The organism is Pedobacter sp. KBW06, assembly GCF_003852525.1.
In the GTDB taxonomy this organism is placed as follows: Bacteria; Bacteroidota; Bacteroidia; order Sphingobacteriales; family Sphingobacteriaceae; genus Pedobacter.
The window spans coordinates 221,064-278,734 of sequence record NZ_QAJL01000004.1 but is presented as its reverse complement, the minus strand read 5'-3'; the positions used below and the strand labels follow the sequence as shown (position 1 = coordinate 278,734).

Genomic DNA, 57,671 nt, shown 5'->3' with positions numbered 1-57,671 from the left:
ATTTAAAGATGGAAAAGAAGGTGTGGATGGTAATGGTTCTGATGTCGTAGAACAAAACCGCACCAACAAACCTTTATAGGTTTAAGTCCAATTTTAAATTTAACCTATTCTTGAAATTTGAAGAAGTATAGCTCCTTATCAGAGATACAGTCCCTTATTGCTCAAAAAAAATTAAGTTTACCTGAGCTTCTGGATCACTATTTTAAGCAAATAGAAAGTCATCAACACCTCAATGCTTTTAATGAGGTGTTTTTTTATTCTGCGGCAGCCCAGGCTCAGGCAGTACAGGAGAAAATAGATCAGGGCACTGCCGGGAAGCTGGCAGGGATGGTGATTGGTATCAAAGACAATATCTCTTACAAAGACCATGAGGTAACCGCCTCTTCCAAAATGCTGGAAGGTTTTATTTCTCCTTATTCTGCTACTGTTGTTGCACGTTTACTTGCCGAAGATGCCATCATCATCGGAAGGTTGAATTGCGACGAGTTTGCGATGGGCGGATCTAATGAGACTTCTTATTATGGCGTGGTTAAAAATGCAGCAGACACTTCACGCGTTGCCGGAGGATCTTCAGGTGGCTCGGCAGTAGCCGTTCAGGCAGACCTTTGCTTATCAGCATTGGGAACCGATACCGGTGGTTCTGTCAGACAGCCTGCCGCATTTTGCGGATGTATCGGATTGAAACCTACTTATGGGCGGATTTCCAGATATGGTGTCATTGCTTATGCTTCTTCATTCGATCAGGTAGGAACGATCACTTCGTCGGTAAGCGATGCGGCCATTTTATTGGAAGTGCTGGCTGGAGCGGATGATCATGACAGTACCGTCTCTCAAAAAGAAGTACCGGATTATAAGGCCGGTTTATTAACTGCTGGTGTAAAAAAGATTGCGGTATTAAAGGAGACACTGGAAAGTGAAGCGCTGGATCCTGAAATTAAAGCTGCGATCCTGGAAGCCATTGAACGTTTTAAAAGTCAGGGACATACCGTAACGTATGTGTCTTTTGACCTGCTGGATTACCTCGTGCCTGCCTATTATGTACTGACCACGGCAGAAGCTTCTTCGAACTTATCCCGTTATGACGGCGTCCATTATGGTCACCGCAATACGGAAGCCGGCAATCTGAACGATTTGTATAAGACCTCCAGGGCCGAAGGTTTTGGAGAAGAGGTGAAAAGACGGATTCTTTTAGGTACTTTCGTTTTAAGTGCCGGATATTATGATGCTTATTATCAGAAAGCACAGCAGGTGAGGAGATTGATCCGTGAAAGGATGGAAGCGCTGCTGGTAGATTTTGATGTGATTCTGAGCCCGGTAACACCAACACCACCTTTTAAAATCGGAGATAATATCGAAGATCCACTGGTGATGTACATGGCGGATATCTTTACGGTGCTGGCCTCTCTGACGGGAATTCCGGCGATCGCAATTCCCTTGGGCAATAATAAAGAGGGATTACCGTTAAGTTTACAGCTTATGGCAAAGCACTTTAAGGAACAGGAACTACTTTCCCTGTCCCATACATTTTTAACCTAGACCCATGTCAACCGTCATTGTCTGTGAAACCTGCATGCAAGTTTTATAGACATTGAAGACAAACAAATGCCTATGAAAATAAATGTACTTTTTGCATCATGTATTTTAGCACTAACCAGCTTTTCGGCAATTGCTCAGCAACAGGCTTTACAGATTAACGATACCATACCGGTCCCTGTCTTACCGGAAACCCCAAGCTTTTACAACCACAATTTCGGCTATAAGGCACGTCTGGATTCAATTCAGAAAATGGTGCCCCTCAGTTATAATGAACATGTGCAGAAGTACATCGACATCTATAGCGGACGGAAAGATATGATGGGGAAGATGTTAGGTCTTTCGGACTATTACTTCCCTGTTTTTGAAAAAGCATTAAAATATTATAACATTCCCGAGGAGATCAAATACCTGCCGATCATAGAATCTTCTATGAACGCACATGCGGTATCCAGGGTTGGTGCTACAGGGCTGTGGCAGTTCATGTTTGCTACGGCAAAAGATTATGGACTGAACATGGATAACTTTGTGGATGAAAGGAAAGATCCGATTCAGGCCAGCTATGCAGCAGCAGCGTATTTCAGAGATGCTTATGAGGAGCTGGGCGACTGGCTTCTGGCGATTGCAGCCTATAACTGTGGAATGGGAAATGTGAAAAAAGCAATGCTTAAAGCAGATTCTCAGGATTTCTGGGAAATCAGGGGATACCTTCCACTGGAGACCAGAAATTATGTGCCTGCATTTATTGCGGCGATCTACGTGATGAACTACCCTGGTCAGCATCAGATCCGCGCGCAGAAATCTCCTTTCGTAAAAAATACCGATACGATTCATGTGAACCGTTTCGTTTCGCTTCCTCAATTGGCGGGAGCACTGAGTATCGATGAAGATGCTTTATGTAGTCTGAACCCTTCTTATAAGAAGAAGATCGTGAACGGGACAGAACTGGAACCCAAGCGGATCATTATCCCGAAGGTGAACATGGCCCAGTTTGCACAGATCTATGAAGTGTTGAACAATACGGAGCTGGATGTGAACCCGAATGTGGTCCTGGCAGCGAATGATGACCGCAGGCGGAAGAAGAAGGTGGTAGAACGCCCTTTGGCTGCAGTTTCCTATCATAAGGTCAGACCGGGGCAGACCCTGAGTGCAATTGCGGATCAATACCATGTGGAAGTTCAGGATCTAAAAGTATGGAACGGACTCAAAGGTTCTTCCATTGTACCTGGTCAAAAACTCAAAGTTCATCACCCTCAACCTTCCAAAAAGCGAAAAATGGCTATAAAAGGCTAATAATTGCCTTTGAGTGGGATTCCTTTTTTATTTCTGGGCTAATTAAAAGATTGTAACTTTGGCCCTTTATAAATGAACTGATTTATGAGTAAAATTAACAGGAAGCAAGATGCTTTGGACTACCACTCGCAAGGGCGACCGGGGAAAATACAGGTAATACCGACAAAACCAACAAACTCTCAGAGAGATCTGGCATTGGCGTATTCACCGGGTGTAGCTGAACCTTGTTTAAAAATAGCAGAAAACACAGAAGATGTTTATAAATATACCGCAAAGGGAAACCTGGTTGCGGTAATTAGTAACGGAACAGCGGTTTTAGGTCTTGGTGATATTGGTCCGGAAGCGGGTAAACCTGTGATGGAAGGTAAAGGTCTTCTATTCAAGATTTTTGCCGATATCGATGTTTTTGACCTGGAGCTGGATACTAAAAACGTTGATGACTTTGTTAAAATAGTAAAAGCCCTTGAGCCTACTTTCGGCGGGGTGAACCTGGAAGATATTAAAGCACCGGAGTGCTTTGAGATTGAACGTCGTTTAAAAGAGGAAATGAATATTCCTGTAATGCACGATGACCAGCATGGTACTGCCATTATCTCTGCTGCAGCATTGATCAATGCCTGCGAATTGCAGAAAAAGAAAATGGATAAGATTAAGATTGTGGTAAATGGTGCCGGTGCTGCCGCGATTTCCTGTACCCGTCTTTATGTTTCTTTAGGTGCTAAAAAAGAAAATATTGTGATGTGCGACCGTAGTGGCGTGATCCGTGACAACAGGGCTAACCTGGATGCCATTAAAGCTGAATTCGCGACTTCAAGGGAATTGAATACCCTGGAAGATGCAATGAAAGATTCTGATGTGTTCATCGGTCTTTCTTCTGCGGATTGTGTAACGGTAGAGATGTTGAAATCGATGGCTAAAAACCCGATCGTCTTTGCGATGGCAAACCCTAACCCGGAGATTGCTTATGAACTGGCCATCAGTTCCCGTAAAGACCTGATCATGGCTACCGGACGTTCTGATTATCCTAACCAGGTGAACAATGTACTGGGCTTCCCGTACATTTTCAGAGGGGCATTGGATGTAAGGGCTACCAGCATCAATGAGGAGATGAAAATTGCTGCAGTGAAAGCTATTGCTGAACTGGCTAAGAAGTCTGTTCCTGAGGCTGTAAACATGGCTTACAACGAAAAGAATATTAAATTCGGTAAAGACTATATCATTCCAAAACCAGTGGATTTGCGTCTGATGACGAATGTATCTACTGCAGTAGCTAAAGCAGCAATCGAATCTGGTGTTGCCCGCAAAATCATCACCGACTGGGATGCCTATACAGAAGAGTTGAAACAACGTTTGGGAATGGATGATGCCATCATGCGTGCCATCACCAACAAAGCGAAGTCTGACCCTAAACGTGTGGTATTTACAGAGGCTGATAATTACAAGATCCTGAAAGCAGCTCAGATTGTGAAAGACGAAAATATCGCCATTCCGGTTCTGTTGGGAAATAAAGAAATCATCAATAAAATTATTGAAGAGAATGCTTTGGAGCTGGAAGGCGTGGAAATCATGGATCCTTTCTTAGAGCCTGAGCGTATGAAAAAATATGCGGAAGCTTTGTATCAGAAGAGACAGAGAAGAGGGGTGACCTTGTTTGAAGCGAATAAGTTTTTGCGCGACAGAAATTACTTCGGTGCTTCAATGGTAGAATTTGGTGAGGTAGATGCGATGATCTCTGGTCTGACCAAGAATTATGTGTCTACGATTAAGCCGGCATTACAGGTGATCGGTACGGAACCAGGTGTAAACCGGGTTGCAGGAATGTACATGATGATGACCAAGAAAGGACCTGTATTTTTTGGGGATACGACAGTCAATGTAGACCCTACAGTAGAGGAATTGGTAGACATTACTTTATTGCTGGAACGTGCGGTACGTAAGTTTAATATTCAGCCAAGAATTGCCCTGCTTTCCTACTCAAACTTCGGTTCAAACGAAGGTGTAGTCCCTGAAAAAGTAAGAAAAGCAGTGAAAATTCTTCATGAAAAGCACCCTGACATTATCGTAGATGGCGAAATGCAGGGAAATTTTGCAATTAACAATTCTTTGCTGAAAGATAACTTTCCTTTTAGTAGCTTAGTAGATGCTCCTGCAAATACTTTGGTATTCCCGAACCTGGAGTCCGGAAATATCGCTTATAAATTGTTGCAGGAATTAGGCGGTGCTGAAGCGGTAGGTCCAATTCTACTGGGATTGAACAAACCTGTTCACATTGTTCAGTTGGGCAGCTCGGTTCGTGAGATTGTAAATATGGTCACTTTAGCAGTTCTTGATGTTCAGTCGAAAGAACAGGAGGCAAACGCTAAAAAAGGTGGTTTATTAAAAAGAATAACTAAGAAATAGGAATTATGTATGAATATATTGATGGTAAGCTGACCTTTAAATGCCCCGCTTATATTGTTGTGGAGGCCGGAGGAATTGGTTACCATATCAATATTTCACTGAATACTTATAGCAGTCTGGCCGATGTGGAACGCTGCAAGGTGTATACCTGGCTCCACGTAAAAGAAGATGCACATACTTTATACGGATTTGCAGATGAGGGAGAGCGCAGGCTCTTCCTTCATCTGATCTCTGTTTCCGGAATCGGACCCAATACGGGAAGGATGATGCTTTCTTCTATCACGCCTACAGAAATTCAAACGGCTATTGTGAATGGTGATTTACCTTTAATCCAGCGGATTAAAGGAATTGGTGTAAAATCTGCACAGCGTTTAGTGCTGGAACTGCAGGACAAATTGAAAAAAGAAGGAACCGGGTCTCTGATCGCGGCGCCTCTGAATAATACTGTTAGAGAAGAAGCTTTATCTGCCTTGATGATGCTGGGGTTTGCAAAACAACCTGCAGAGAAATCAATTGATAATGCAGTGAAAAACGGTGGTGTAGACTTATCAGTAGAACAAATGATTAAAATAGCTTTGAAGAACTTATAACTTTCCCCTTGAAAACCAGATTAACGCTCCTTCTTCTTTTTTTTCTCTGCCTTGGCGGACAGCAAGCATTTTCTCAAACGGGAACACCGGGAAAAAAAACAGACACCCTCAGAAATTCCTTTAGTCTAAAGGAAAAACAACGATTAGGTCTTAGAAACCTGAACAATTCTTTTCAACCCCTTCCGGATAACGTGAAGCGGGAAGTCGAATACGATGCGAAGAATAAAAGATACATCATCCGTCAAATGATCGGTAACCGTCTTTTTGCGCCTCCACAATACCTGACGATTGAAGAATATCAACGCCTGGTCAACAGCGAGATGAAAAGAGACAACTGGCGGATGTACTCCAGTGAAGAATTAAATGAAGTCAGAAAAAATGGATTCATTCCCAGCCTTAAAATCAATAGTAAGGCTTTTGAACGTATTTTTGGTGGCACAACGATAGATATCCAGCCTCGTGGAGAGGCCGAACTGACCTTTTTGGGCCGGATCAATAAAAACGAAAACCCGCTCTTCAATGAGCGTCAGCGTGTGCAGTCGAATTTTGATTTTAACCAGCGGATCCAGATGGATGTGATCGGAAATATCGGGACGCGGATGAAGATCAATATGAACTACAATACCGAAGCTCAGTTTGACTTTGAAAACCAGGTGAAACTGGATTATACCGGTGGAAAAGACGACATCATCCAGAAGATAGAAGCGGGAAATGTAAGCTTACCGCTGAACACGACGCTGATCAACGGAACACAGGCCTTATTCGGGGTAAAAACACAATTGCAATTCGGAAAACTGAGCGTGAGCTCGGTCTTCTCTCAGCAGAAGTCCCAATCCCGTGAAATCCGGATCAATAATGGCGCACAGCAAAATGAATTCAGACTGAGTGCAGACAATTACGAAGCAAATAAACACTATTTCTTAGCGCAATACTTTAGAAATAACTACAATAAAACACTGGCTACGCCACCCACAATTACTTCGGGTGTGCTCATTACCAAAGTGGAAGTCTGGATTACCAATAAAACAGGAAATACCCAGGATTCCAGGGATGTACTCGCTTTTATCGATCTTGGTGAAAATGCGCCTTACAACCCGGCGATCCCGGGAGGAGGCTCAGTATTGCCTTCCGGTTTTGACAATCCGCAGTTTCCAAGAGCATCCAATACCTTGCTTTCCCAATTGCCACCTGACGCGAGGCAGACCAATTCTAATGCCGTGATTGGCTTCTTTGCCGCTAACGGAGGGACAGACAATTATGCGAAATTAACTTACGCCAGAAAGCTGGCCGACAGGGAGTATACTTTCCATCCTCAACTGGGATACATCTCATTGAATAATGCATTGAATACGGATGAAGTACTTACCGTTGCTTACCGTTATACCTATCGTGGTTTGGAATATCAGGTGGGAGAATTCACGACAGATGTCTCTTTTGATCAGGGATCACCAAAGGTTTTGTTTACGAAATTACTGAAGAACGAAACGACAAAAGTGAAACTGCCTACCTGGGACCTGATGATGAAAAACATCTATTCTATCGGTGGTTACCAGATCAGTCCGATGAATTTTAAACTGGACATTTTCAGGATTGATGATAAGACAGGGGTAGAAAAACCATACATTGATGAGGGGGAGAAACTGGATGCTGACCGGAGGCCACTGAAGAATAAACAATGGATTCAGATTGTTGGTTTAGATCGTTTAAATCAGCAGAAGGAGCGAAGCCCGGACGGGATCTTTGACTTTGAATCAGAAAATAAGCCTTTCGGAACTAACCAAAACATTGCTTTCAATACACCTGTTAACAACAATAACAATACTGGTGGAAACACAAATGGTTCCAATACCAATCTGAGTAATTTCTCTACGAATACCAGTAATGGTTATGTGACCATAGATCCTTTGAACGGAAGGATTATCCTTCCTTTGATCGAACCTTTTGGTAAGGATCTTGCCGATCAGTTTAGTCCTGCAGAACAAGCGCTGATCGACAAATACACCTATACCGCTTTATATGATTCGACCAAGGTTATTGCACAGCAGTTGTTCACGAGACAAAACCGCTATGTCATTAAGGGAGCTTATCAAAGTCAGGTTGCCTCAGAGTTTAGCTTAAATGCGATCAACGTTCCTGAAGGATCGGTAAAAGTATTTGCCGGAACGATCCCCTTGCAGGAAGGTGTGGATTATACCGTGGATTACCAGGGCGGAAGGGTTAGAATCCTGAATACCGCAGTTCTGATTTCCGGTCAGCCGATCAAGATCTCTACAGAAAATAATGAGCTTTTTGGTTTACAGCAGCGTTCCCTGTTTGGAACCCGTCTGGACTACAAGGTGAACAATAAGTTGAATTTGGGAGGTACGATTATGAACCTCACTGAAAAACCACTTACCCCAAAGGTAAACCTTGGGGAAGAGCCCATCTCAAACACGATGTGGGGACTGGATCTGAACTATAGCTCGCCTTCCAGGTTCTTAACAAAGCTGGTGGATAAGTTGCCTTTTATTTCTACAAAAGTACCGTCCAGCTTTAGTTTCTCCGGAGAGTTTGCACAACTGGTTCCGGGACACCCTTCAGCGCTGAACTTCGGTGGCAAGAAAGGTGGGGTAAGTTACCTGGACGATTTTGAGGCATCACGCTCGGTGATCGACCTGAAAAGTGCAGTAGCATGGCAGTTGTCTGGTACACCTCAGATGTTCTCTGAATCTTCGAGGATGGACGACCTGAGCTATGGTTTCAACAGGGCACTGATTGCTTTTTACAATATTGATCCTATCTTTTACAACCGGACGGATGCGACGCTTCCTTCGGCATTGAGGAACAACAAAAACGAACTTTCCAATCACTATGTGCGCCAGGTGATCGAACAGGAGGTGTTTCCTTTTAAAGAAATCGGAACGGGGCAACCATTTGCTTTGCCAACTTTAGACGTTGCTTTCTATCCGACGGTCCGCGGTCCGTACAATTATACGCCAACAGGTTTTGATCCTACAGGTGCATTGAATAATCCACGCAGCCGTTGGGGTGGTTTGTTCAGGAGAATTGAAACCAATGACTTTGAAGCTTTGAACATTGAGTTTATAGAGCTTTGGGTAATGGATCCCAATATTTATAAACCGAATTCTTTGGGTGGTGACCTATATTTTAACATTGGTAACATCTCTGAGGATATCCTGAAAGATGGACGTAAATCATTGGAAAATGGTTTACCTGCAGATGGCGATCCTTCCAAATTTGATGAAACGAATTGGGGAAGGGTTCCAAAATTACAGCCGGTAGTTCAGGCATTTGACAACGATCCGAATGCGAGAAAAGCACAGGATGTGGGTCTTGACGGAATGGGTAACGCGGATGAACAGCGAAAATTTGCGACTTTAATCAACCAGATCAAAGGGCAGTTAAATCCGGATGCTGCAGCTAAAATCCAAAATGACCCTTCTTCTGATGATTATACCTATTTCAGAGGGCCGGATCTTGACCGTGAAAATGCAGGGATCTTAAAACGTTATCAAAAATATAACGGAACAGAGGGAAACTCTAAAACCTCACAGCAGTCGCAGGCCGACCTGGGTGTAGAAAATTCTGCTTCTACTTCTTTACCTGATGGCGAAGACATCAACAGGGATAACAACATGACCCAGTCTGACGAGTACTTTGAATACAAAGTCTCGATGCGTCCGGCTGACCTGGTCGTGGGACAAAAATACATTACCGATAAAGTGACTTCACAGGTGAAGCTTGCGAACGGACAAACACAAGCTGTGACCTGGTATCAGATCCGTATCCCATTGGCACAGCCGACAAATGTTGTTGGAGGAATTCAGGATTTTAAATCAATCCGTTTCATCCGGATGTTCATGACCAATTTCGCAGATACTACGGTATTGAGGTTTGGAAAGATCCAATTGGTAAGGGGTGAGTGGAGACAATACAATGCCAGTAATGAAGCTTCAAAAACAATTGTTGATCCTGCTTTGGGAACGATCAGTCCTGATCAGTCGAAGATTGAAGTGGCAACAGTGAATATTGAAGAAAATGGTAAACGGACACCGATCCCTTATGTGGTTCCTCCGGGGATTGAAAGAGAACGTGATTTCAGTAATTATCGTGGCGATACCCGTCAGAATGAGCAGTCTTTATCGGTAACGATCAAAGATCTGAAAGATGGTTATGGCCGTGCAGCATTTAAAACTGCCTTTAATGATTTCAGGTCTTACAAACATTTGGAAATGTACATCCATGCTGAGGCCTTAGGATCAAACATCTTAAATGACAATGACCTGAGTGCATTTTTACGTATTGGTACAGACAATCAGGACAACTACTATGAGTATTCGCAGCCTTTAAAGGTAACGCAGCCGGGAACGAATGATCCGAACAACATTTGGCCTGACTATAACAAAATGGACATACAGCTGGAGCTTTTCCAGAAAGCGAAACTCGCGAGAAATAATGCGAAGACAGCTACAGGTGCACCATGGCCAATTAACATTCCCTTTAACTATATAGTAAATGGTAAAGTGATTGTGGTAAAAGGGCAGCCGGATATGAGTAAGGTCAGGGTTTATATGCTGGGGGTAAAGAACCCATATAAAAACGTAACCGGAAATGACGACGGACTGGATAAAAATGCGATCATCTGGTTTAATGAGCTTCGCTTAACAGAGTTTGATGAGCGCGGAGGCTGGGCAGCTACTGCCAGGCTAAGTGCGAAACTGGCTGACTTTGCAGACGTGAACGTCTCAGGAAGCAAGTCGACGATCGGATTTGGTTCTCTGGAAACCCGTGTGAGTGAAAGAAACAGGGCAGACAATGTCTTCTTTGACATTTCTTCGAGCATGGAGCTGGGTAAATTTTTCCCTAAGAAAGCAGGGATTAAGGTGCCGATGTTTGTGAGCTATTCCAGCCAGGTAAGTACCCCTCAATACAACCCGAGCATGCCGGATATTGAATTGAAAAATGCACTGGATGCTGCCACCAAATCGCAGAGGGATTCTATTTTGAACTTTGCACAGGACTTTACCACCAGAAGCAGCATCAACTTTACCAATGTAAGAAAGGAAAGAACCAATCCGGAGCAGAAGCCAAAGATTTGGGATATAGAAAACTTTAACGTCAGCTATGCGTATACCAAGTATTCGCACCGCGACTTTATCGTAGAAAACAATTTCCAGAAAACTTACCGCGGTTCCCTGGCTTATAATTATGCAGGACCGGCAAAAACCTATGAGCCTTTTAAGAAGCTGATCAAGTCGAACACACTGGCGCTGTTAAAAGATTTTAACTTTAGCCTGATGCCAACGGCCATTAATTTCAGGATTGATGTAGACCGCTTCTATTCGGAAAACAGTTTGAGAAACAATGATCCGATGAATTCTATTCCGGTGAATACCACGTTTAACAAAAACTTCCTGGTATCGAGGGTGTATGGAATTGCCTGGAACCTGAGTAAATCGCTGACACTGGATATTGATGCCACGAACTATTCGATCATCGATGAGCCTTATGGAAGAATTGAAGGATTGAAAAGAGATACTTTATGGCAGAACATGATGAGGTTGGGCAGAACTACTGATTATAGCCATAACCTGAACGTAACCTATGCGTTGCCAATTAACAAGATTCCAGGTTTGGACTGGATCAATGTGGCCACCCGTTATGGTACAAACTTCAACTGGCAAACGGAACCACTTTCTACTTTGAGAGATCCGAATATCAATCTTGGAAATACGGTTCAGAACTCGAGAACGATACAGGTCAATCCGACTTTTAACCTGGCTTCACTTTACAATAAATTTGGTTTCGTAAGGAAATCGGGCAGTACTGCTGCGGATGCGAAACAAACGGGTTCGGGGGTATTGATCGGATTGTTGACCAGTATTAAAAATGTAGTGGGTGCTTATACCCAAACCAAAGGGATCTTCCTGCCAGGGTATTTGCCGAAAACAAATATTTTCGGGATAGACAATGCCACAGGTGCACCGGGATTGGGATTTGTTTTGGGAAGTCAGCGGGACATCAGGGAAGAGGCATTGAGGAACGGTTGGATTACGACGGATACTTTGCAATCTCAGCTGTACATCAATACGATGAGAGAAGACCTGAGCTTAACGAGTTTAATTGAGCCGGTCAAAGACCTGACCATTACACTGACTGCGAACAGAAATAAGACGATGAATTATTCTACGAATTTCAGGTATGATGACCTGAGCAAAGGATTCCAGAATTTCAGTCCTTTTACCACGGGTGATTACAGCATTTCCTTCATTAGTCTGGGAACGGCATTTTCAGAAAAATCAGGAGCTGCGGTATCCAAATTGTTCGGCGAGTTTATGGCGAACAGACAGGTAATCTCTCAGCGCCTGGGAGAACTGAACCCGAATTCCTCAGGAATCAGGGGTGGAGGATATGCAGATGGTTATGACAAGAACTCACAGGATGTGGTGATCTCCGCTTTTCTTGCGGCCTATTCCGGAAAGAGTGCATCTTCGGTCAGCCTGAACTCTATGCCTAAAATTCCATTGCCAAACTGGCGTTTGAATTACAGGGGCCTAACCCGGATTGCTTTCCTTGCCGAGCACTTCAGCTCTATTGATTTAAGACATTCTTACCGCTCAGTATACAGCATCAACAGCTTTAACTCTTTATTGAAATACGAGGAGCGTAATGGCGGGGTTAGCAGCAGGGATAAAGACAATAATTTCCTGCCGGAATTACAATATGCCAGGGTGACAATTGCAGAGCAGTTCTCTCCGCTGATTGGAATAGACACCCGGTTAAAGAATAACCTGACGGCAAACTTTGAGATTGGAAGGACCCGTTTGTTGGGGCTGAGTATGGCGAACAGCCAGCTGTCGCAGTTAACAGAAAACAACCTGGTCTTTGGTTTGGGTTACCGCACCACGAAGTTCAGGTTCCCTTTCGGATTGTTTAAACAATTGAAGATGGACAACAATATGGACTTTAAACTGGATGTTGCGGTGAGGGATAACAAAACGGTGATCTACCGCGCTGATGTTGCAGAGGCGGAGGTTTCTTCGGGAGCAAAGAACATTACTTTAAGGCCGAGCGTGGATTATATCTTGAACCAGCGTTTTAACGTAAGGGTGTTCTATGATTCGAATATCACTAAACCTTATACATCACAGACATTTAATACCTCATTCAGCAACTTTGGATTTAGTTTGAGGGTAACGCTGAATTAGGCCCGTTTTTCTTTTGTCGCCATTTAACGCGCATGTATTTTCTCAGAAAAATAGATGCGCGTTTTTTTTACCGGCTGATATTTCCGGTTGTTTTGGTCCTGATAAAACTTTTGTACATTTAATTTCCAAAAGGGCGCAATGCCGCAAAAGGGCGGGGGCATCTGCTGAATAGAATAATGATAAGTTATGTGGAGCGACAGGTATAATTATTACAATATACAAAGTGATGAAAGTTACACCGGGAAGGTGCAGACGGAAATTGTGCTTCAGCTCTTTTTGAAGAGCGGAAATTTCCTCCTGAAAGATCATCAGACATTAGTTAATGCGGATCGCTTTCCATGGGTGGAAATTGTATTGGTTGAAACAAAAGATGGAAGTTTTGCTACCTCTGAAAAGAAATTGCCTTATACCAATTTGATTGCGGTTGTCTGTACAAAATCAGCAAATACAGACCAGCAGGTTTACCTAAAGACTTTTCTGGCAATCGCTGAAGAACTGAATTGGAAACTTTATCTCGAGGAGGACGACGAAGGGAACGAGAATATAGAAATTAAATGAAACCGGCTGCTTTTTGTGCGGTTTATTCCGACAGATGATCGGGACATAAAGCAGGCTTCAAATTTTGTTGCCACAAATAGATATGAATACTTATAAATAATAGTAAATTCGCAGAGGATAATGCGTATTATTTGCTGAATCCTAGTTTAAGTAACACATGTTTTTTGTGCGTAACTAATTTATTATTAATATTATATAAAATGAATTTTCCATCAGAACTAAAGTACACTAAAGACCACGAGTGGGTTAAGATTGAAGGTAACGAGGCCTATATCGGTATTACTGATTTCGCACAACGTGAGTTAGGTGATATTGTATACATCGATATTAACACTGTAGGTGATGAAGTAGGCAAGGATGATGTTTTCGGAACAGTAGAAGCTGTTAAAACCGTATCTGATTTGTTTATGCCGGTAACTGCAACCGTATTGGAAACCAACCCGGAATTGAATGACAATCCTGAACTGGTAAACTCTGATCCTTATGGAAAAGGCTGGATGGTTAAAGTAGCGATCTCTGATGCTTCACAAGTGGATGGTTTATTAGATGCTGATGCTTACAAAGCCCTTGTAGGAGCTTAATCAATGAATAAATTTAAAGCGTTAAAATATCAGATCTGGGCCATAGTATGGACGGTGGTTATTTTGATCCTTTGCAATATAGAAATGCCTGTCTCCACTAATGGGACAGGCTTTTTTTTTGAAGGATTTGATAAAATGGTGCATCTTGGGTTTTTCTTTGTCCTGACCATATTACTGTTTTATGGAAGAATCAATTATACCCATAACTATAGTTTTCGTTCGCTGACGATTTTTAAGATCATCCTGATCACTGCTGCTTTGGGCGGTGGCATTGAATTGCTTCAATGGAAAGTGTTTACTTACAGGTCTGCAGAGTGGTGGGACTTTACCTGCGATATGATTGGTGTATTTATGGGCGTTTTCAGCTTTATACTTTTGCATAAATCTCATTATAATGAAAAAGAACATCAGTAGATTATTCCTGCTTTTGCTGGTACTTGCGTCCAGCGGCTGCAGTATTTTTAAGCCGGGCTGTAAATGTCCTCCGGTAAGCTACAACAGCTATCCCCAGCGGTAAAAGTTACCTGTATTCATTATGTTACTTTGTTGTGACTTTTTGATTGCATAAATGATCCTTTAGCTGCGCTGAAAGCTATTTCTGAAGGTAAGGGTGGATTCCGTTTATTTGGAACTATTATAAATTAAGCCTAAATTGCGCCTTGATTAGGGAAGGAGTCAATATTGTCCTTCGAAAATTAAAATAAATTAATAAAGATGAAACTTTCACAATTGAATCCGGGGGAACGAGGCACTATAGTGGCATTTACAGATTTAGAAATGTCTGTTAAACTAATGGAGATGGGCTGTTTGCCTGGAGAAGTTGTAGAAGTGGAACGGTTTGCTCCGCTTGGTGATCCGATTGCCATTCGGGTCTCAGGGTATCAACTTTGTTTACGTAAAAGCGAGGCATCTAGTATTATAATTCAGTAGTAATTTGGCAAAGGATTTGAAAATAGCTCTGGTTGGGAATCCCAATACAGGCAAGTCTACTCTTTTTAATCTGCTTACAGGATTAAATCAAAAAATTGGAAATTTTCCGGGCATTACCGTTGATAAAAAAGTAGGTTACTGCAAGCTTCCTGATGGCAGAAGTGCAGAGATTACCGATTTACCGGGAACCTATAGTTTATACCCGAAAAGCAAGGATGAAAGTATTGTCTTCCAGGTATTGGCCGACAAGAGCAATTCCAGTTATCCGGATATTGTGGTATTGGTGGCTGATGCGACCAATCTCCGAAGAAATTTATTGCTTTATTCGCAGGTTGCCGACCTGCAGGTGCCGGTAGTACTGGCACTCAATATGACCGATCTGGCACAAAAAGAAGGGATCAATGTCAACGTTGATTTGCTTTCGAAAAGACTGGGCATTCAGATTGTTGCGATCTCTGCGAGAAGCAATAAGGGGCTGACCGAGCTAAAACAAGCCATCAGCAATACGACAAAGATTGCGACACAGTTGAAAGGTACTGATGTACTGGCGCTGGCGCCTGAAGCGATTCAGAAAGTGAAAGCCAAGATCGGAACAGAGAACGATTATTTTGCATTGCAGGTCTTGCACCAGCATTATAACCTGGATCACTTTTCTGAAGTAGATCATGCAGGCTTTGATCAGATCAAAAAAGCGACTGGTTTTGAAACTTCTAAATTGCAGACAGAGGAAACCGTTGCGCGTTATCGTGACCTTGGGAAGATCCTCACTGGCGTAATCGAAGATACGGGGGCGGCAAAGAAGTTTGCTTTTAGTGATAAGATCGATTCCATCCTGACCAATAGGTTTTGGGGCCTGATCATTTTTATGGGCTTGTTGTTCTTCCTGTTCAACGCCATTTTCTCCTGGTCGGCTTATCCGATGGAGATGATTGAATTTATCTTTGCCAAACTGCAGGAACTGGGACATGAATATTTACCCGCAGGGCAGCTTAGTGATTTACTGCTGGACGGTGTACTTGCCGGTTTAGGCGGGATTGTGGTTTTCATTCCGCAAATCGCAATTCTCTTTGCATTTATCTCGATTCTGGAAGACACCGGCTATATGGCCAGGGTGACTTTTATGATGGACAGGATCATGAGAAAATTTGGTTTGAGTGGAAAGTCTGTGGTGCCGATGATCGGAAGTCTGGCTTGTGCCGTTCCTTCCATAATGAGTGCCAGAAACATCGAAAACTGGAAAGACCGCATCATTACCATTATGGTGGCTCCTTTGGTGAGTTGTTCTGCAAGGTTGCCTGTATATACTTTGTTGATCAGCCTTGTTGTTCCCGAAAAAATGGTTTGGGGCTTCATTAACCTTCAGGGATTAACCCTGATGGGAATGTACCTGATCAGTATTGTTGCGGCGGTATTGGTGGCTTTTGTCATGAAATTCATCCTGAAAGCAAAAGAGAAATCTTATTTCATTATGGAGATGCCGGTGTACAGAATGCCGAGATGGGGAAATGTGCTTTTCACGATGTATGATAAGTCTAAGACTTTTGTCTTTGAAGCGGGTAAGGTGATCATTGCCATTTCCATTGTACTTTGGGTAATGGCTACTTATGGTCCTTCTGAGCGCTTTGCTGAAATTGATAAAAAATACGCCGCTATAGAGGCTCAAAAAGATAGTGTACAGATTTCTACTCTTGAAAGAGATAAGTCGGCTGAAAGGCTTGAAAATTCGTATGCGGGAATTCTGGGCCATGCCATAGAGCCAGCCATCAGACCTTTAGGTTTTGACTGGAAGATCGGCATTGCACTAATCACTTCATTTGCTGCAAGGGAAGCCTTTGTAGGAACAATGGCCACGATTTACAGTGTGGAAGGCGGAGATGAGAATGTGATGAAAATACGGGATAGTATGAGACTGGCCAAAAATCCGGAAACGGGATTGCCGGTGTTTACTTTTGCCACTGCCTTTTCATTGATGTTGTTTTACGCCTTTGCGATGCAGTGTATGAGTACGGTGGCGGTGGTGTTCCGGGAAACAAAATCCTGGAAGTGGCCAATGATACAACTGGTGTATATGACCGTGATGGCTTACGTGGCCAGTTTAATTGCTTATCAGTTTTTAAAATAATATATTGACTTAATCAAACGCAATGCTGTCATGAATAAAAGAATGGAAAAATTGCTCAATGAGCAGGTTAATTTAGAAATGTATTCGGCCAATGCCTATTGGGCAATGTGTTCCTGGTTTTCGGACAAGGATTTGGATGGATTCGCTAATTATTTTAAAGTTCAGGCGAAAGAAGAGCTTTTTCATGCGGAAAAGCAATTCAACTACATTCATGATGTTGGCGGTAAAGTGACTATAGGCGCAATTCAGCAACCTGAATCTGACTTTGGCTCTGTACTGGAAATTTTTGAAATCACCCTGGCACATGAGAAGGCCGTTACCAAGAGCATTGGAAACCTGATCAAAGCGGCTTTTGAGGAAAGTGATTTTGCTACCCATACCTTTTTGCAATGGTTCGTTACAGAGCAGGTAGAAGAAGAGGCGACGGTATCACAGATCATCAGCAAGCTGAAGATGATCGGGGACAATTCTTCGGCCTTATATCTGCTGAACACTGAATTGGCCCAAAGAACATTTAACGCGGCCACAGGTGGCGCAGCCTAAGCATCGCTTTTAATTAATTTCCTTATCTTGGAAGCGTGAAAAAGGAGGAGATCTTAGCGCAATATATGCCCCCGGGAGCGGCACCGATTATCGCGAAGTGGATAGATTATTTTCAATGTGAGTTTAAAATATCTAAAAACAGAACGACGAAGCTTGGTGACTACCGTCATCCTTATAAAGATTTGGGACATAAAATATCGGTCAACAATGACCTGAATGCCTATGCTTTTTTAGTCACTACGGTACATGAATTTGCTCATCTGCTGACCTGGAATGACCATAAGAATAAAGTAAAGCCTCATGGTGCGGAATGGAAGCACAATTTTAAAAGGATGATGGCGCCCTTTATCGAGCAAAATGTCTTTCCTCAGGATGTTCAGCAGGCAATAGTGAGTTACCTGAATAATCCTTCTGCAGCAAGCTGTACTGACCTGAAACTTTCCCGTGCATTAAAGAAGCACGACCTGCCTAAAGAGGCTTCCAGACTGGAGGAACTGCCTTTAGATGCGGTATTTACCATAAAAGACGGACGTCAGTTCAGAAAAGGAGAAAAGCTGCGGAAAAGATACCGCTGCCTTTGCCTGACCAATGGCAATGTCTATTTGTTTAACCCTTTGGCAGAAGTGACTTTAGCGGCTACAGGTACATAGACTGCTTCTTTATCTTCCACTTTCCATTTAAAATTAAGCTTTTCATTTCTGAAACTTTGTGGATTGCTTTTTAAGCTGTCGATGAATGCATCGGGTTCCTGCACCAGGATACTGGCGGTATAGCCGTTCTGTGCCTTGCTTTTCAGCTGAATGATGTTTTCACCCGGAATGTCAATAAACTGGTCAAACAACATTTCATATTGGTTGCTGCCTGCAATAGCTTCGTCCAGGGTCCTGATATTTTGCTGGTAGTTGTCTTCCTTTACCGTGTTGTCTTTAATTGATTTTAAGGACAGGTAAGGCTTGGCAGGAAGGGCGGAGGCAGAGTTTGCCTTGCGTTGTTCCTTACTGAAGGCAATGTTGTTTCTCAGAAAAATCCGGGTGTCTGTATAGTCGTTATTGATTTTCTTATTTTCCTGAACAAGGATTAAACTGTCGTTTTTGAAATAGTATTTTTTTGTCTGGCTGTTAATGAGCCCATTGTCCCGCTGTTCCACATACAGGATGGCTTTGCCATTCGAACTGTACCTTTCTGCGTACATGGATTGTTCTCCCTGAAGGTAAACGAGGCTGCTTTGTTTTTCCAGGTGGGCGAGGTTTGCATCTATAGAATCTGCTAAAACTGCTATGGTCTTATCGGTCATTGCAGTCGCCGCAGACTGGCTGATCAGGTCTGCCTGGGGATGTTTTGGTTGTTGGTTACAGCCGGATATACCGAGCAGGGCGGAAAAGGAAAATACCAGGTATGCAGTCTTCATAGCGCTTCTTTAAATATTAAAGAGGCGATTATCATGCCAAAGGAATTGCCTTATAGAGAAAGCGGGTATTTGATCGCTTTGATTAGTAAGCCATTAATTTCTGAATGGTTTCTTTTAACCTGCTTTTGGCAAGAAAGCTTTCTTCCAGGACTTTACTCATAGGAATGGCGGTATCCGTGCTCGCACAGCGCATTACAGGTGCATCCAGGTGCTCAAAGCAATGTTCGGCAATCCATGCTGCCAGTTCTGCTCCAAAGCCGTTACTCAGGGTATCTTCGTGTAAGATCAATACCCTTCCTGTTTTCCTGACTGCTGTAGCCACTGCCTCCTTATCCCAGGGTTGTAAGCTGCGCAAATCCAGGAGGTTGATGCTTATTTCCGGATGTTCATCCATATAAGAGAGTGTCCAGTGTACACCCAGTCCGTAAGTAATGATGCTCAGTTGATGACCTTCTTTAATCAGGTTGGCTTTACCAATTTCCAGTGTATATTCCCCTTCAGGAACTTGTCCGCTTAGACTGCGGTAGAGATATTTATGTTCAAAAAATAAGACCGGATTCGGGTCATCAATAGCAGAAAGGAGTAAGCCTTTTGCATCGAAAGGAAAAGCCGGGTATACAATTTTTAAACCAGGAGTTTTTGTGAACCAGGCTTCATTGCTTTGGGAATGGAAAGGGCCTGCACCTGTTCCTGCCCCGGTAGGCATTCTGACTACTACATCCGCCTTTTCTCCCCACCGGTAATGGGTTTTTGCAAGGTTGTTTACGATCTGGTTGAATCCACAGGTTACAAAATCAGCAAACTGCATCTCCACGACTGCCTTATAGCCGTTGATGGAAAGGCCTAGTCCTGCGCCAACGATCGCTGATTCGCAGATTGGGGTATTGCGGACTCTCGCCTTACCAAAAAGGTCTACAAAACCATCAGTGATCTTAAAGGCTCCGCCGTATTCTGCAATATCCTGTCCCATCAAAACCAGATTGCTATGCTTTTGCATGCCAATCTTCAATGCGTCCGTGATGGCATCAATATACCTGATTTCTGTGGATGCTTCATTCGGTTCAATATGCTGGTAAGTGTGTGCTGCATACATGTCGGCCGTTTCGGTGGCGATATCTGCTACCGGCTCTTCTTCGAGAAAAGCAGCTTCTACTTCCTGCTCAATTCCGGTTTTAAAATCCGCTTTAATCTCTGCTATACTTTCCGGAGTCAATACTTTTTGTTCCAGCAGGTATTCTTCAAAGCATTTTACCGGATCTTTTTTTGCCCAGAGGTCAAACAGTTCCTGAGGTACATATTTTGTTCCTGAAGCTTCCTCATGGCCCCTCATCCTAAAGGTAAGGCATTCTACGAGTACAGGTTTAGGATTTTCTCTCATTTTTTCGGCAATGCCGGAGAGGGTATCGTATACCTCCAGGATGTTATTGCCATCTATTTGGATACCTTCGATTCCATATCCTGCGGCCCTGTCTACGAGGTCTTTACATTTAAACTGCTCATTGATGGGGGTGGAGAGTCCATATCCGTTGTTTTCAATTAGAAAAATAACAGGTAAGTTCCACACTGCAGCCACATTAATGGCTTCATGAAAGTCGCCCTCACTTGTGGCCCCTTCTCCGGTGAATACCAGGGTGGCCTGTTTTTTATCGGCAATAAGATCTGCCAGGGCGATCCCACCGGCAAGTGCCATCTGAGGACCCAGATGGGAAATCATTCCAATAATTTTATATTCCTGAGTGCCGAAATGAAAGGAGCGGTCCCGGCCTTTGGTAAAGCCGGAAATCTTACCCTGCCATTGGGCCATCAGCTTTTTCAAAGGAATATCCCGGGCGGTAAATACTCCAAGGTTTCTATGCATTGGAAGGATGTATTCAGTTTCCTTCATCGCTAAAGTACTTCCTATGGCAATGGCTTCCTGTCCGATTCCGGAAAACCATTTGCCAATCCTGCCCTGACGTAATAAGATAAGCATTTTTTCCTCTACCATCCGGGGGTAAAGCAACTGCGTGTATAAATCTAATAAGGTAGCATCATTCTTATCTTTTCTGTCAAACTGCATAGTTATATGTTTTTGTCTGCTTTATTTTTCTCCTGATAGAGTTTGGCAAAAGACTTCGGTGCAACTTCCGGCATGCTGCGGTACTTGCCCCAGGTCTTCTTGAAAAGAAACTTCAAAAAGAAGTTTTTGATCTTTCCGCTTACCATATCCATTCTTGATCTTTTTTGCATTCCTGTATTGAACAGTTTCCAGCCAAGCTCTTCGGATTTGCTGTTCTCATGATCTGCTGCAGCATCTCTTCTGTTCAGCAGGAGCATTTTGTGAATGTCTATTTTTACCGGACATACCTCCGAACATTTGCCACATAAGCTGGAAGCGTAGCTGAGGTGTTTAAAGTCTTTCATCCCCTTTAAATGAGGGGTGATGATGGAACCTATAGGTCCGCTGTAAGTGGTGTTATAAGTATGTCCGCCGATATTTTTGTAGACCGGACAGGCATTCAGACAGGCACCACACCTAATGCAATACAGGCCCTGGCGCTGATCTTTCTCGGCGAGCAGATTGGTTCTTCCGTTATCCAGCAGGATGACATACATCTCTTCAGGACCGTCAGTTTCTTCCGGACGTCTGGGACCACTTAGGATCGTATTGTAAACAGTTAGGTTTTGCCCTGTACCATGACTGGCCAGCAAGGGCCAGAAGAGGTCCAGATCGGCCATGGAAGGGATGACCTTCTCAATTCCGACAATGGCAATATGTATTTTTGGGAAAGTAGTACATAACCTTGCGTTTCCCTCATTTTCTGTCAATGCAATGCTTCCGGTATCTGCGATTAAGAAGTTTCCGCCGGAGATGCCGATATCCGCTTTCAGGTATTTATCTCTAAGCAACTCTCTTGCTTTTTGTGTGAGCTGTTCCGGCGTTGCATCAATGGGTGTTCCAAATTTATCATGAAACAGCTTTGCAATCTCTTCCTTACTCAGGTGCATGGCCGGGGTTACAATATGGTAGGGTGCCTGACCCAGGAGTTGTACGATGTATTCACCAAGGTCGCTTTCCAGAGATTCAATATTGTTCTTTTCCAGGAAATCATTCAGGTGAATTTCCTCGGTGGTCATAGATTTTGATTTGATCACCGTCTTTCCGCCATTTCGCTGGATGATGTTCAGGATTTCTTTTTGGGCCTCCTCCGCATCATTTGCCCAGATCACTTTTCCTCCCCTACGCTGAAAATTGGATTCAAATTCAGGAAGAAACTTATCCAGGTTCTCCATCACACGCCATTTAATCACATGAGCCTTCTTCTTTGAGTTTTCTAAATTCTCAAACCTCGAGGTTCCCCTTTCTACCGCAACATTATACTTGCCAATATTATGATTAATTGTCTTGCGATGCCCTAAATCAAAGGCCTTTTCATCGGCCTTAACCAAAAATTCATCAGATATCTTCATCATCTTCAAATATAAAAATAATTAGGCTTCGGTAATGATCTGCCTGATTTATTTCCCAATCTAATGTTTTTTATTACTTCCGGAATGCATCCGGGAATTGGAAGCTCATTTTTCGGGGTTTCGACGAAAAATATTTGTGTCTGTTGGTCGAATAGTAATGGCAGTTGGTCGACTGTTACATGGGCATGGTCTAATGCGCCAAAAAACGCTGAAACGTTTCCCCTGAGATGGTGTCTTATCTACAAAACAACAATTAAATAATTAAAAACTTAAAATATAAAGTCATGAAAACTTCGATCAAAACCTTATTCGCTTCTGCTTTAACTGCTATCGTTTTAACTTCTTCAGCCTTCACTACTTTCGCTAAAGACACCACACCTGTAAGCGCATCTGCTAACGTAAAGTTCAATAAAGTAGTGGTAACCGGAAATGCTAAAGTAGTACTGGTACAGTCCAATTCAGAAAGCATCACTACGAATGATGAGCTGACTGCAAATACTACCGTTCAACAAAAAGGATATACTTTGTACATTAACTCTACTGCGCAAAGCCCTGCAACGATCTACATCTCTGTAAAAGACCTGCAAAGAATTGATGCTGCCAATACAGCTGAAGTAAAAACCCGTGGTAATTTTGACCTTGCCGTTCTTCAGATCTTTTTAAAAGATGGTGCTAAAGCGAATGTAAATGCAAAAGTAGGAAGCCTTTATACCGACATGAAAGACCAGTCAGATTTGAAATTGAGCGGTTCATCAGCAGAACACAACCTGGTTAGAAATGATGTTGCTAAATTGAACCTGAATGATTTCGTAATTGCCAAACTATAAAAAGCCCGTAACCCAAAGACAAGAAAAGGAGATTCCTTTTACAAGAAACCGCTGATCCGATCTGCGGTTTTTTTGTATATAAAAAAACCTGCGCGAGGCAGGTTTTTCTGATGTTAACTATTTTTAATTCTTTGGTGTTCCGTCATCGTTCTTGTCTACTTTAGGACGGGTGGCACGATTGGCCAGCTCCCATGCCGTATAGTATACCAATCTTGCTCTTTTAGCAAGCATAGGGAAATCTATTTTGCTGACTTCATCTCCGGGTTGATGGTAATCTTCATGAACACCGTTGAAGTAGAAAATTACGGGAATCCCGTGCTTTGCAAAGTTATAATGATCAGAGCGGTAGTAGAACCTGTTTGGATCTGTTCTGTTATTATATCGTTCGTCCAGATTGATATTTACATAATCTTTATTTGCTTTTTTACCGATTTTGTCCAGTTCCGAGCTCAGCATATCTGAACCGATGATATAGACGAAGTTATTGTCGGAGGCATGGTCTTTATCACCTCTGCCAATCATGTCGATGTTCAGGTTGGTGATCGTATTTTCCAATGGGAAAACCGGATTTTCGGAATACCATTCTGAACCCAGCAGTCCTTTCTCTTCACCGGTAACCGTCATAAAGAGGATACTTCTTTTAGGACCTTTACCTGCTTTTTTTGCTTTAGAAAATGCTTCGGCCATCAGGAGTACACCCGTTGTTCCTGAGCCATCATCATCCGCTCCATTATTGATTTTATCTGGCCCTTTTGCTTCCGGCGTAATTCCGATATGGTCATAATGGCCGGTTACGACTAAAACTTCATGTTTAAGTTTAGGGTCAGAACCTTCCAGGAATCCCAATACGTTTTCTGCTCTTACTTTGGTTTCCTGTTTTTTGGCATTTACAGAGACCGGAATTGTGATCTCCTGTGATGCCGGTTTACCGCTTTCTGCGATTTTCTTTTTCAGGTCGGCAATATTTGTTTTTGCAGCAGCAAGAATCTGATTGGCCAGTATGGTTCCTATCATGATTGTTGGAAGTCCTGCCGGAGCTTTCCTTTTTTCCAGTTCTTCTTTAGACTTCATCACCAATTGTGAAGAAAGAAGGTAGGCTTTCAGATTTTCAGGCATGGCGTCAACGGTAGGGTCGATGACCAATATCGCTGCAACTTTTTTTTCTGTTAAATATTTGATTTTTGCAGCGGCTGCGTTTCTTGAATTTGAGGCAGCAGCGCCACTTGGATCTCCGGATTTGAATAGCATCACCACTTTTCCGGCGATGTCTAAGCCTTCAAAGTCATTGTAACCGTCTTTAGTCAGACCATAGCCAACAAATACAATGTTATTGGCATTAAAGGCATAGCCTTCTGCAGATACGGTCTGTGGGGTGATATAAAAATCCTTCAGGGCTTCTGCCGGCTGTCCGTTCACTGTTAAGATCTGGGAAAGCGAGGTAGTGACCATGTCTATCGGCTGAAAATAATCACCATTTACCGGCCCTTTTAAGCCCAGGCTTTTAAAGTAGTTTTTGATGTAATCAGCAGCCATCCATCCGCCCTTTGTTCCCGTTTCCCTGCCTTCGTAGGCATCAGAAGCAAGTACAGACAGGTGTTTGTAGGCATTGTCTTTAGTAATGGTTTTACTGAACCTGACTGCATCCTTATTTTGTGCGGAAGCAGAACAGGCCATTGTAAGCACAAAACTGGCGTACAAGAAATGTTTTTTCATGAGTTAGTAATTTGGTTAGCGGTTGGTTTAGTTGGTATGTCTGGAAATTAGCAGGAAATTTTATCAACCCTACCTTCATGCCTTCCACCTTCGAAAGGGGTATTTAAGAAAGTTGTGGTCATTTCTTTTGCCAGGTCTTCAGAAACAAATCTTGCAGGGATACATAAAATATTAGCATTGTTATGCATTCTCGCGAGGGCAGCGATTTCATTCAGCCAGCAAATGGCCGCACGAATCTGCTGATGTTTGTTTGCAGTAATTGCAACACCATTTGCACTTCCACAAACCAGGATCCCAAAGGTATATTCTTTGCTTTCTACAGCCGATGCTACAGGGTGAGCGAAATCAGGATAATCAACAGACTGATTGGAATGCGTTCCAAAGTCTTTGACCTCATAATCAGTTAGAAAGGATTTTAACAATTCCTTGTATTCGAAACCTGCATGGTCTGCACCAATTGCAATTTTAATTTTTGTTTCTGTTGACATCTTCAAAAATATATAGAATAATAATAAACCTGAGTAACCTTCTTGTTAGTCTTTTTTTATTTTGGCTACGCCATAAAGTTCTTTGTTTTTCTTGCGTTCGATGTTTGCTGAGATGTAAATACTCAATTCATAAAGCAGGAATAAAGGAAGGGCAACAATCAACATGGTATAAGGATCGGCCGTAGGCGTCACGATAGCTGCAACGATCAGGATCAATACTGTGGAATACCTTCTGCTGGCACGCATAAATGCCGGTGTCATGATGCCTAATTTTGATAAGATGTAGATGATTACCGGAAGCTGGAAGATGACTCCTGAGCCCAGGGTTAAGGTCATCACAGACGAAAGGTAAGAATCTATGGTAAAGGTATTCTGAATTTCCGGACTCACGGTAAAGTTGGTCAGGAAGTTGATCGACAGCGGGCAGATCATGTAATATCCGAAAAGGATCCCCAGGAAGAAAAGAAACGATGCGAAAGCAACGAAGCCACTGGCCGACTTTCTTTCATTTTCATGAAGGGCTGGTTTAACAAATAACCAGAGTTCGAACAACAGGTAGGGGATACCTAAAATGATCCCTACCATCACACAGGAATTCAACTGGAGGGTAAATTGTCCTGCCATTTCTGTGTTGATAATCTTTGCGTCAATTTTAGTGATACAGAAGTCGGAGCCTATGGAAGGAAACTTTTCTACCAGTTTACACATCATTCTGTAGGTCCAGAAGTTGGGGTTCTTGGGCCCCATAATAATGGTGTTAAAGATAAAGTCAGTGTAATAGAACGCTCCTGCGGTTAGCACAAGGACCACGGCTAATGCGCGTAAAAGATGTTTTCTTAGGACATCAATGTGGTCAAAGAAAGACATTTCTGCCTCTAAAGTTTTTCCTTTTTCTTTTATAGCACCAATAAGGTCCCTTTTCTTAGTATCACTCATGTACGTTATTTGTAAAACAAAAATACCATTCTATTGTATTCAGAATGGTATTTACGTTTTAAATCTACTAAATAGTTTTTCTATTCTGAAAATTCGAAGGTTTCCATAAACTTCGTGGTAAAATTACCAGCCCTAAAGTTAGGATCTTTCATCAGTTTTAAGTGGAAAGGTATCGTAGTTTTTACACCTTCAATCACAAATTCGCTTAAAGCACGTTCCATTGTACTGATGGCTTCTTCCCGTGTTTGTGCAACACAGATCAGTTTGGCAATCATTGAATCGTAGTTTGAAGGAATTTGATAACCTGCATATACATGTGTATCCACCCTTACCCCATGACCACCCGGAGAGTGGAAGTTGGTAATTTTTCCAGGAGAAGGTCTGAAGTTATTAAATGGATCTTCAGCGTTGATCCTGCATTCGATGGCATGCATGTCCGGTAAATAATTTTTTCCGGAGATCGGAACGCCTGAAGCTACCTTAATTTGTTCCTTGATCAGGTCATAATTGATCACCTCTTCTGTAACCGGGTGTTCTACCTGGATACGGGTATTCATTTCCATGAAATAGAAGTTGCGGTGTTTATCCACAAGGAATTCGATGGTTCCGGCACCTTCATATTGTACCGCAAGGGCACCTTTGATGGCTGCGTCGCCCATTCTTTCTCTAAGCTCTGGTGTCATGAAAGGAGATGGTGCTTCTTCTACCAGCTTTTGATGGCGGCGTTGAATAGAGCAGTCACGTTCCGACAAGTGACAGGCTTTACCATACTGATCTCCGATGATCTGGATTTCAATGTGGCGTGGATCTTCGATATATTTTTCTAGGTAGAGACCATCATTTCCAAAGGCTGCACCTGATTCTTGCCTGGCGCTATCCCATGCATTTTCAAAGTCTTCATCTTTCCAGACTACGCGCATTCCACGGCCACCACCACCGGCAGTAGCTTTCAGAATGATAGGGTAGCCCATTTCATTTGCGATTTTAATACCGTCTTTGAAGTTGTCAAGTAAGCCTTCCGAACCTGGAATGGTTGGAACACCTGCTTTTTTCATCGTTTCTTTTGCGGAAGCTTTATCACCCATTGAGTTGATCTGCTCCGGAGTAGCTCCGATAAATTTAATTCCATAATCACGGCAAACTGAAGAAAACTTAGCGTTTTCAGATAGGAAACCGTAACCTGGGTGTATGGCATCTGCATTGGTTAATTCTGCAGCCGAGATGATATTTGGGATGCTCAGGTAAGAATCCTTACTTGGCGGAGGTCCTATACAAACGGCTTCATCGGCAAAGCGTACGTGTAAACTCTCTCTGTCTGCAGTAGAGTAAACCGCAACGGTTTTGATGCCCATTTCTTTACAGGTGCGGATGATGCGTAAAGCAATCTCGCCCCTGTTGGCAATTAGTATCTTTTTAAACATATATGTCTATTAAGTAACGAGCTGTTGATCTTTAGCGTGAGGTTAAGAATCAACAAGACGGATTACATAGGTTCAACTAAAAATAACGGTTGGTCATATTCTACTGGAGAAGCATTTTCTACAAGAACCTTAACGATTCTTCCGGAAACTTCACTTTCGATTTCATTGAACAATTTCATGGCTTCAATGATACAGATCACTTTACCAACCGCAACTTCATCACCTACATTGGCGAAAGAAGGTTTATCAGGGCTTGATGAACGGTAGAATGTTCCGATCATTGGTGATTTTATAGTGATGTATTTAGAATCGTCTTCAGCAGCAACGCTTGCTTTTGTTTCTGTTGGTGCTACCGGTTGAGGTGCAGCCGCAGCCGGTACTACTGCCGGAGCAATCTGAGCTGGAACGGTTGCATGAACAACTGTAGGTGCCTGATTGGTTTTGATAGTAATTTTGAAGTCTTCCTGCTCAATAGCGACTTCATTTACGCCCGAACGAGAAACAAATTTAATAAGTTCCTGAATTTGTTTGATATCCATTTTTTGGTGTTATTTAGAGAAAACAGTATGTCTTAACAATTACCTAAGTTAAGATTAATTATTTTAATAAAATTTAATAAGCCCATTTTAAGTACACGGAGCCCCAGGTAAAACCGCCTCCAAATGCCGCCAGGATAATGTTATCGCCCTTTTTTAATTGGCTTTCCCATTCCCATAAGCATAGGGGGATTGTACCATTAGTGGTATTTCCGTAACGTTGAATGTTGATCATTACTTTTTCTGTGCCAAGGCCCATTCTGGAAGCAGTAGCATCGATGATCCTTTTATTGGCCTGATGAGGAACCAACCAGGTGACATCATCAGAAGTCAGGTTATTTCTTTCCATGATCTCCGCAGCCACATCCGCCATATTGGTTACAGCAAATTTAAATACCGCCTGACCTTCCTGATGCACGACGTGCTCATTGTTGTCTACGGTTTCATGGCTTGCAGGTCTGGCAGAGCCTCCTGCTTTCTGATGAAGGAATTGCCGGCCGGCGCCATCGCTTTTCAGGATGGAGTCCTGGATGCCCATTCCTTCTTCATTAGGCTCTAAAAGAACAGCGCCGCAGCCATCACCAAAAATGATGCAGGTGGTGCGGTCGTTGTAATTGATGATAGACGACATTTTATCGCCACCAACAACCAATACTTTTTTATGTTTACCCGATTCGATGAACTGTGCTGCGGTAGAAAGTCCATAAATGAACCCCGAGCATGCTGCCTGTAAGTCGTATCCCCAGGCATTTTTGGCGCCAATCTTATCAGCTAAGATATTTGCTGATGCAGGAAAAGGCATATCGGGTGTGGTGGTACAGAAGATGATCAATTCGATCTCTTCGGCAGAAATTCCACGTTTTTTAAGCAATCCGTTCACAGCCTCAACAGCCATGTGTGAAGTACCTAATCCTTCACCCTTTAATATTCTCCGCTCTTTGATACCGGTTCTGGAAGTAATCCATTCATCCGTAGTGTCTACAATGGATTCAAGCTCTTTATTAGTCAGTACGTAATCTGGTACGTAACCATTAACAGCCGTAATCGCAGCGTGAATTTTATTCATTTTCAATTTTCCTTATTTAAATGCAGCTTGAATTTTGCCTACCAAGCCAGTAGTAATCATGTCCCTGGATTGCAGGATCATGTTTTTGACTGCCGTCGGGCTTGAAATGCCATGACCTATGATCACAGGAGCATTGACACCCAGAACCGGGCTTCCGCCATAGTTCTCGTAATTAAAGCGGTCAAAGAACTCGTCTTTTAATCCTCTTTTCAGGGTCAGCACGTAAAATGATTCTGCCAGTTTCAGCATTACATTTCCTGTAAATCCATCGCATACAATGACGTCGGCTTTATCGTTGAATAAGTCCCTTCCTTCTACATTTCCCACGAAGTTAAAGAGATTGGTATCCTTCATTAAAGGGAAGGTTGCGAGGCTCAGCATATCGCCTTTCTCGTCTTCTTCACCAATATTCATCAGGGCCACTTTAGGATTGACAATTTGCATTACATATTCCGCATACAAACTTCCCAATATACCGAACTGAAGCAAGGTATCAGGCTTGCAATCGGCATTTGCGCCAACATCAAGCATGAGGCCTACGCCACCGCTAAGTTTAGGAAGAAAGGTTGTGAGACATGGCCTGATGATTCCGGGGATAGTTTTTACGCTAAATACGGCACCAACAAGCATCGCACCAGAGTTACCGGCGCTGGCAAAAGAATCGAGTTTCCCTTCTTTAAGTAAGGAAAAGCCAACAGCAATACTGGAATTTGGCTTTTGAACAATAGCCTTAGTGGGATGTTCGCCCATACCAATCACTTCTTCGGTATGAACATATTCAAAGTGATCCGGATTGAATCCGTTTTCAGTGAGAAGGGGCTTAATCTGCTGCGTATCTCCAATCAGCACTATGTGCTCTCCGGGAGATAACAATTGATGGGCAGCTATTGCTCCTAAAACGTTCGCTTTAGGAGCATAGTCTCCGCCCATTATATCGAGACCTATTTTCATAGTAAAAAATCAGTTTGTGTTAGAAGGCACAATTGCCTTTGTTTCCAGTCGCTAAAGGTAAACTTAAACCGACTTAAAACACAAACTATTTTTCAAGAAAATTAACCTATTGAAGTGTTTTCAATAACCAATTTACCGTTGTAGTATAGGTTACCATCAACGTTATATGCATGGTGAGGTACGTGAATTGCACCAGTGGTTTGACAAGTAGCCAAAGAAGGAGCTACTGCTTTATAGTGAGTTCTTCTTTTATCTCTTCTACTTTTAGAAATCTTGCGTTTTGGATGTGCCATTGCTGATTTGTTTAATTATTATTTTAATTTTTTTAATGCTGCCCAACGCGGGTCATCATCGTTGTTTTCTTCTTCTTCCTGTGTTCCGGCCGACAAACGTTCCAGTCTCTCGATCATTTCCTGATCGCATTTCTGGCCATCGCCGTCCTGCTCACAGATCTTAATATAAGGTACTGAAACATTGATGAGTTCGTAAATCGGAAGAGCTACATCGAGCTCACTTTCTTTTTTACTCAGGATAATGATTTCTAAATCATCACTTTCCAGTTCATCTTCAGCAAACTTTACGATCTGCCTTTCCTGTACTTCTATTGGTGCATTAAATTCTGATAAACATTTATCACAATCCAATACGATTGTTCCTTTGATGTGGAACTGCAAAATTAACATTGTTTCCTGTTTATCCAGTTCAATGTCAACTTTTAAAGTTCCCTTTTTTACTAAAGAGTATTCAAAGGCGTCAAAAAAGCTGTTATCAACGTCAAAGTCAAACTGATGCTTGCCAATTTTTAAGCCGGTAAAGGGGATTGAAAATTGTTTTAGTGGTTTCAATTGTAACAAAATTTTAGCCCGCAAATGTAGGAATTATTTTATAGAATTAAAATGTTTTTTAATTCTAATTTGCATCATCTTTTGTATCTGCTGCAGTTTCTATAATTTTTCCGCCACTTCTGAGCTGGTTTTTCAATAATTCTTCCTGTTCTTTTCTGTTCCTCACGATGTGAGTTGCTGCAAATAAGGCTTCTATAAACGAAGTCGGATCTGCGAGGTTCTTTCCGGCAATGTCGTATCCTGTGCCATGATCTGGTGAGGTACGGACGATTTTAAGGCCTGCTGAGTAGTTCACTCCGGTGCCAAAAGCGATGGTCTTGAAAGGGATTAAACCCTGGTCATGGTACATCGCTAAAACTGCATCAAATTGTTTGTAACCACCTTTTCCAAAAAATCCATCTGCAGGGTAAGGACCAAAGCAAATTACACCTTTATCGAAGGCTTGCTGGATCGCCGGCATAATGATTTCTGCCTCTTCTTTGCCTAGCAATCCGTTGTCGCCGGCGTGTGGATTTAATCCAAGCACTGCAATTTTCGGTTTTTCGACCCAGAAATCCTTTTTTAAGCTTTCGTTCATCAGTACCAGTTTCTTCACGATGGCATCTGTGGTGATGCTTTTGGAAACGTCAGTGATCGGAATATGGCCTGTAACCACACCAACCCGGATGTCTTCGCTTAAAAGGAACATCAGTACGTCATTACTTCCGCTGCGTTCCATCAGGTATTCTGTATGTCCCGGGAATTTAAAGGTTTCTGACTGGATGTTATGTTTGTTGATTGGGGCGGTGACCAATGCATCAATATTGCCTTTTATTAAGTCTTCTGTCGCTTTCTCCAAAGAAATCAGGGCGTATTTCCCACCAATTTCGTTGGCAACGCCAAGGTCTATCTTTACATCTTCCTCCCAGCAGTTGATGATATTTGCTTTTTTAGGATTGGCAAGTTGCGCTTCTGTAATTACATTGAAGTTGAAGTCGCTCAGGCCTAAAGCCTTGCGGTGGTATGAAGCAACCTTGGTATGTCCGTAAACGATGGGAGTACAGTAATCAAGAATTCTGTTTTCTGATAATGTTTTAAGGATGACCTCTAAACCAATACCATTGACATCACCTATGCTTATTCCAATTTTTATTTTATTGCTCATGCTTCATGAAAAAATTTAGCGCAAATTACAGAATTCATTTTAAAATGGCCGGATTTTTCCTGTCGAAGGCCAGTCTATAGCACTGGATTTACCATTGACCCCGTTATTTTTTTATTTGTGATTGATGAAAAGCATTAAATCCCGTTTCGGTCTGGAAGTCAACATTCCATGCAGGAGATCTTATGGCATTTGTCATTAAAAATGAAAAGCCCCTTTTTAAAGTCTTTGGGAGGCTTTCAACCGAATGTTAGTCCAATACTCGCAAAACTTTGCTTATTTTGCAGCTTTTAGGAGGAGTATATATGAGTTTGGTTAGGGCAAAGAAACATTTAGGACAACATTTTTTAACCGATAAGAAGATTGCGGCAAAAATTGTAAACGGCCTGGTACATACCGATCAGTACAGACAAGTGCTTGAAGTAGGTCCCGGAATGGGAATTCTTTCAGATATTTTATTGGAACGGGAAGATCTAGAGACTTTTCTGATTGACATTGATGTAGAGTCTTATCATTTTCTTCAGGAAAAATATCCTCAGTTGGGAAGCCGGCTGATCAATGGTGATTTTTTAGCTTTAGACCTCTCTTCGATATTTAAAGAAAAATATGCGATCATCGGGAACTTCCCATATAATATCTCTTCCCAGATTCTTTTCAAGATTCTGGAAAACAGAGGGCAGGTGGTAGAGATGGTTGGTATGTTTCAGAAGGAGGTTGCAGAACGTTGTGCTTCTACGTCTGGAACCAAGGATTATGGAATTTTGAGTGTGCTGATTCAGGCATACTATGATATAGAGTATTTATTTACCGTGAAACCGGGGACCTTTAACCCACCGCCAAAGGTCAACTCTGGTGTGATCAGGTTGAGCCGTAATCAGGTGGAAAGTCTGCCATGTGATGAAAAGCTATTTTGGAGAACGGTGAAAGCCGGATTCAATCAAAGGAGAAAGACTTTGAGAAATGCGCTTTCCGGGGTCGTTCCCAAAGATAAAATGGACGACCATATTTTCTTTGATAAACGCGCAGAACAGTTAAGTGTAGAACAGTTTATTGAACTGACACAACACTTATCCCATCTTTCACTATAATAACTTTCATTTTAACTGCAATGAGCAAAGGGAAAATTTTAATTGTTGATGAACTACATCCTGTTTTTAAGGAGCGGGCTATTGCTTTAGGCTATGAAGTGGACGATGAGCCGCTTTTTACCAGAGCTCAGACTTTAGCTGCGATTTCTGCTTATCAGGGGATTGCAGTAAGGACAAAGTTCAGAATTGATCAGGAATTGATGGCCGCCGCGCCTTCACTCAAATTTATAGCAAGAGCCGGAGCGGGTTTGGATAATATTGATGAAGCTTATGCCTTAAGTCGTAACATCACTTTACTAAACGCGCCTGAGGGCAATATGGATGCCGTAGGTGAACACGCTATCGGTTTGCTGTTGTCTTTAATGAATAACTTTCGAAACGCAGACCAGGAAGTGCGCAATGGCATTTGGGACAGAGAAGGAAACCGTGGTTATGAGTTAAAAGGAAAGACGGTTGGCATTATTGGCTATGGCTTTATGGGGCAGAGTTTTGCAAGAAAGCTTTCCGGCTTTGAGGTGAATGTAATCGCATATGATAAGTATAAAACAGGCTTTACTGACGCTTATGCGAAAGAAGTGAGCATGGAGGAGATCGTAAGGCAGAGTGATGTGTTAAGTTTACATATTCCGTTGACCGGAGAAACCCGTCAGATGCTCAATGAAGAGTACCTGTTTCATTTCCGCAAGCCTTTCTTTTTTATCAATACAGCAAGGGGAGAGATTGTGAATACAGCAGCAGTCCTGGCCGCCATTAAATCCGGCAAAATTCTGGCTGCGGGACTGGATGTTCTGGAGGTAGAGAAATTTCCTGCACTGGCAGATCAGTCCTGGTTTTCTGGCCTTAAAGATACCGGAAAAGTGATTTTAACCCCGCATGTGGGAGGCTGGACCTTTGAATCTTACCGTAAAATATCAGAAGTTTTGGCAGAGAAGCTTTCTTCTGTCATTTAAACATACATTTTACTTAAACTCCCGAAATTCAAATTAAATAATTTGTTTTTGTGGTTGTACCCCATTATCTTCGTTTTTATTGAAGCAAGACTATGTAGGTTTAAAAGCCGATGTAGTCTTGTTTGTTTTTATAGTAATACATAAAATAAATTGAGCTATGACAGAGGTTACCTATTATACCCAAGATGGTTTAGACAGACTAAAGGAAGAATTACATCATATGAAGACTACCGGAAGACAACAGATCTCTAAGGCAATTGCCGAAGCCAGAGATAAAGGTGATCTTTCTGAGAACGCGGAATATGATGCAGCAAAGGAGGCGCAGGGTTTGCATGAAGCTAAAATAGCAAAACTGGCAACAACACTCTCTACAGCCAGATTAATTGATGAGTCTAAGCTTGATACCTCTAAGGTATTGGCATTATCTATAGTAAAGATCAAAAACGTTAAAAACGGAGCTACCATGTCTTATCAATTGGTAGCGGAGAGTGAGGCCGACCTTAAAACCGGTAAAATCTCCGTAAAGTCGCCGATTGCCCAGGGCTTATTGGGTAAATCTGTAGGTGATAAAACTGAGATCCAGGTTCCTGCAGGAAAGATTGAATTCGAAATATTAGAGATCACCCGATAATCCTTTAACATTTTATCCAATGGCAAGCATATTTTCAAAAATAGTAGATGGTGAAATCCCTGCACATGTTGTAGCGGAAACCACAGAGTTCCTGGCTTTCTTAGATGTAAATCCTCTTACTATGGGCCATGTCCTCGTGATTCCTAAAAAGGAGATTGATTACATTTTTGACATGGATGAAGAAAGCTATTTCGGACTGACCTTGTTTGCTAAAATTGTAGCTACGGGTCTGAAGGAAGCCTTTCCCTGTAAAAAAGTAGGTGTTGCGGTGATTGGCCTGGAAGTGCCTCATGTGCATATTCACCTCATTCCTATGAATTCCGTGAACGATATGAACTTTAGTAAAGAAAAGCTACAACCTTCCTCTGAAGAACTGGCGGAAGCTGCGATAAAGATCAAAGCAGCACTGAGTGAAAGTACTTCTTAAAGGCTGAACATATTCGTCTGTATCGTATAAAAAGCGGGTATCCAGTGGATACCCGCTTTTTTATTGCTAAAATTTTTTGGCCGGGAGCCTTTCCTTCTATGATTAAAATGTATTTGAGAAGGACATATCCTTTGCCATTTCCGAGGTCCCTTTCTGGAAACTGTAATTGATCTGTTCCGGATCGGAAATGATGTCGCAGATCAGTTCATCAATTTGGTTTTTATCCACATTTGGCATACAGATAATGTGAGATAAGCCGCTTTCTGAAGCAAGCTGCCATTTCTGACAAATCCATTTTGAAGGGGCAGGAAAAACAACAGTGATGGCGTTCTGATTTCTCCAGGCCTCAATGCCCAGGCTTTTCAGCTGTTCTTCTGCATAAGTGGCGATGGCCAGACTGTGCATTGCCCTTTCTTTTAGACCTTTCATTCCTAATTTCTTCAGGGTATACCAAAGAAACAATGGGCTATGTCCATTTCTGGAACCAGTGATGGTGGTATCCACGCTGCCAATATAATCTATAGAACGTGCGATCCTGTCGCGGTTTGTTTTCTTAACGATCACCAGGCCGCAAGGCATAGGGGTCCCCATAAATTTATGCCCGCTGATGGCAATGCTGTCTACGCCATCGGCAAAGTCAAAGGCTGGACGGGGTTCAATAAATGCGCTGTAACTTCCTGATAAAGCACCATCAGCATGGATATAATGGTTTTTGATGGCCAGATTTTTCAGAATTCCCTTAATCCTTTTCACATCATCCCTTGCTTCTGTCATGGTTGTTCCTATATTGGCGAAGATTACTACCGGCAGGTGACGGTTCATGAGGAGGCTGTTGTGCAGGTCTTCATAATCCATTTCTCCGTTGGCCTGGGAGCGGATGGCAATATTGGGCATGTTCAGCAGCAAAAGGTTCTTCTGAACGCTGTAATGCGTTGAGTCGGAATAATAGACCATCGCCTTTGGATAAAGTTCTCTGGCGAGGTACAGGCCATACATGTTTCCTTCTGAGCCTCCATTGGTCACATATCCCCACCAATTGTCTTGTTGTGCGCGGAAGAGTTCAGCAAAGAAACGAACTACATCTCTTTCCAGCTCTCTGGTATCTACCGCATAAGTAGATTCTGTAAAAGGGTCTCCAAGGTTATTGATCGGATATTGCAGGAAGGGAAGGAGCGGGGTATAGTCAAAATCTTTAGATACCGGGTAGCCAAGGAACAAACGGGTTTTCGATTGCACCTTTTCATATAGCTCCGCAAGTCTTTTATTGTCTTCGGTTGAAAGATTAAATTCCATGGTTATTCAGATTGTTTAGACTTCAAATTTATATATAACCAGTTAATTGATCTTTTAATTTGATTATAATAGAAAATAAACACTTAATTTGGTGTCTAATTAGTCTTTTTAATCTAAAATGGGCTTAATTATTTTAAAATTCAGAAAAACTAAACTAGATGGAACAGTTCGATAAGATGGATCAGCGCATTTTAAACGCTTTACAGCACAATGCAAGGTTGAATACAAAGGAGATTGCGCATAAGGTGGGCTTAACCGTTACACCCACCTATGAACGTCTGAAAAAGATCGAAAAGTCTGGGGTAATCAGAAATTATGTGACCTTACTGGACCGGGAAAAGATAGGCAAGACGCTGGCTGCATTTTGTAATGTTACTTTGCAGGTGCACTCTCTTCCGCTGTTAAAGAAGTTTGAAGCCGCCATGAGCAAGCTCGATGAGGTGATGGAATGTTATCACGTTGCCGGAACCTATGATTACCTGCTAAAAGTAGTGGTCAATGACATGAACAGGTATCAGGATTTTTTAACCAATAAGCTGGCCGCTATTGAGAATATTGCCAATGTGAACAGCTTATTTGTGATGACGGAGATTAAGCACAATACTGCTTATGTGATCGAAAAATAGCTGTTACTTTAATTTTTCGTTATTCTTGTGTCGGTCTGCATCCCTGATGGATTTCTTAACCAGGTTTTTTTCCATGGCTTCGGTCAGGTTGATTCCCGTTTGATTTGCCAGACAGATGAGTACAAACAAGACATCAGCCATTTCATCAGCAAGGTCTACTGCTTCATCGCTTTTCTTGAAAGACTGTTCTCCATATTTTCTGGACATGATCCTGGCAACTTCGCCTACTTCCTCCATGAGGATTGCTGTATTGGTGAGCTCATTGAAATAACGGATGCCTGTATTTTTTATCCATTGATCTACGGTTTCCTGTGCTTCTGCTATGGTCATATTATTCTTTGTTTTTGGTATCTATCATAATGGTTACCGGGCCATCGTTCACCAGGCTGATCTTCATATCTGCGCCGAAGATTCCGGTCTGTAACTCCTTTTGGAGAAGGGCGGATAGTTTTTTGATCATTTCTTCGTAAAGTGGGATGGCCTTGTCTGGCCGGGCAGCCCTGGTGAAGCCAGGTCTGTTGCCTTTTTTTGTTGCGGCAAATAAAGTAAACTGACTGATCAGAAGAATATTCCCATCTACATCTGCCAGCGATTTATTCATCAGGTCATTTTCATCTCCAAAGATCCTCATGTTGACGATCTTTTGGCTCAGCCAATCCAGATCTTCGGCGGTATCGGCATCTTCAATGCCTAACAATACCAGGAAGCCGGTCTTGATGCTGCCGGTAATTGCTCCTTCGACTACACAACTTGCTTCAGTAACTCTTTGTATAATTGCTCTCATTGGGATTTAAGCGCGGGTTTCGTTGCCATTGTAAATGCTGAGGTAGCTTTCATACCTGCTGATTTCGATTTCTCCGTTTTCTACAGCAGTGATGACCGCACATCCGGGTTCATTGACATGTCTGCAGTTGTTGAACCGACATTGATTAAGCAAGGCCCTCATTTCTCTGAAATAATGACCCAGTTCTTCGGGCCTGATGTCAAAGATGCCCAATTCTCTGATGCCGGGTGTATCGATCAGGTATCCTCCGAAGGGAAGGGTGTGCATTTCTGCAAAAGTAGTGGTATGCTGTCCTTTGTCACTTGCTTCAGATATTTCACCGGTTTTGATACTTCTGCCAGGAAGCAGCACATTGATCAGGCTTGATTTTCCTACTCCTGAGTGTCCGGAGAATAGGGTCGTTTTATCTTTTAACAGACTTTCGATCTGAGGGATGTTGGTTCCTTCCAATGCCGATACCGTATAGCATGGGTAACCAATGTTTTCATAGATACTCTTATAATCTTCCAGAATAGCCAATCCATCTTCATTAAATAAATCCAGCTTGTTGAAGATCAGGACCGCAGGAATATCATAAGCTTCCGCAGTGGCGAGGAAGCGATCGATAAAACCCAATGAAGTCCGTGGTGAAGCGAGGGTAACAACTAAAAAAGCCTGATCCATATTGGCTGCAATAATCTGCGCCTGCTTAGACAGGTTAATAGATTTACGGATGATGTAGTTCTTCCGGTCGTGTAATTTATAGATAACACCATTGTCTGAGTTGGGTTCAAGTTCAAATTCGACCTGATCGCCGACAGCGATGGGGTTAGTCGTTTGAATGCCCTGAATTCGAAACTTCCCTTTAATACGGCAGTCGTAATCGACACCATTTTCTGCGTGTACCTGATACCAGCTTCCTGTTGATTTTATGACTAATCCTTGCATATGATGGTGTAAAGGTAAGAAATTGTTTTAGGGTAATTATTTTTTGAACGGATTGATCATATTTATCGTTTTTACCGGTTGCTGGAATAGTTGTTGAGCAGTGAAAAAAGGAATTATATTAATGTCAATAAAGAGAGAATGAGCAGTACATTATTTGTGAAGAAAAGAATTGAAGAATTGTTACATTTCTTAAAAATACGGAAATCTAAAATTGAAAACACGGATGAAGTTCCGATATCTGATCTTCATTATCTGTGCTATATCTCGACGTATGAGGGGCTTGAAATTACTCCTGATATTGAATTGTTTGGATATGAAAAAGCTTTAAAAGAGAATCGTTACATAGAAGAGAACTATTCTGATTTATATTCCTCCCTGTGGATGATTGGCAGTTCAGGTCAGGGAGATGGATGGTTTCTTGACCGAACTTCGGGCTGTGTTTTATTTTACGACCATGATCAGGGGGAATATGATGCTAAGTCAGATTTTTTGAGTCTTCAAATAAACTTTCCGGAATTTATTCAGGCCGCTTTCCTGTTTCAGGAGTTTGAATCTTTACTTGATGAAGGTTATCCGGAGGCAGCAACAGCGCAATTGTTAAAAGTAGGGTTGGATGCTATAAATCCTGTTATTTTTGATTTGTATCCTTACAAATATTAAACCAGATTATCAGGAAAGGATCAGACAGAACAGGTATTGCAGATTGATGCTGTTATGAAAATCATTGGTGGTATTCCTAATGGTCATTCCTACAATAAAGTTCCTGGATTCAAAATTTGGGTCAGCTTATAAAATGAGCTGCTGTTTTCCTGTTTTGACCCGGTGCTGAAAATGAGCGACTTAGGGGGCTGTCATTTTGAGTACTTGGTTTAATCTGCTTCAAACGCAAACTTTTGAAAAATCAGATAAATATTTTATTAATCATTTGCTAATTAGAAAAATATAACTTTACTTTACGTCAGAGCACAGTAAGTGTAAAAAATACAATGTTTAATAATTCAACCATTATTTCCATTATTACCACCACCGGGATATCTCGGAGGGAGGCTAGCTAATGGGTAAAAATAAAAAACTAAAAACCACAAAAAGCGCCTTCCTCTAATCGGGGAAGGCGCTTTTTTTTTAACCGTAAATTATGAATATTTTAAAATTTGGAGGTACATCAGTCGGTTCTTTGCAAAGCATCAGTGCATTGTTAAGTATCCTTAAGGATCAGCAAGGCGCTGAAAATCCTATTGTCGTCTTATCGGCCATGAGTGGGGTAACCAATGCCCTGGTCGAGATGGCAGAAAACGCAGGGCAGGCTAGGGATTATAGCGAGGAGTTAAAAACAATTGAGAAAAAACACTTTGATGTGATCCGGGCTTTATTGCCTGCGAACGCTCAGAACCCGGTACTGACCAAGCTTAAAATCTATTTTAATGAGCTGGAAGAAATCTTACAGTCGGTTTATAACCTTCGGGAGCTAAGTCTGCAGACGAAGGACCTGATCTTAAGTTACGGTGAACGTTGTTCTACGGTGATGATCAGTCATATTGCCAGGCAAACTTTCCCGAACGCCCTTTATGTGGACGGATCAGAGCTGATTAAAACAGATCATAATTTCGGACAGGCAAAAGTGAATACCTATCTCACAGAGACCCTGATCAGGGATTTCCAGGAGAGTAATGCGGATAAGCTATTGTTTGTGACCGGCTTTATTGCCAGCAACGATGAGGGCAGAATCACTACTCTTGGGAGAGGTGGAAGTGACTACACGGCTGCAATCTGGGGCTCTGCGTTAAATGCAGCGGAGATTCAGATCTGGACAGATGTAGACGGAATGTTGACTGCAGATCCGAGAATGGTAAAAAAAGCGTTCTCTTTGCCGGAGCTGAGTTATACCGAAGCGATGGAGCTTTCTTATTTTGGTGCAAAGGTGATCTATCCTCCAACAATGATCCCTGCATTTTTAAAGAGAATCCCTATTGTGATTAAAAATACGTTCAATGTAGACTTTCCTGGAACCTATATCAAACATGGAACCAGTGTTTCGAAATTGCCGATCAAAGGGATTTCTTCTATTGATGAGATCAGTGTGCTGAACCTTACAGGAAGTGGAATGGTGGGAAAAGCCGGTTTTAGCGGAAGGTTATTCTCCTTACTATCACGGGAGCAAATCAATATCATCCTGATTACCCAGTCTTCTTCGGAGCACAGCATTACTTTTGCAGTGAAACCTGCCGATGCCCTGAAAGCACTTGCCCTGATCAATAAGGAATTCGAACTGGAGCTTCAGGCGCGCAAACTGGAATATCCTGAAGTGGAAAACGGACTGGCTGCCCTGGCGATTGTAGGGGAGAATATGAAAAAGACGCCGGGGATGTCAGGGAAGTTATTTAATGCTTTGGGAAGGAATGGTGTGAATGTACGCGCAATCGCACAAGGTTCTTCAGAGTATAATATTTCTGTGATTATCTCCAAGCCTGACCTTTCAAAGGCAGTAAACGCGGTCCATGATGCTTTTTATGCTAATCTGAAAAGAACTTTACACGTATTTTGTCTGGGGACTGGTAATATCGGAAAGACGTTATTCACACAGCTGGAGGCTCAGATGGACTTTTTAGCGACCAACAACGACCTTCAGGTAAAAGTGATGGGCGTAAGTAATACCCGTAAAATGTACCAAAATGCAGAAGGCATTGCTTTAAGCAGCTGGGAGAAAGATCTGGAAACACATGGTGAACCGGCAGATTTAGCGGTATTTATCAAACAGATGAAAGCGATGAATCTACCGAACTGTGTGTTTGTAGACAATACCGCCAGCCATAATCCGATTCAGTTTTATCAGGATGTGCTTCAATCCAGTATTTCCGTGGTGACTTGTAATAAGATCGGGAACTCTGCAGACTATGAACAATACGTTGCTTTTAAACAGGCGGCGAGAAAATATGGAGTCGATTTTTACTATGAAACAAATGTGGGTGCAGGTTTGCCGATCATCCGGACTTTAAAAGACCTGATGATGAGTGGCGACCGGATAGATCGGATTGAAGCCATTCTATCAGGTACGATCTCATATATCTTCAATAATTATAAAGGAGATAAATTGTTTCATGAAGTGGTGAAAGAAGCGCAGGATAAAGGATATACGGAGCCAGATCCGAGAGATGATCTGAACGGGAAAGACTTTATGAGAAAGATGCTCATTCTGGCCCGTGACGCCGGTTATCCATTGGAAGAAAGTGATATTGAGATTGAAAGTATGCTCCCACCGGCTTGTTTGGCTGCAGCTACCGTGGCAGATTTCTATCAGGAGTTGGAAAACAATACAGACTATTTTGAGAAACTGAAGCAGGAAGCTGCCTCAAGTAATAAAGTGCTAAGATACATCGGGAAGCTGGAAGCAGGAAAAGTAATGATCACCTTACAAATGGTAGATGATGGTCATCCTTTCTACATGCTTTCCGGAAGTGACAATATTATTTCTTTTACCACAGACCGGTATAGAGACCGTCCATTGGTGGTTAAAGGGCCTGGTGCTGGTGCGGAAGTAACCGCTGCGGGTGTTTTTGCAGATATAATTAATGTAGGTAAACGATGAAAGAGTCTATAAGAGTTTTTGCCCCAGCGACAGTTGCCAATGTAGTTTGTGGATATGATGTTCTGGGTTTTGCGGTAAATGAACCCGGTGATGAAGTTATTATGAAGTTAACGGAAACTCCCGGCATCAAGATCACAAAGATCACTGGTGATGATGGGCGGTTGCCACTGGATCCAAAGAAAAACACGGTAAGTGCCAGTGTCCAGCATTACCTGAACCATATTGGGAAACCGGATACGGGAATAGAAATTGAATTGCATAAGAAGATGCCGATAGGCAGTGGGTTGGGATCAAGTTCGGCCAGTACCGTTGCCGGCTTATTTGCTGTAAATACCTTGTTTGATAATTTGTTGACCAATAAAGAACTTGTTCCTTTTGCGATGAAAGGAGAGGAACTGGCCTGCGGTTACGGACATGCTGATAATGTGGCTCCGGCGCTTTTGGGAGGCTTTGTATTGATCAGAAGCTATCAACCGCTGGACATTATCAGTTTACCACATCCTGATGATCTGTATGCAGCTATTGTATACCCGGAAGTCGATGTGCCTACTAAGGATGCCAGACAGATGATTCGTTCTAAAGTGTTTTTAAAAGATGCGGTTACCCAATGGGGAAATGTTGCGGGTCTGGTAAGTGGTTTGTTTCTGAAAGATCATGACCTGATTGGCAGAAGTATGACCGATATTCTGGTAGAGCCTACGCGCTCTATTTTAATCCCTGATTTCTATAAACTAAGAAGTCTGGCTATGAAAACAGGAGCTACGGGTTTTGGTATTTCCGGTTCTGGTCCTTCGGTTTTTGCTTTAACAAAAGACGAGGCAATAGCCAGGGCAATCACTCAGAAGCTGCAGCAGCATTTAAAAGGCATTGGCATCAATAGCTTGTCTTTTGTATCCGAAGTAAATAAAAAAGGTCCTGTTATTTTAGATTAACCCCATTATGAAACTATATAGTACTAATAATCACGATTTAAACGTAGACTTTCCTACCGCTGTTTTTAACAGCATGCCTTTGGATAAAGGCTTGTACATGCCGGTAAATATTCCGGTATTGGATCAGGAGTTTATTCAACAAATCGATCAGTATACTTTACCACAGATTGCTTTCAAGGTAGCTTCAGCATTATTGGATCATGCTATTCCAGCCGAAGATTTGCAAAAGATCATTGACGAGGCATTTAATTTCGACGCACCAGTGGTACCACTTGAAGCCGAGACCTATGTATTGGAACTATTTCATGGCCCTTCACTCGCTTTTAAAGATTTTGGAGCCAGGTTCATGAGCCGGATTATGGCTTATTTCCTGAAAGATGGAGAGCAATTACTGGATGTTCTGGTTGCGACTTCCGGTGATACAGGAGGAGCGGTGGCATTAGGGTTTCTTGGGGTACCGAATACCAGGGTAACCATTCTTTATCCAAAAGGGAAAGTGAGTGAAATTCAGGAATTGCAATTGTGCACGAATGGTCAGAACATTCATGCCATAGAAGTGGAGGGAACTTTTGATGATTGTCAGCATTTGGTGAAACAGGCATTTGCGGATGAGGAATTGAATCGCAAACTCCGTCTGACTTCTGCTAATTCTATCAATATTTCCAGGCTGATCCCTCAGACTTTGTATTATTTCAATGCTTATGCGCAACTCCGCAGGGCAGGAAAAAAAGAAGTGATATTTTCCGTGCCCAGTGGTAATTTTGGAAACATTGCTGCCGGATTACTGGCCTATAAGATGGGACTTCCTGTAAAACAGTTTATAGCTGCTACGAATGTAAACGATACTGTTCCCAGGTATTTGAAAACAGGGATATACGAAACAAGACCTTCTGTGCAGACTTATGCCAATGCCATGGACGTAGGTGCCCCAAGTAATTGGGTAAGGATCATGGACCTCTTTAATCAGGATAAAGCTGCTTTGCAGGAGGTATTGAAAAGTTATAGTTATACCGATGAAGAAACCTTAGAAGGAATTCATTCGATCTATGATCGGTTTGCATATATCGCTTGTCCGCATACTGCCATTGCCTGGTTGGCGCTGGAAGATTATAACAAGGAAAACCCCCAGGAAAATGCCACGGGGGTGTTTTTATCTACGGCACATGCCTGTAAGTTTCCAGATGTCTTTTCGGAAGAGATGAGCAGCAAAATTCAAGTCCCCGCACAGGTGCAGGAGCTGACTGCTAAATTAAAACATGCTGAAAAGATGGATACGGAGTATGGTTCTTTTAAAAACTATCTGACTACTTTTTACTAAAGCGCATGATGGCAATATCGCCCATCATAAAGTTAAGCGTGCTGTCACTTACAGAATAAGTACTTGCTTTTTTTAACATTTCCAGAAAAGTGGCCTCTCCTTCACCGGGGCAGGCCATTTTTGTCATGGCTAGCGGATGTGTGAAATTGACGGTAGTGTCGTCTGCAATTAAAGTGCCTGAGAAAGAATTACAGCTGGTATTTCCGCTTAATTTCTTCCCTGTGACATCAAAGGTAATAGTTGGTTTTGTTGCAGGATATAGACCATTAAAAGCTATTCTCGGACCAGAGATGTAGTTCAGTTCCCAGGTTCCTCCCAGTTGAGATAATCCGCCATTTCCTATCGTTCCGGGTTTCAGGGTAGTGCAGGCAGCAAAAGTGCCGGTCATTACAATTGCCAGTAACATGATTCTTTTCATAGCCTTATTGTTTTAATGATACCCGAAAGGTACAAAGAGTATTCGAAAATATACCTATCGGGTATCATGAAAAGGCTAGAATACTGCCTGTACGATCTTCTTTGTAGGTTCCGGATTGCCCATCGTATAGAAGTGAAGGACAGGTGCACCCATTTCTTTTAACTCCTGGCACTGGTGGATCATCCATTCTATTCCTACTTCTTTTACATCCTTCTCGGACTTGCAGGCCTGGATGGCTTCAGTCAGTTCCATTGGAATATCCAGGTGGAAAATCTTTGGCAGGCTAACCAGTTGTTTACTACTCGTGATTGGTTTTAGTCCGGGGATAATCGGGACGTTAATGCCATTTGCACGGCATTTATCCACTAAAGCTTTATATTTTTTGTTGTCAAAAAACATCTGTGTAACGATGAAATCGGCTCCGGTATCGACTTTATGTTTCAGGTATTTAAAATCGGTATCCAGGTTTGGCGACTCGTAATGTTTTTCAGGATAACCCGCTACTCCGATACAAAAATCAGTCTTTGCGGCGTCTTCCATATAATCATGAAGGTAACGGCCATTGTTCATGTCTACTACATGTTGTAACAATTCTGAAGCATAAGCATGTCCATCTGGAGTTGGAACAAAAGAGTTATCACTTTTCCGGGCATCTCCGCGTAAAACCAGCACATTGTCGATTCCTAAAAACTGGAGATCGATCAGCGCGTTTTCAGTTTCATCCTTTGTAAAACCTCCGCAAATCAGGTGGGGTACTGCATCCACATTGTATTTGTTCATAATGGCTGCACAGGTAGCCACTGTACTTGGACGTTTGCGGTAAGCGATCTTTTCTAACAAACCGTTTGGATGTTGTTTGTAGATATAATCCTCTCTGAGGTAAGTCACATCAATAAAAGGTGGATTGAATTCCATTAAAGGATCTATTGCATCAAAAATACCTTTAATGCTTTGCCCTTTTATTGGTGGTAAGAGTTCAAAGGAGAAAAGGGGCTTTCCTTTTGCGTTACTGATATGGTCTACGATCTTCATTAATATTTTTTGTTAGGTTGGTTTTCTGTAATTAATAAGCGAGGTTAGGACTTAACCATCTTTCTACTTCTTCTATCGGCATGTCTTTTCTAAGGGCATATTCTTCGATCTGATCTTTGGTGATCTTTCCTAAACCGAAATACCTGGACTGAGGGTGAGCGAAATAAAACCCACTTACTGCTGCGGTTGGATACATCGCGTAGCTTTCCGTTAATCGTAGACCTATCTTATTTTCTGCATCAAGCAATTCAAAGAGCGTTCCTTTTTCGGTATGTTCCGGGCAGGCCGGATATCCCGGTGCAGGCCGAATCCCGGCATATTCTTCTTTGATCAATGCCTCATTGCTTAGTTGTTCATCTTTTGCGTAACCCCAGTAATCTTTACGGACCAGTTCGTGCATTCTTTCTGCGAAAGCTTCTGCAAGCCTGTCGGCCAGTGCTTTCGCCATGATGCTGTTGTAGTCATCATAGTTGGCTTCAAATTCGGCTACAAGCTCATCACATCCTATACCTGTGGTGACTGCAAAGCCGCCGAAATAATCAGCAACGCCTGATTCTTTTGGCGCCACGAAGTCTGATAAGGCATAATAAGGTTCGCCTGCTACTTTTTCTGCCTGCTGGCGAAGAGTATGAATGGTTACTTCCTGTCCTTCCACATCAAGGATGATATCGTCGCCAACTGTATTTGCCGGCCAGAAGCCAATTACACCTTTTGCGGTAAGTAGTTTCTCATCGATAATTCTTTTTAGCAGTGTCTGTGCATCATCAAATAGTTTTTTTGCCTCATCACCAACCAACTTATCGTTGAATATTTTAGGATAGCTGCCGCGAAGCTCCCAGGTATGGAAGAATGGTGTCCAGTCGATATACGGAACCAGTTCTGCCAGTGGGTAGTCTTCAAATACTTTTGTTCCGGTAAATGCAGGAGCCGGAGCAACCAGGTCAAGATCGATCTTAAACTGATCTTTTCTGGCCTCTTCTAAAGTCTTAAAACGTTTATCAGATCGCTTGTTTAAGTGTGCTTCTCTTGCTTTATCGTATTCTTTTTTGATGCCTTCAATATAAGGACCTCTGGTTTCTTCATTCATCAGCGTACTGCATACCGTTACACTTCTGGAAGCATCCAATACGTGAATGGCAGGGCCTGAATAGTTCGGAGCCACTTTTACTGCCGCATGAATTCTGGAGGTGGTGGCACCGCCGATGATCAGGGGAATGGTAAAGCCTTCGCGTTCCATTTCTTTGGCAAAGTGTACCATTTCGTCAAGTGATGGGGTAATCAGACCACTTAATCCAATGATATCCGCATTAATTTCTTTGGCTTTCTGAATGATGGTTTGTGCAGGGACCATGACACCAAGATCTACGATCTCGAAGTTATTACAGGCTAATACTACGCCTACAATATTTTTTCCGATGTCATGAACATCCCCTTTTACAGTAGCCATCAATACTCTTCCTGCAGATGAACTTGCTTTTCCGTCGGGGTTGTCCAGTTTTTCCTGCTCAATGAAAGGAAGGAGATAAGCTACAGCTTTTTTCATTACCCTGGCAGATTTCACCACCTGAGGAAGAAACATTTTTCCTGCTCCAAAAAGATCTCCAACGATGTTCATTCCGTCCATTAACGGACCTTCAATCACATGTATTGGTTTAGGGTATTTCTGTCTGGCTTCTTCTACATCGGCATCTAAATACTCTATAATTCCCTTTACCAGGGAATGGGACAGTCTGCTTTCTACGCTTTCTTTTCTCCATTCCTCATCTCTGACAATCTCTTTCCCCTTAGATTTAATGGTATCTGCAAATTCTACCAGTCTTTCTGTAGCATCTTCTCTGCGGTTGAGCAATACATCTTCCACACGTTCCAGAAGTTCCGGTGGTATTTCCTGGTAAACTTCCAGCATTCCGGCGTTTACAATCCCCATATCCAGACCTGCTTTAATGGCATGGTACAGAAATGCAGAGTGCATGGCCTCTCTCACGGTATTATTCCCCCTGAAAGAGAAAGATATATTGGAAACTCCTCCACTTACTTTCGCGTAAGGCAGGTTTTCTTTGATCCATCGGGTAGCATTAATAAAATCTACTGCATAGTTGTTGTGTTCTTCCAAACCGGTTGCTACGGTCAGGATATTTGGATCAAATATGATGTCTTCCGCAGGGAATCCGACTTCATTCACTAAAATATCATAAGAGCGCTTACAGATTTCTTTTCTTCTTTCAAAGTTATCTGCCTGTCCTTGCTCATCAAAAGCCATCACGACTACAGCGGCGCCATAATTCATGATTTTAAGGGCACTTTCTTTAAATTTTTCTTCTCCTTCTTTCAGGGAGATGGAGTTGACGATTCCTTTTCCCTGTAAACATTTCAATCCGGCCTCAATTACGCTCCATTTGGAAGAGTCGACCATGATTGGAAGTTTGGAAATATCCGGTTCAGAAGCGATCAGGTTTAAGAACTTGACCATTGCCGCTTCTCCGTCCAACATCCCTTCATCCATATTTACGTCGATTACCTGGGCGCCGCCTTCTACCTGTTGACGGGCAACAGTAAGGGCAGCTTCATAATCGCCACCTAAAATAAGTTTTGAAAATTTAGGGGATCCGGTGATGTTTGTTCTTTCACCAATGTTGACAAAAATGCTTTCCGGGGTGATAGTTACGGGTTCCAGACCGCTTAGACGCAAGTATGGGGCTACTTCAGCGATTTTTCTTGGGCTAACTTTTTTGGCTTTGGCAGCAATACAGCTGATATGCTCAGGCGTAGTGCCACAACAACCACCCACGATATTCACAAATCCGTGTTGTATAAAATCTTCTACTAAATGCGCTGTTTCATGAGGCATCTCATCATAGGCACCAAACTCGTTCGGTAAACCTGCATTGGGGTAGGCGGATACGTAACAAGTCGCCTTGGCGGAAAGCTCTTCAATGTGTGGCCTCATGTCTTTGGCACCCAGTGCACAGTTAAAGCCTATGCTGATCGGGTTGGCATGGATCACCGAATTTAAGAAAGCTTCCACAGTTTGTCCGGATAGGGTCCTTCCTGAAGCGTCAGTAATGGTTCCGGAGATCATGATGTCTATCGTTCTGCCAATCTCTTTTTCATATTTTTTAATAGAAAATATGGCAGCTTTGGCATTTAAGGTATCAAAGATGGTTTCAATTAATAGAAGATCGGAACCGCCATCAACCAATCCGCGCACCTGCTGGTCGTAGGCATCTACGAGTTCATCGAAAGTTAATGCCCTATATCCGGGATCGTTCACATCCGGTGAGATGGAAAGTGTCCTGTTGGTTGGACCAACGGCACCAGCCACGAAAGACCTTCTGTCCGGATTTTCGGCCATGAATTCGTCTACCGCTTCGCGTGCAATCTTTGCACCGGCAAAACTCATTTCATAATCCAACTCTTCCATCTGGTAATCTGCCAGTGAAATGCGCTGGGTACTAAAAGTATTGGTTTCAATAATATCTGCACCGGCCTTAAGGTATTCGGTGTGTATTGCTTTAATGATGTCAGGGCGTGTGAGGTTCAGCAAATCATTGTTGCCTTTAACATCACATGGGTGATCTTTAAACCGCTCTCCTCTAAAATCTTCTTCTGTCAGGATATAACGCTGAATCATGGTTCCCATGGCACCATCAATAATCAATATGCGTTTCTCTAACTCTGCTCTAATGTCCATTTTGTTTTCTCCGGTAACGCGTAAGAAAAGAGCTTCCGGGTATGAATATCATACTGGTTACTATTTTATACGCAGTCAAAAAGCTTATTGAAAAGTCCGGTATAGGATTGACTTTAACTTATCTTTCGGGAGCCAATGGTCCGGTTCCAGTAGAATGTAGCACCTTGTAAGCACAGGTTGCTAAGACTTCGCAGGGTCTAATCCCTCCGTCTTTCTCTATAAGCACTGCAAAAGTGCAACAAAGAAAAATGATTTCCAAAAAAACAGCACTTAAAGCATATAAAATTGCAAAGGCCACGCAAATCTGCATGGCCTTCGGAACAATATTCTGTAAAATTGTGATTATCTTCTGCTTCCGAAGATTCTTAATAGGAACAGGAAGATGTTGATAAAGTCAAGATACAGTGATAAAGCGCCCATGATGGCTAATTTTTTAGCATCGGCAGCAACCATCTGATCACCATTTTCTTCAATACCTGCACCGATACGTTTCAGCTTTTGAACATCATAAGCCGTAAGGGCAGTAAAGATGGCTACACCAAAGAAGCTCATCACATAGCTAAAAGTAGGGCTTCCAAGGAACATGTTAATGATGCTGGCAATGAATAATCCCGCAACACCAACCATTAAAATTGGTCCGAATTTACTTAAATCTACATCAGTAGTATAACCAAGAACGGCCATAATCCCAAAGATACCTGCTGCTGCTGCAAAACAAGCCACAATAGATCCTGCGGTGTATACTAAGAGGATAAAGCTCAAACTCACCCCTAAGAGGATAGAGAATAAGACGAAAACGCCTAATAATGCACCATAAGAAAGGCGGCTAAATCCAGCTCCCATTAATAATACCAGACCCAGAGGGGCAAACATGGCTATATATCCTAATACAGTTCTTTGTCCGGTTTCAAAATTCACCAACTGGCTTAATGCAGCTGGAGAAGTAGAGATAACCAAAGCTGCTACTGTTGACAAACTCAATGCTACAAACATCCATAGAAACACATTTGCGAAGAACTTCTTGGCAACCATTCCGGTTTGCTGTTCTGCAATGACAGATTTGTGTGCCCATTGGTAATTATTGTTGTTATCCATTTTATTTAAATTTTAGTTTAAAGTTACTAATTGTTTATCTTCTTACAAAACCTATGCCCCGAGTCGTTTTGTCAGGATTTCTTCTACTTTTTTAAATAATTGAAGTGGTTTTAATGTTCTCCATGCCAAATCGTCAAGCTGACCGCCAAAGTTTATGTAGTAGTCAATATTGCCGCTTCTGAATTCATCGATTACATGTTGCTGAAAATTAATCCCGGTGATCCAGCCATCTTCGACATCCTGGAACCACTCTTCATAGTAGCTATCTTCGGAAGAATGGAAGTTCAGGATGTTTTCTCCGACAAGGATAAATTTATTAATTCCTTCATCGATCATCAGTTCCAGGATCTCTCTTTTCAACAGCATAATGTCGTTGCCGATTGCATCATTCCATTCTCCGATAAACTCGATGATGGCATAATTCCTGTCGTAATCCGTATACAAAACTTTAAGGTATAGTGTATTGGATCCAAAGTCATCCCATTGTGGATGAATCAGGAAATTGTACAGTTGTTTGTCGAAATAGAACTCTGAGTATTCCGTATTGTAAAAAGGCGAACGTTCATCTTCGGCAGCGATGTAATCATCGCGCCACAGATAGAAAGGCTCAATTTCGTGCATATTTTATGAGATTATTTAGTACCTGCTTCTACAGCTTTACGTACACTTCCATAACGGATGAGCAGATCTGCCGCCTGATCATGGTCGATGTGTAGTTCTTCCATTACCATTTGTGTGCCACGATCAACCAGTTTATGGTTGGTCAGCTGCATGTCTACCATTTTATTTCCTTTTACCCGACCCAGTTTTATCATTACTGTGGTACTAAGCATGTTTAAAACCAATTTTTGTGCTGTTCCTGATTTCATACGGGTAGAGCCGGTCAGGAATTCCGGGCCAACTACTACCTCTACCGGGAAATCACTCTCGGCAGCTATAGGGCCACCTTCATTACAAACGATACACCCGGTTAAGATGCCGTGTTTACGGGCGGTATTTAGTCCGCCGACCACATAAGGAGTAGTTCCTGATGCGGCCAGCCCAATCAGGCAATCTTTTTCATTAATTTTGTATTCCTGAAGGTCTATCCATGCCTGTTCAACATCGTCTTCGGCATTTTCTACCGCTTTTCTGATTGCAGTATCGCCACCGGCAATGATACCGACTACCCAATCAAAAGGAACGCCGAAGGTTGGAGGACATTCTGAGGCATCTACTACACCCAGGCGGCCACTGGTTCCGGCGCCGATATAAAATAGACGGCCTCCACTGATCATACGTTCTGCAACTGAGGCAGCCAATTTCTCTATTTGTGGGATGGCATTTTCCACCGCCTGAGGAACTGTCTGGTCTTCCTTATTGATGTCTTGAAGAATTTGAAGTACCGACATCTGATCGATGTTGTTATACTTTGACTCCTGCTCAGTTACTCTTATCATATATGGTTTTTTTGATAAAATTCGTGATTTTCTTTTTAAACCGGAAATATTCCCGGAAATCAGTTCAAATAACACGATACTATGCAACATTCCTGTTAATCGTGAAATTTATCAAAACAATTACAAATGAATAAGACTTAATTTATTAATTGACAGGGTTATTTTATAACTTTACGCAGCATTTAACCATGAAAAAGACTACCCGATATAACCTTTTGATCGCCCTTACTTATTCCGTTGTTCTGATAGGTGGAATGTTTGTGGGGTATAAGTTCTTAAAAGATCAGGGATTTCAGGTTAAAAAGCAGGCCGGTTATCTTGCCGACAATACAGAGAAGGTAGACGAAATCATCCATATTATTAATAAAAACTATGTTGATGAGGTGAATGCAGATAGTTTACACCACCTTCCTATAGATAGCTTGTTACATCAGCTGGACCCGCATAGCGTATATCTTCCTCCGGCAAAAGCGAATGAATTTGCTGAGGCCCTTGGGGGGAATTTTGAAGGTATTGGAATTGAATATTACATCCTTAATGATACCTTGCTGGTGACCAATGTGATCAAAGATGGTCCTGCTTTTCTTTCAGGAATCCGTCAGGGAGATAAAATTCTTAAAATAGATACTACTTTTGTAAGCGGAAGGGCATTGCCAAGAGAAAAAATGATCGGTAAGATCAAAGGAAAGAAAGGTACTGCTGTAAAATTAAGTATCCTGCATCCGGGAAATCCAAGCCCGGTACTCTTTACTGTGAATCGTGGACGGGTAAAAGTAAGCAGTATTGATGCAGCTTATATGCTCAATACCGAAACCGGATATGTGCGCATCAGTAATTTTGGTGCAGATACGGATCAGGACTTTGTAGAATCTGTCCGGGCGCTTAAAGGTAAAGGGATGAAAAAACTGGTGCTTGACCTTCGCGACAATGGGGGAGGCTACCTGACTGCAGCGACAGGGCTGGCGAATCAGATTTTAGCAGAAAACAGATTAATTGTATATACCCAGGGCAAACACGAACCGAGAACGGATTACTTTACCACTGGTGGAGGAGAGTTTGAACAGGGGAAACTGGCCATTCTGATCAATGAAAATTCTGCCTCTGCGAGTGAAATTCTTGCCGGTGCGGTACAGGATTTGGATAGGGGAATCATTATTGGCCGACGTTCTTTTGGAAAAGGACTTGTCCAGGAGCAGTTTCCTTTTGTAGATGGTTCTGCCCTAAACCTGACCATAGCAAGATATTATACGCCTTCAGGCAGAAGCATCCAGAAATCTTATAAAAAGGGCTACAATGCCTATCAGAATGAGATTGAGGATCGCTTTAATGATGGGGAGCTGACTTCAAAAAATGTAAGTGTAAAAGATAGCGTTAAGAAAGGAAAGTTATTCTTAGGTGGTGGAATTCAGCCGGATGTTTATGTGAAAATGGATACCAGTGGATTTAACCGGTTCTATGCCAAGCTGATTGCGAAAAAAGTATTATTTGACTTTGTCTATGATGTTCTTGCAAACCGCTATACTTCTTCTTTTATTGAACAGAACCTTGCAACCTTTAACATCAATGATGCGGATTACAAGGACCTGTTGAAGTATATTCAGACCAAGGGAATTGTGATAGAGCCTAAGCTATTGCAGGCTGCCAGACCTTTGATCTATAATGATATTAAAGTGTTGTTGTGTAAATACCACCTGGGTGATGCCGGTTATTACAAGGCGCTTAATTTAAGTGACGCTATGGTCAAACAGGCATTAACCAGTTTGCAGTAATCGTATTTTATTTCTGTCTGAAATAAATCTGAATTGGTACTCCGCTAAAGTTGAAATTTTCCCTTAGTTTGTTCTCAATGAAACGTTTATATGGTTCCTTTATGTACTGAGGGAGGTTACAGAAGAAAGCAAACATCGGTGATGTTCCGTTGATCTGGGTAATATATTTAATCTTGATGTATTTTCCTTTCAATGCTGGTGGAGGATAGTTCTCGATAATTGGCAGCATGACATCATTCAATTTAGAAGTAGGAACTTTCTTTCCTCTGTTTTTGAATACTTCTAATGCTGTTTCGATAGCCTGGAAGATACGTTGTTTATTGACTACAGAAGTGAAAACAATTGGTACATCAGTGAAAGGTTGTAGTTTCTGACGAATTTGGTCCTCAAATATTTTGACAGTTTTACTGTCTTTCTCTACTAAATCCCATTTGTTAACCAGGATCACAATTCCTTTTTTGTTTTTCTCTGCAAGGTGGAAAATATTGACGTCCTGAGACTCTAGTCCTTCCATGGCATCTATCATTAAGATAACCACGTCAGCTTCTTCCAGCGCTTTAATGGTACGCATAACAGAATAAAATTCAATGTTCTCTTTTACTTTGGTCTTCTTACGAAGTCCGGCAGTATCAATAAACATAAATTCATGTCCGAATTGATTGTAGTGAATGTGGATAGAATCTCTCGTTGTACCTGCAATCGGAGTTACAATATTTCTTTCTTTACCGATTAGTGCATTGATCAAAGATGATTTACCTACGTTAGGTCTTCCAACGATAGTGATTTTAGGTAAAGCATTTTCTTCTTCTACCACATCTTCGAAGTGTTTGATTACATCGTCTAACAGATCACCTGTTCCGGAACCAGTCATAGAAGAGATCGGATAGATCTCACCTAAACCAAACCCGTAAAATACGGAAGCATCATTTTGCAATTGAGTATTGTCTACTTTATTTACAACGATAAATACTGGTTTGCTACTGCGTCTAAGTAATTGTGCGATTTCGTCATCCAGGTCGGTAATACCGGTTACCACATCTACCATAAACAACAATACTGTTGCTTCTTCGATGGCGATCACCACCTGTTCACGGATGGCTGCTTCAAAAACATCTTCAGAATTGGCTACGTAGCCTCCTGTATCAATTACTGTAAATTGTCTGTTTGTCCATTCTGCCGATCCGTAATGACGGTCACGGGTTACACCGCTAAAATCATCAACAATGGCTTTGCGACTCTCTGTTAAGCGGTTAAATAGGGTAGATTTGCCTACGTTTGGTCTTCCGACTATTGCGATAATGTTGCTCATGTGTATTGGTATGAATTGTATTAGTTATTAAGGGGTTGCAAAGGTAAGCTTAATTTTCGTACCCGAAACTTTTTAAATAGTTCTTTTTACTTCTCCAGTCTGGGACCACCTTTACAAAGGTCTCCAGGAATACTTTCTGATCCAGAAATTTCTCAATATCCTTACGGGCTTCGGTACCCACTTTCTTCAGCATGGCACCACCTTTACCGATCAGGATGTTTTTCTGAGAATCGCGTTCTACAATGATCTCAGCACTGATTCTGGTGATTTTTTCTTCTTCTTTAAAAGAAGTAATCACGACCTCTGTGCTATATGGGATTTCCTTTTGATAGTTGTTAAAGATCTTCTCTCTGATGATTTCTGAAACAAAGAATCTTTGGGTACGATCGGTCAGGTCTTCTTTATCATAGAATGGGGCATGTTCCGGTAAATGGTCCAATACCATCTCCATGATGCCATCCAGGTTATATAGATGTAGTGCAGAAATGGCATAAATATGCTTCGGTTTTAGTTTTTCCTGCCAGTAAGCAGTTTTCTCTTCTACCTCTTCTTGTGTGGCATTGTCGATCTTATTGATCAGGACAATCATTGGAATAGTGGTGTCAATAATCTTTTCCAATACATCGTTCTCATCATACTGTTCATTAATGTCGGTAACGAACAAAATCAGATCCGCATCGGTGAGGGCTCCTTTAACCGAACTCATCATAGAATCTTGCAAACCGTAACGCGGTTTTATGATGCCCGGAGTATCAGAAAATACAATCTGATAGTTTTCTTCATTGACTATTCCCAGAATCCGGTGACGGGTAGTCTGAGCTTTCGGAGTAATGATAGAAAGCTTTTCACCCACCAGGGCATTCATTAACGTTGATTTGCCCGCATTGGGCTTACCAATTATACTTACAAAACCTGCTTTATGTGACATGAAAATATTTTTTAAAATAAATTTGCACCACAAAGAAACGAATTATATCTTTGCATTCCAATTCGGAACAAGAGTTAAACAAATAACGAAAGCTACGAAATTGTATATAGTGCGGGGTGGAGCAGTTGGTAGCTCGTCGGGCTCATAACCCGAAGGTCATCAGTTCGAGTCTGGTCCCCGCTACCAAAGAAGCCGTGATCTTAATAAGATTAAGGCGCTTCTAAAATGGCCCGTTCGTCTAGGGGTGAGGACGCCAGATTTTCATTCTGGAAACAGGGGTTCGATTCCCCTACGGGCTACAGTAATCATTAAGCAGAGGCTTAGTGAAGTTTTAAAAAGGAATAGTGCGGGGTGGAGCAGTTGGTAGCTCGTCGGGCTCATAACCCGAAGGTCATCAGTTCGAGTCTGGTCCCCGCTACCAATTAGGTTCGTAACCTGTAAAGGTTAAGGCAATCTAAAATGGCCCGTTCGTCTAGGGGTGAGGACGCCAGATTTTCATTCTGGAAACAGGGGTTCGATTCCCCTACGGGCTACGATCCCGCTTTACGATAAGTAGAGCGGGATTTTTGCTTTTCTAAGCTTTTTGCATTGGAGTCATTGTCTAAAATAGGATGAAGATGCAGGCGGATTCCCGGGGGTAAAGTCTTTTCAGGATCGGACAATATGTAAACTTACGTAGTATAAGACAGCCTATGTAAACTCAGAATAGGAAAATCAGCAATTTTAGGTAAACTAATGTCAGTGATAAAATTTATCATTGTAAACCCATATTAGTATAACAAAAAAACAACGTAAACACTAATCAGTAATTTACTTTCTATATGTAAACTTATCCTAGTATAGGACAGTTTGTATAGGCATTGGTGTTGCTGAGGGGTTGGTAAGGGGTTG

The 57,671-nt window shown here is 42.2% G+C and carries 49 protein-coding genes, 4 tRNA genes and 1 riboswitch (1 of these 54 only partly in view); of the genes, 28 read left to right on the top strand and 25 right to left on the bottom strand.

Annotation, left to right across the window (positions count from 1 at the left end; translation table 11 throughout):
* The 13 genes from DBR43_RS23490 to DBR43_RS23430 form a co-directional block, all read left to right on the top strand.
* On the top strand, positions 1-79 hold the final stretch of the coding sequence (locus DBR43_RS23490) for a twin-arginine translocase TatA/TatE family subunit (RefSeq protein WP_074608439.1). 134 nt of this gene lie to the left of the window's left edge; the window shows 79 of its 213 coding nt (coding positions 135-213); its start codon lies off the left edge, out of view; it ends in the stop codon at positions 77-79.
* 38 nt (positions 80-117) lie between these two features.
* A complete protein-coding gene (gene gatA, locus DBR43_RS23485) occupies positions 118-1,536 on the top strand; it encodes an Asp-tRNA(Asn)/Glu-tRNA(Gln) amidotransferase subunit GatA (protein WP_124585424.1) in 1,419 nt (472 codons plus the stop codon).
* A gap of 72 nt (positions 1,537-1,608) precedes the next feature.
* Complete coding sequence (locus DBR43_RS23480; protein WP_124585422.1) at positions 1,609-2,826, top strand: lytic transglycosylase domain-containing protein; 1,218 nt, start codon at positions 1,609-1,611, stop codon at positions 2,824-2,826.
* Between the two features lie 84 nt (positions 2,827-2,910).
* On the top strand, positions 2,911-5,226 hold the full coding sequence (locus DBR43_RS23475; protein WP_124585420.1) for an NADP-dependent malic enzyme: 2,316 nt from the start codon (positions 2,911-2,913) through the stop codon (positions 5,224-5,226).
* A 5-nt stretch (positions 5,227-5,231) separates the two neighbouring features.
* Complete coding sequence (ruvA, locus tag DBR43_RS23470; protein ID WP_124585418.1) at positions 5,232-5,816, top strand: Holliday junction branch migration protein RuvA; 585 nt, start codon at positions 5,232-5,234, stop codon at positions 5,814-5,816.
* Between the two features lie 8 nt (positions 5,817-5,824).
* Complete coding sequence (sprA, locus tag DBR43_RS23465) at positions 5,825-13,024, top strand: cell surface protein SprA (RefSeq protein ID WP_124585416.1); 7,200 nt, start codon at positions 5,825-5,827, stop codon at positions 13,022-13,024.
* 186 nt (positions 13,025-13,210) lie between these two features.
* Positions 13,211-13,582, top strand: a complete 372-nt coding sequence (locus DBR43_RS23460; protein ID WP_124585414.1) for a hypothetical protein — start codon at positions 13,211-13,213, stop codon at positions 13,580-13,582.
* Positions 13,583-13,782: 200 nt separating this feature from the next.
* Positions 13,783-14,163 (top strand): glycine cleavage system protein GcvH, encoded by a 381-nt coding sequence (gcvH, locus tag DBR43_RS23455; protein ID WP_074608450.1) that lies wholly within the window; start codon positions 13,783-13,785, stop codon positions 14,161-14,163.
* Positions 14,164-14,166: 3 nt separating this feature from the next.
* Entirely contained in the window at positions 14,167-14,577 is a 411-nt protein-coding gene (locus DBR43_RS23450) for a VanZ family protein (RefSeq protein WP_124585412.1), read from the top strand.
* A gap of 300 nt (positions 14,578-14,877) precedes the next feature.
* A complete protein-coding gene (locus tag DBR43_RS23445; RefSeq protein WP_073238326.1) occupies positions 14,878-15,093 on the top strand; it encodes a ferrous iron transport protein A in 216 nt (71 codons plus the stop codon).
* 16 nt (positions 15,094-15,109) lie between these two features.
* Complete coding sequence (gene feoB / locus DBR43_RS23440) at positions 15,110-17,215, top strand: ferrous iron transport protein B (protein ID WP_233603174.1); 2,106 nt, start codon at positions 15,110-15,112, stop codon at positions 17,213-17,215.
* A gap of 30 nt (positions 17,216-17,245) precedes the next feature.
* Positions 17,246-17,758 (top strand): ferritin, encoded by a 513-nt coding sequence (locus DBR43_RS23435; RefSeq protein ID WP_124585408.1) that lies wholly within the window; start codon positions 17,246-17,248, stop codon positions 17,756-17,758.
* 35 nt (positions 17,759-17,793) lie between these two features.
* Positions 17,794-18,408: a SprT-like domain-containing protein gene (locus DBR43_RS23430; protein ID WP_233603173.1), complete on the top strand. Its 615-nt coding sequence runs from the start codon at positions 17,794-17,796 to the stop codon at positions 18,406-18,408.
* On the opposite strand, the gene DBR43_RS23425 is transcribed toward DBR43_RS23430, so the two are convergent.
* From DBR43_RS23425 to DBR43_RS23415, 3 genes are all read right to left on the bottom strand, one after another.
* Positions 18,357-19,166: a hypothetical protein gene (locus DBR43_RS23425; RefSeq protein ID WP_124585406.1), complete on the bottom strand. Its 810-nt coding sequence runs from the start codon at positions 19,164-19,166 to the stop codon at positions 18,357-18,359. The two genes, DBR43_RS23430 and DBR43_RS23425, sit on opposite strands and share 52 nt — an antisense overlap.
* 82 nt (positions 19,167-19,248) lie before the next feature.
* Positions 19,249-21,225: a thiamine pyrophosphate-dependent enzyme gene (locus tag DBR43_RS23420; RefSeq protein WP_124585404.1), complete on the bottom strand. Its 1,977-nt coding sequence runs from the start codon at positions 21,223-21,225 to the stop codon at positions 19,249-19,251.
* A 2-nt stretch (positions 21,226-21,227) separates the two neighbouring features.
* Positions 21,228-22,619, bottom strand: coding sequence for a LutB/LldF family L-lactate oxidation iron-sulfur protein (locus DBR43_RS23415; RefSeq protein WP_124585402.1), 1,392 nt, complete (start codon positions 22,617-22,619; stop codon positions 21,228-21,230).
* 281 nt (positions 22,620-22,900) lie between these two features.
* On the opposite strand from DBR43_RS23415, the gene DBR43_RS23410 reads away from it, so the two are divergent.
* Positions 22,901-23,443, top strand: a complete 543-nt coding sequence (locus DBR43_RS23410; protein ID WP_124585400.1) for a GIN domain-containing protein — start codon at positions 22,901-22,903, stop codon at positions 23,441-23,443.
* A 123-nt stretch (positions 23,444-23,566) separates the two neighbouring features.
* Here the strand turns inward: DBR43_RS23410 and DBR43_RS23405 are convergent, their stop codons facing one another.
* The 10 genes from DBR43_RS23405 to pdxA form a co-directional block, all read right to left on the bottom strand.
* The gene (locus DBR43_RS23405) at positions 23,567-25,156 is read right to left on the bottom strand and encodes a M28 family peptidase (RefSeq protein WP_124585398.1); all 1,590 of its coding nucleotides are present in this window, start codon (positions 25,154-25,156) and stop codon (positions 23,567-23,569) included.
* Between the two features lie 47 nt (positions 25,157-25,203).
* Positions 25,204-25,644, bottom strand: coding sequence for a ribose 5-phosphate isomerase B (gene rpiB / locus DBR43_RS23400; RefSeq protein WP_124585396.1), 441 nt, complete (start codon positions 25,642-25,644; stop codon positions 25,204-25,206).
* A 45-nt stretch (positions 25,645-25,689) separates the two neighbouring features.
* Entirely contained in the window at positions 25,690-26,580 is an 891-nt protein-coding gene (gene tatC / locus DBR43_RS23395) for a twin-arginine translocase subunit TatC (protein WP_124585394.1), read from the bottom strand.
* An 80-nt stretch (positions 26,581-26,660) separates the two neighbouring features.
* Positions 26,661-28,001, bottom strand: a complete 1,341-nt coding sequence (gene accC, locus DBR43_RS23390) for an acetyl-CoA carboxylase biotin carboxylase subunit (RefSeq protein WP_124585392.1) — start codon at positions 27,999-28,001, stop codon at positions 26,661-26,663.
* Between the two features lie 62 nt (positions 28,002-28,063).
* The gene (gene accB, locus DBR43_RS23385) at positions 28,064-28,540 is read right to left on the bottom strand and encodes an acetyl-CoA carboxylase biotin carboxyl carrier protein (RefSeq protein WP_124585390.1); all 477 of its coding nucleotides are present in this window, start codon (positions 28,538-28,540) and stop codon (positions 28,064-28,066) included.
* 73 nt (positions 28,541-28,613) lie between these two features.
* Entirely contained in the window at positions 28,614-29,603 is a 990-nt protein-coding gene (locus tag DBR43_RS23380) for a beta-ketoacyl-ACP synthase III (protein ID WP_124585388.1), read from the bottom strand.
* 12 nt (positions 29,604-29,615) lie between these two features.
* A complete protein-coding gene (gene plsX, locus DBR43_RS23375; protein WP_124585387.1) occupies positions 29,616-30,554 on the bottom strand; it encodes a phosphate acyltransferase PlsX in 939 nt (312 codons plus the stop codon).
* 101 nt (positions 30,555-30,655) lie between these two features.
* On the bottom strand, positions 30,656-30,847 hold the full coding sequence (gene rpmF / locus DBR43_RS23370; RefSeq protein ID WP_073238280.1) for a 50S ribosomal protein L32: 192 nt from the start codon (positions 30,845-30,847) through the stop codon (positions 30,656-30,658).
* A gap of 18 nt (positions 30,848-30,865) precedes the next feature.
* Positions 30,866-31,399, bottom strand: a complete 534-nt coding sequence (locus tag DBR43_RS23365) for a YceD family protein (RefSeq protein WP_124585385.1) — start codon at positions 31,397-31,399, stop codon at positions 30,866-30,868.
* A gap of 64 nt (positions 31,400-31,463) precedes the next feature.
* Complete coding sequence (gene pdxA, locus DBR43_RS23360) at positions 31,464-32,543, bottom strand: 4-hydroxythreonine-4-phosphate dehydrogenase PdxA (protein WP_124585383.1); 1,080 nt, start codon at positions 32,541-32,543, stop codon at positions 31,464-31,466.
* 302 nt (positions 32,544-32,845) lie between these two features.
* Here pdxA and rsmA point away from each other — a divergent pair, with 302 nt between their 5' ends.
* The 4 genes from rsmA to DBR43_RS23340 all read left to right on the top strand — a co-directional run bounded on the left by rsmA (position 32,846) and on the right by DBR43_RS23340 (position 35,636).
* A complete protein-coding gene (rsmA, locus tag DBR43_RS23355; protein ID WP_124585382.1) occupies positions 32,846-33,628 on the top strand; it encodes a 16S rRNA (adenine(1518)-N(6)/adenine(1519)-N(6))-dimethyltransferase RsmA in 783 nt (260 codons plus the stop codon).
* Between the two features lie 20 nt (positions 33,629-33,648).
* Positions 33,649-34,578, top strand: a complete 930-nt coding sequence (locus DBR43_RS23350; RefSeq protein WP_124585380.1) for a 2-hydroxyacid dehydrogenase — start codon at positions 33,649-33,651, stop codon at positions 34,576-34,578.
* A 157-nt stretch (positions 34,579-34,735) separates the two neighbouring features.
* Positions 34,736-35,209, top strand: coding sequence for a transcription elongation factor GreA (gene greA / locus DBR43_RS23345; RefSeq protein ID WP_124585378.1), 474 nt, complete (start codon positions 34,736-34,738; stop codon positions 35,207-35,209).
* Positions 35,210-35,228: 19 nt separating this feature from the next.
* Entirely contained in the window at positions 35,229-35,636 is a 408-nt protein-coding gene (locus DBR43_RS23340) for an HIT family protein (protein ID WP_124585376.1), read from the top strand.
* A 102-nt stretch (positions 35,637-35,738) separates the two neighbouring features.
* Here DBR43_RS23340 and DBR43_RS23335 read toward each other — a convergent pair whose 3' ends face one another.
* Entirely contained in the window at positions 35,739-36,929 is a 1,191-nt protein-coding gene (locus DBR43_RS23335; RefSeq protein WP_124585374.1) for a histidine decarboxylase, read from the bottom strand.
* A gap of 158 nt (positions 36,930-37,087) precedes the next feature.
* Between DBR43_RS23335 and DBR43_RS23330 the strand changes: the two genes are divergently transcribed.
* Positions 37,088-37,555, top strand: coding sequence for an Lrp/AsnC family transcriptional regulator (locus tag DBR43_RS23330; RefSeq protein WP_124585372.1), 468 nt, complete (start codon positions 37,088-37,090; stop codon positions 37,553-37,555).
* Between the two features lie 3 nt (positions 37,556-37,558).
* On the opposite strand, the gene DBR43_RS23325 is transcribed toward DBR43_RS23330, so the two are convergent.
* From DBR43_RS23325 to rsgA, 3 genes are read right to left on the bottom strand one after another with little or no spacing between them, the layout of a single operon-like run.
* Positions 37,559-37,885, bottom strand: a complete 327-nt coding sequence (locus tag DBR43_RS23325) for a nucleotide pyrophosphohydrolase (protein ID WP_124585370.1) — start codon at positions 37,883-37,885, stop codon at positions 37,559-37,561.
* Position 37,886: 1 nt separating this feature from the next.
* Complete coding sequence (gene dtd, locus DBR43_RS23320) at positions 37,887-38,339, bottom strand: D-aminoacyl-tRNA deacylase (RefSeq protein ID WP_124585367.1); 453 nt, start codon at positions 38,337-38,339, stop codon at positions 37,887-37,889.
* A gap of 6 nt (positions 38,340-38,345) precedes the next feature.
* Positions 38,346-39,266, bottom strand: a complete 921-nt coding sequence (gene rsgA, locus DBR43_RS23315; protein ID WP_124585366.1) for a ribosome small subunit-dependent GTPase A — start codon at positions 39,264-39,266, stop codon at positions 38,346-38,348.
* 138 nt (positions 39,267-39,404) lie between these two features.
* Between rsgA and DBR43_RS23310 the strand changes: the two genes are divergently transcribed.
* The 4 genes from DBR43_RS23310 (at position 39,405) to thrC (ending at position 45,099) form a co-directional block, all read left to right on the top strand.
* Entirely contained in the window at positions 39,405-39,926 is a 522-nt protein-coding gene (locus tag DBR43_RS23310; RefSeq protein WP_124585364.1) for an SMI1/KNR4 family protein, read from the top strand.
* A gap of 475 nt (positions 39,927-40,401) precedes the next feature.
* Positions 40,402-42,849, top strand: coding sequence for a bifunctional aspartate kinase/homoserine dehydrogenase I (gene thrA, locus DBR43_RS23305; protein WP_124585362.1), 2,448 nt, complete (start codon positions 40,402-40,404; stop codon positions 42,847-42,849).
* The gene (locus tag DBR43_RS23300; protein WP_124585360.1) at positions 42,846-43,781 is read left to right on the top strand and encodes a homoserine kinase; all 936 of its coding nucleotides are present in this window, start codon (positions 42,846-42,848) and stop codon (positions 43,779-43,781) included. The genes thrA and DBR43_RS23300 overlap by 4 nt, the downstream gene beginning before the upstream one ends.
* Positions 43,782-43,788: 7 nt before the next feature.
* Positions 43,789-45,099: a threonine synthase gene (thrC, locus tag DBR43_RS23295; RefSeq protein ID WP_124585358.1), complete on the top strand. Its 1,311-nt coding sequence runs from the start codon at positions 43,789-43,791 to the stop codon at positions 45,097-45,099.
* On the opposite strand, the gene DBR43_RS23290 is transcribed toward thrC, so the two are convergent.
* The 6 genes from DBR43_RS23290 to murQ form a co-directional block, all read right to left on the bottom strand.
* On the bottom strand, positions 45,086-45,517 hold the full coding sequence (locus DBR43_RS23290) for an META domain-containing protein (RefSeq protein WP_124585356.1): 432 nt from the start codon (positions 45,515-45,517) through the stop codon (positions 45,086-45,088). The genes thrC and DBR43_RS23290 overlap by 14 nt on opposite strands.
* A 75-nt stretch (positions 45,518-45,592) precedes the next feature.
* Positions 45,593-46,549, bottom strand: coding sequence for a methylenetetrahydrofolate reductase [NAD(P)H] (gene metF / locus DBR43_RS23285; protein WP_124585354.1), 957 nt, complete (start codon positions 46,547-46,549; stop codon positions 45,593-45,595).
* A gap of 31 nt (positions 46,550-46,580) precedes the next feature.
* Positions 46,581-50,240: a methionine synthase gene (gene metH / locus DBR43_RS23280; protein ID WP_124585352.1), complete on the bottom strand. Its 3,660-nt coding sequence runs from the start codon at positions 50,238-50,240 to the stop codon at positions 46,581-46,583.
* Between the two features lie 115 nt (positions 50,241-50,355).
* Positions 50,356-50,465: riboswitch (SAM riboswitch) on the bottom strand.
* Between the two features lie 117 nt (positions 50,466-50,582).
* The gene (locus DBR43_RS23275; RefSeq protein ID WP_124585350.1) at positions 50,583-51,335 is read right to left on the bottom strand and encodes a Bax inhibitor-1/YccA family protein; all 753 of its coding nucleotides are present in this window, start codon (positions 51,333-51,335) and stop codon (positions 50,583-50,585) included.
* Positions 51,336-51,386: 51 nt separating this feature from the next.
* Positions 51,387-51,956: a hypothetical protein gene (locus tag DBR43_RS23270; RefSeq protein ID WP_124585348.1), complete on the bottom strand. Its 570-nt coding sequence runs from the start codon at positions 51,954-51,956 to the stop codon at positions 51,387-51,389.
* An 11-nt stretch (positions 51,957-51,967) separates the two neighbouring features.
* Positions 51,968-52,774: an N-acetylmuramic acid 6-phosphate etherase gene (murQ, locus tag DBR43_RS23265; RefSeq protein WP_074608996.1), complete on the bottom strand. Its 807-nt coding sequence runs from the start codon at positions 52,772-52,774 to the stop codon at positions 51,968-51,970.
* 188 nt (positions 52,775-52,962) lie between these two features.
* On the opposite strand from murQ, the gene DBR43_RS23260 reads away from it, so the two are divergent.
* A complete protein-coding gene (locus DBR43_RS23260; protein ID WP_124585346.1) occupies positions 52,963-54,543 on the top strand; it encodes a S41 family peptidase in 1,581 nt (526 codons plus the stop codon).
* 7 nt (positions 54,544-54,550) lie between these two features.
* Here DBR43_RS23260 and der read toward each other — a convergent pair whose 3' ends face one another.
* Positions 54,551-55,852: a ribosome biogenesis GTPase Der gene (gene der, locus DBR43_RS23255; protein WP_124585344.1), complete on the bottom strand. Its 1,302-nt coding sequence runs from the start codon at positions 55,850-55,852 to the stop codon at positions 54,551-54,553.
* A 49-nt stretch (positions 55,853-55,901) separates the two neighbouring features.
* Positions 55,902-56,780 (bottom strand): GTPase Era, encoded by an 879-nt coding sequence (gene era / locus DBR43_RS23250; RefSeq protein WP_124585342.1) that lies wholly within the window; start codon positions 56,778-56,780, stop codon positions 55,902-55,904.
* Positions 56,781-56,890: 110 nt separating this feature from the next.
* Here era and DBR43_RS23245 point away from each other — a divergent pair.
* The 4 genes from DBR43_RS23245 to DBR43_RS23230 all read left to right on the top strand — a co-directional run bounded on the left by DBR43_RS23245 (position 56,891) and on the right by DBR43_RS23230 (position 57,313).
* Positions 56,891-56,966: transfer RNA gene (locus DBR43_RS23245), tRNA-Met, on the top strand.
* A gap of 41 nt (positions 56,967-57,007) precedes the next feature.
* A tRNA-Glu gene (locus DBR43_RS23240) sits at positions 57,008-57,079 on the top strand.
* 46 nt (positions 57,080-57,125) lie between these two features.
* Positions 57,126-57,201 (top strand) — tRNA-Met (locus DBR43_RS23235).
* A gap of 40 nt (positions 57,202-57,241) precedes the next feature.
* Positions 57,242-57,313, top strand: a tRNA-Glu gene (locus DBR43_RS23230).
* Positions 57,314-57,671: the final 358 nt, after the last annotated feature.

What these genes read in the sequence shown, in the direction of transcription:
- greA (WP_124585378.1), top strand. Translation starts at nt 34,736, where the DNA reads ATGACAGAGGTTACCTATTATACCCAAGATGGTTTAGACAGACTAAAG.
- accB (WP_124585390.1), bottom strand. Translation starts at nt 28,540, where the DNA reads ATGGATATCAAACAAATTCAGGAACTTATTAAATTTGTTTCTCGTTCG.
- plsX (WP_124585387.1), bottom strand. Translation starts at nt 30,554, where the DNA reads ATGAAAATAGGTCTCGATATAATGGGCGGAGACTATGCTCCTAAAGCG.
- era (WP_124585342.1), bottom strand. Translation starts at nt 56,780, where the DNA reads ATGTCACATAAAGCAGGTTTTGTAAGTATAATTGGTAAGCCCAATGCG.
- DBR43_RS23310 (WP_124585364.1), top strand. Translation starts at nt 39,405, where the DNA reads ATGAGCAGTACATTATTTGTGAAGAAAAGAATTGAAGAATTGTTACAT.
- DBR43_RS23300 (WP_124585360.1), top strand. Translation starts at nt 42,846, where the DNA reads ATGAAAGAGTCTATAAGAGTTTTTGCCCCAGCGACAGTTGCCAATGTA.
- dtd (WP_124585367.1), bottom strand. Translation starts at nt 38,339, where the DNA reads ATGAGAGCAATTATACAAAGAGTTACTGAAGCAAGTTGTGTAGTCGAA.
- thrC (WP_124585358.1), top strand. Translation starts at nt 43,789, where the DNA reads ATGAAACTATATAGTACTAATAATCACGATTTAAACGTAGACTTTCCT.
- DBR43_RS23445 (WP_073238326.1), top strand. Translation starts at nt 14,878, where the DNA reads ATGAAACTTTCACAATTGAATCCGGGGGAACGAGGCACTATAGTGGCA.
- DBR43_RS23420 (WP_124585404.1), bottom strand. Translation starts at nt 21,225, where the DNA reads ATGCAGTTTGACAGAAAAGATAAGAATGATGCTACCTTATTAGATTTA.
- metH (WP_124585352.1), bottom strand. Translation starts at nt 50,240, where the DNA reads ATGGACATTAGAGCAGAGTTAGAGAAACGCATATTGATTATTGATGGT.
- DBR43_RS23410 (WP_124585400.1), top strand. Translation starts at nt 22,901, where the DNA reads ATGAAAACTTCGATCAAAACCTTATTCGCTTCTGCTTTAACTGCTATC.
- accC (WP_124585392.1), bottom strand. Translation starts at nt 28,001, where the DNA reads ATGTTTAAAAAGATACTAATTGCCAACAGGGGCGAGATTGCTTTACGC.
- DBR43_RS23270 (WP_124585348.1), bottom strand. Translation starts at nt 51,956, where the DNA reads ATGCACGAAATTGAGCCTTTCTATCTGTGGCGCGATGATTACATCGCT.
- rpiB (WP_124585396.1), bottom strand. Translation starts at nt 25,644, where the DNA reads ATGTCAACAGAAACAAAAATTAAAATTGCAATTGGTGCAGACCATGCA.
- DBR43_RS23475 (WP_124585420.1), top strand. Translation starts at nt 2,911, where the DNA reads ATGAGTAAAATTAACAGGAAGCAAGATGCTTTGGACTACCACTCGCAA.
- der (WP_124585344.1), bottom strand. Translation starts at nt 55,852, where the DNA reads ATGAGCAACATTATCGCAATAGTCGGAAGACCAAACGTAGGCAAATCT.
- gcvH (WP_074608450.1), top strand. Translation starts at nt 13,783, where the DNA reads ATGAATTTTCCATCAGAACTAAAGTACACTAAAGACCACGAGTGGGTT.
- DBR43_RS23425 (WP_124585406.1), bottom strand. Translation starts at nt 19,166, where the DNA reads ATGAAGACTGCATACCTGGTATTTTCCTTTTCCGCCCTGCTCGGTATA.
- rsgA (WP_124585366.1), bottom strand. Translation starts at nt 39,266, where the DNA reads ATGCAAGGATTAGTCATAAAATCAACAGGAAGCTGGTATCAGGTACAC.
- DBR43_RS23335 (WP_124585374.1), bottom strand. Translation starts at nt 36,929, where the DNA reads ATGGAATTTAATCTTTCAACCGAAGACAATAAAAGACTTGCGGAGCTA.
- DBR43_RS23260 (WP_124585346.1), top strand. Translation starts at nt 52,963, where the DNA reads ATGAAAAAGACTACCCGATATAACCTTTTGATCGCCCTTACTTATTCC.
- rpmF (WP_073238280.1), bottom strand. Translation starts at nt 30,847, where the DNA reads ATGGCACATCCAAAACGCAAGATTTCTAAAAGTAGAAGAGATAAAAGA.
- DBR43_RS23415 (WP_124585402.1), bottom strand. Translation starts at nt 22,619, where the DNA reads ATGATGAAGATATCTGATGAATTTTTGGTTAAGGCCGATGAAAAGGCC.
- DBR43_RS23325 (WP_124585370.1), bottom strand. Translation starts at nt 37,885, where the DNA reads ATGACCATAGCAGAAGCACAGGAAACCGTAGATCAATGGATAAAAAAT.
- pdxA (WP_124585383.1), bottom strand. Translation starts at nt 32,543, where the DNA reads ATGAGCAATAAAATAAAAATTGGAATAAGCATAGGTGATGTCAATGGT.
- DBR43_RS23275 (WP_124585350.1), bottom strand. Translation starts at nt 51,335, where the DNA reads ATGGATAACAACAATAATTACCAATGGGCACACAAATCTGTCATTGCA.
- DBR43_RS23450 (WP_124585412.1), top strand. Translation starts at nt 14,167, where the DNA reads ATGAATAAATTTAAAGCGTTAAAATATCAGATCTGGGCCATAGTATGG.
- DBR43_RS23405 (WP_124585398.1), bottom strand. Translation starts at nt 25,156, where the DNA reads ATGAAAAAACATTTCTTGTACGCCAGTTTTGTGCTTACAATGGCCTGT.
- DBR43_RS23460 (WP_124585414.1), top strand. Translation starts at nt 13,211, where the DNA reads ATGTGGAGCGACAGGTATAATTATTACAATATACAAAGTGATGAAAGT.
- DBR43_RS23290 (WP_124585356.1), bottom strand. Translation starts at nt 45,517, where the DNA reads ATGAAAAGAATCATGTTACTGGCAATTGTAATGACCGGCACTTTTGCT.
- murQ (WP_074608996.1), bottom strand. Translation starts at nt 52,774, where the DNA reads ATGATAAGAGTAACTGAGCAGGAGTCAAAGTATAACAACATCGATCAG.
- DBR43_RS23380 (WP_124585388.1), bottom strand. Translation starts at nt 29,603, where the DNA reads ATGAATAAAATTCACGCTGCGATTACGGCTGTTAATGGTTACGTACCA.
- DBR43_RS23435 (WP_124585408.1), top strand. Translation starts at nt 17,246, where the DNA reads ATGAATAAAAGAATGGAAAAATTGCTCAATGAGCAGGTTAATTTAGAA.
- rsmA (WP_124585382.1), top strand. Translation starts at nt 32,846, where the DNA reads ATGAGTTTGGTTAGGGCAAAGAAACATTTAGGACAACATTTTTTAACC.
- tatC (WP_124585394.1), bottom strand. Translation starts at nt 26,580, where the DNA reads ATGAGTGATACTAAGAAAAGGGACCTTATTGGTGCTATAAAAGAAAAA.
- ruvA (WP_124585418.1), top strand. Translation starts at nt 5,232, where the DNA reads ATGTATGAATATATTGATGGTAAGCTGACCTTTAAATGCCCCGCTTAT.
- DBR43_RS23340 (WP_124585376.1), top strand. Translation starts at nt 35,229, where the DNA reads ATGGCAAGCATATTTTCAAAAATAGTAGATGGTGAAATCCCTGCACAT.
- metF (WP_124585354.1), bottom strand. Translation starts at nt 46,549, where the DNA reads ATGAAGATCGTAGACCATATCAGTAACGCAAAAGGAAAGCCCCTTTTC.
- DBR43_RS23480 (WP_124585422.1), top strand. Translation starts at nt 1,609, where the DNA reads ATGAAAATAAATGTACTTTTTGCATCATGTATTTTAGCACTAACCAGC.
- DBR43_RS23350 (WP_124585380.1), top strand. Translation starts at nt 33,649, where the DNA reads ATGAGCAAAGGGAAAATTTTAATTGTTGATGAACTACATCCTGTTTTT.
- DBR43_RS23330 (WP_124585372.1), top strand. Translation starts at nt 37,088, where the DNA reads ATGGAACAGTTCGATAAGATGGATCAGCGCATTTTAAACGCTTTACAG.
- thrA (WP_124585362.1), top strand. Translation starts at nt 40,402, where the DNA reads ATGAATATTTTAAAATTTGGAGGTACATCAGTCGGTTCTTTGCAAAGC.